The organism is Hoeflea marina (assembly GCF_003182275.1).
Taxonomy (GTDB): Bacteria; Pseudomonadota; Alphaproteobacteria; order Rhizobiales; family Rhizobiaceae; genus Hoeflea; species Hoeflea marina.
In genome coordinates, this window is the sequence record NZ_QGTR01000002.1 from 620,565 (window position 1) to 678,102 (window position 57,538).

Annotated in this window: 50 protein-coding genes and 1 pseudogene (1 of these 51 running past the window's edge); 21 read left to right on the top strand and 30 right to left on the bottom strand. The window is 65.3% G+C overall.

Annotated features, from left to right (window positions below; translation table 11 throughout):
- Positions 1–205: 205 nt before the first annotated feature.
- Together DFR52_RS09370 and DFR52_RS09375 are read right to left on the bottom strand one after the other, a co-directional pair.
- Positions 206–859 (bottom strand): response regulator transcription factor, encoded by a 654-nt coding sequence (locus DFR52_RS09370; RefSeq protein ID WP_110031668.1) that lies wholly within the window; start codon positions 857–859, stop codon positions 206–208.
- Positions 856–3,009: a sensor histidine kinase gene (locus DFR52_RS09375; RefSeq protein WP_146215574.1), complete on the bottom strand. Its 2,154-nt coding sequence runs from the start codon at positions 3,007–3,009 to the stop codon at positions 856–858. The genes DFR52_RS09370 and DFR52_RS09375 overlap by 4 nt, the downstream gene beginning before the upstream one ends.
- A gap of 226 nt (positions 3,010–3,235) precedes the next feature.
- Between DFR52_RS09375 and DFR52_RS09380 the strand changes: the two genes are divergently transcribed.
- Complete coding sequence (locus tag DFR52_RS09380; protein ID WP_110031670.1) at positions 3,236–5,476, top strand: hypothetical protein; 2,241 nt, start codon at positions 3,236–3,238, stop codon at positions 5,474–5,476.
- A 523-nt stretch (positions 5,477–5,999) separates the two neighbouring features.
- Positions 6,000–6,098: pseudogene (locus DFR52_RS09385) on the top strand (integrase core domain-containing protein); the annotation flags it as partial.
- A gap of 605 nt (positions 6,099–6,703) precedes the next feature.
- On the opposite strand, the gene DFR52_RS09390 reads toward DFR52_RS09385, so the two are convergent.
- Complete coding sequence (locus tag DFR52_RS09390; RefSeq protein WP_110031671.1) at positions 6,704–8,032, bottom strand: NAD(P)/FAD-dependent oxidoreductase; 1,329 nt, start codon at positions 8,030–8,032, stop codon at positions 6,704–6,706.
- Positions 8,033–8,514: 482 nt separating this feature from the next.
- Between DFR52_RS09390 and DFR52_RS09395 the strand changes: the two genes are divergently transcribed.
- Complete coding sequence (locus DFR52_RS09395) at positions 8,515–9,267, top strand: HpcH/HpaI aldolase family protein (RefSeq protein WP_110031672.1); 753 nt, start codon at positions 8,515–8,517, stop codon at positions 9,265–9,267.
- A 52-nt stretch (positions 9,268–9,319) separates the two neighbouring features.
- On the opposite strand, the gene DFR52_RS09400 is transcribed toward DFR52_RS09395, so the two are convergent.
- From DFR52_RS09400 to DFR52_RS09415, 4 genes are read right to left on the bottom strand one after another with little or no spacing between them, the layout of a single operon-like run.
- Positions 9,320–10,075, bottom strand: coding sequence for an SDR family NAD(P)-dependent oxidoreductase (locus DFR52_RS09400; RefSeq protein WP_110031673.1), 756 nt, complete (start codon positions 10,073–10,075; stop codon positions 9,320–9,322).
- Positions 10,072–11,382, bottom strand: coding sequence for a histidinol dehydrogenase (gene hisD / locus DFR52_RS09405; RefSeq protein WP_110031674.1), 1,311 nt, complete (start codon positions 11,380–11,382; stop codon positions 10,072–10,074). Before hisD (DFR52_RS09405) ends, DFR52_RS09400 begins: the two co-directional genes overlap by 4 nt.
- 9 nt (positions 11,383–11,391) lie before the next feature.
- Positions 11,392–12,480, bottom strand: a complete 1,089-nt coding sequence (locus DFR52_RS09410; RefSeq protein ID WP_158284917.1) for a LacI family DNA-binding transcriptional regulator — start codon at positions 12,478–12,480, stop codon at positions 11,392–11,394.
- Between the two features lie 33 nt (positions 12,481–12,513).
- Entirely contained in the window at positions 12,514–13,482 is a 969-nt protein-coding gene (locus DFR52_RS09415; RefSeq protein WP_110031676.1) for a glutathione S-transferase C-terminal domain-containing protein, read from the bottom strand.
- A 186-nt stretch (positions 13,483–13,668) separates the two neighbouring features.
- On the opposite strand from DFR52_RS09415, the gene DFR52_RS09420 reads away from it, so the two are divergent.
- The 10 genes from DFR52_RS09420 to DFR52_RS09460 all read left to right on the top strand — a co-directional run bounded on the left by DFR52_RS09420 (position 13,669) and on the right by DFR52_RS09460 (position 23,985).
- Complete coding sequence (locus DFR52_RS09420; RefSeq protein WP_110031677.1) at positions 13,669–14,568, top strand: amidohydrolase family protein; 900 nt, start codon at positions 13,669–13,671, stop codon at positions 14,566–14,568.
- Entirely contained in the window at positions 14,565–14,942 is a 378-nt protein-coding gene (locus DFR52_RS09425; protein WP_110031678.1) for a Rid family hydrolase, read from the top strand. The genes DFR52_RS09420 and DFR52_RS09425 overlap by 4 nt, the downstream gene beginning before the upstream one ends.
- 27 nt (positions 14,943–14,969) lie before the next feature.
- A complete protein-coding gene (hisD, locus tag DFR52_RS09430) occupies positions 14,970–16,256 on the top strand; it encodes a histidinol dehydrogenase (protein ID WP_110031679.1) in 1,287 nt (428 codons plus the stop codon).
- A gap of 35 nt (positions 16,257–16,291) precedes the next feature.
- Complete coding sequence (locus DFR52_RS09435) at positions 16,292–17,308, top strand: carbohydrate ABC transporter permease (protein ID WP_110031680.1); 1,017 nt, start codon at positions 16,292–16,294, stop codon at positions 17,306–17,308.
- 10 nt (positions 17,309–17,318) lie between these two features.
- The gene (locus tag DFR52_RS24840; protein WP_245415264.1) at positions 17,319–18,677 is read left to right on the top strand and encodes a carbohydrate ABC transporter permease; all 1,359 of its coding nucleotides are present in this window, start codon (positions 17,319–17,321) and stop codon (positions 18,675–18,677) included.
- Positions 18,678–18,683: 6 nt separating this feature from the next.
- Positions 18,684–19,736, top strand: coding sequence for an ABC transporter ATP-binding protein (locus DFR52_RS09445; RefSeq protein ID WP_110031681.1), 1,053 nt, complete (start codon positions 18,684–18,686; stop codon positions 19,734–19,736).
- A 69-nt stretch (positions 19,737–19,805) separates the two neighbouring features.
- Positions 19,806–21,020, top strand: a complete 1,215-nt coding sequence (locus tag DFR52_RS09450) for an ABC transporter substrate-binding protein (RefSeq protein ID WP_110031682.1) — start codon at positions 19,806–19,808, stop codon at positions 21,018–21,020.
- Positions 21,021–21,075: 55 nt separating this feature from the next.
- Positions 21,076–21,252: a hypothetical protein gene (locus DFR52_RS24485; protein ID WP_158284918.1), complete on the top strand. Its 177-nt coding sequence runs from the start codon at positions 21,076–21,078 to the stop codon at positions 21,250–21,252.
- The gene (locus tag DFR52_RS09455) at positions 21,245–22,708 is read left to right on the top strand and encodes an amidase (protein WP_210205810.1); all 1,464 of its coding nucleotides are present in this window, start codon (positions 21,245–21,247) and stop codon (positions 22,706–22,708) included. The genes DFR52_RS24485 and DFR52_RS09455 overlap by 8 nt, the downstream gene beginning before the upstream one ends.
- A complete protein-coding gene (locus tag DFR52_RS09460; RefSeq protein WP_110031683.1) occupies positions 22,705–23,985 on the top strand; it encodes an NAD(P)/FAD-dependent oxidoreductase in 1,281 nt (426 codons plus the stop codon). Before DFR52_RS09455 ends, DFR52_RS09460 begins: the two co-directional genes overlap by 4 nt.
- Before the next feature lie 153 nt (positions 23,986–24,138).
- Here the strand turns inward: DFR52_RS09460 and DFR52_RS09465 are convergent, their stop codons facing one another.
- The 7 genes from DFR52_RS09465 to DFR52_RS09495 all read right to left on the bottom strand — a co-directional run bounded on the left by DFR52_RS09465 (position 24,139) and on the right by DFR52_RS09495 (position 30,552).
- Positions 24,139–24,834: an ABC transporter permease gene (locus DFR52_RS09465; RefSeq protein ID WP_110031684.1), complete on the bottom strand. Its 696-nt coding sequence runs from the start codon at positions 24,832–24,834 to the stop codon at positions 24,139–24,141.
- Positions 24,834–25,556, bottom strand: coding sequence for an ABC transporter permease (locus DFR52_RS09470; RefSeq protein ID WP_110031685.1), 723 nt, complete (start codon positions 25,554–25,556; stop codon positions 24,834–24,836). Before DFR52_RS09470 ends, DFR52_RS09465 begins: the two co-directional genes overlap by 1 nt.
- Before the next feature lie 67 nt (positions 25,557–25,623).
- Positions 25,624–26,391: a transporter substrate-binding domain-containing protein gene (locus DFR52_RS09475; RefSeq protein ID WP_483423388.1), complete on the bottom strand. Its 768-nt coding sequence runs from the start codon at positions 26,389–26,391 to the stop codon at positions 25,624–25,626.
- A gap of 11 nt (positions 26,392–26,402) precedes the next feature.
- On the bottom strand, positions 26,403–27,704 hold the full coding sequence (locus tag DFR52_RS09480; RefSeq protein ID WP_158284919.1) for an amidase: 1,302 nt from the start codon (positions 27,702–27,704) through the stop codon (positions 26,403–26,405).
- Positions 27,697–28,833: an NAD(P)/FAD-dependent oxidoreductase gene (locus DFR52_RS09485; protein ID WP_110031688.1), complete on the bottom strand. Its 1,137-nt coding sequence runs from the start codon at positions 28,831–28,833 to the stop codon at positions 27,697–27,699. Before DFR52_RS09485 ends, DFR52_RS09480 begins: the two co-directional genes overlap by 8 nt.
- On the bottom strand, positions 28,830–30,224 hold the full coding sequence (locus DFR52_RS09490; protein WP_110031689.1) for an FAD/NAD(P)-dependent oxidoreductase: 1,395 nt from the start codon (positions 30,222–30,224) through the stop codon (positions 28,830–28,832). The genes DFR52_RS09485 and DFR52_RS09490 overlap by 4 nt, the downstream gene beginning before the upstream one ends.
- The gene (locus DFR52_RS09495; RefSeq protein WP_110031690.1) at positions 30,211–30,552 is read right to left on the bottom strand and encodes a (2Fe-2S)-binding protein; all 342 of its coding nucleotides are present in this window, start codon (positions 30,550–30,552) and stop codon (positions 30,211–30,213) included. Before DFR52_RS09495 ends, DFR52_RS09490 begins: the two co-directional genes overlap by 14 nt.
- A 100-nt stretch (positions 30,553–30,652) precedes the next feature.
- Here DFR52_RS09495 and DFR52_RS09500 point away from each other — a divergent pair, with 100 nt between their 5' ends.
- Complete coding sequence (locus tag DFR52_RS09500; RefSeq protein WP_110031691.1) at positions 30,653–31,597, top strand: LysR substrate-binding domain-containing protein; 945 nt, start codon at positions 30,653–30,655, stop codon at positions 31,595–31,597.
- Here the strand turns inward: DFR52_RS09500 and DFR52_RS09505 are convergent.
- Positions 31,594–31,947: a RidA family protein gene (locus DFR52_RS09505; protein WP_110031692.1), complete on the bottom strand. Its 354-nt coding sequence runs from the start codon at positions 31,945–31,947 to the stop codon at positions 31,594–31,596. The two genes, DFR52_RS09500 and DFR52_RS09505, sit on opposite strands and share 4 nt — an antisense overlap.
- Before the next feature lie 300 nt (positions 31,948–32,247).
- On the opposite strand from DFR52_RS09505, the gene DFR52_RS09510 reads away from it, so the two are divergent.
- On the top strand, positions 32,248–33,267 hold the full coding sequence (locus tag DFR52_RS09510) for an ornithine cyclodeaminase family protein (RefSeq protein ID WP_110031693.1): 1,020 nt from the start codon (positions 32,248–32,250) through the stop codon (positions 33,265–33,267).
- Positions 33,268–33,275: 8 nt separating this feature from the next.
- Entirely contained in the window at positions 33,276–34,424 is a 1,149-nt protein-coding gene (locus DFR52_RS09515; RefSeq protein WP_110031694.1) for an aminotransferase class V-fold PLP-dependent enzyme, read from the top strand.
- Positions 34,425–34,494: 70 nt separating this feature from the next.
- Here DFR52_RS09515 and DFR52_RS09520 read toward each other — a convergent pair whose 3' ends face one another.
- Positions 34,495–35,391 carry a LysR family transcriptional regulator gene (locus tag DFR52_RS09520; RefSeq protein WP_158284920.1) on the bottom strand — a complete coding sequence of 299 codons (897 nt, stop codon included), beginning with the start codon at positions 35,389–35,391 and terminating at the stop codon, positions 34,495–34,497.
- A 218-nt stretch (positions 35,392–35,609) separates the two neighbouring features.
- Between DFR52_RS09520 and DFR52_RS09525 the strand changes: the two genes are divergently transcribed.
- Positions 35,610–38,363, top strand: a complete 2,754-nt coding sequence (locus DFR52_RS09525) for a hypothetical protein (protein WP_110031696.1) — start codon at positions 35,610–35,612, stop codon at positions 38,361–38,363.
- Positions 38,360–39,430: an extracellular solute-binding protein gene (locus DFR52_RS09530; RefSeq protein ID WP_110031697.1), complete on the top strand. Its 1,071-nt coding sequence runs from the start codon at positions 38,360–38,362 to the stop codon at positions 39,428–39,430. The genes DFR52_RS09525 and DFR52_RS09530 overlap by 4 nt, the downstream gene beginning before the upstream one ends.
- 152 nt (positions 39,431–39,582) lie before the next feature.
- Here DFR52_RS09530 and DFR52_RS09535 read toward each other — a convergent pair whose 3' ends face one another.
- The 6 genes from DFR52_RS09535 to DFR52_RS09560 form a co-directional block, all read right to left on the bottom strand.
- Complete coding sequence (locus DFR52_RS09535; RefSeq protein WP_110031698.1) at positions 39,583–40,773, bottom strand: NnrS family protein; 1,191 nt, start codon at positions 40,771–40,773, stop codon at positions 39,583–39,585.
- Positions 40,774–40,914: 141 nt separating this feature from the next.
- Positions 40,915–41,925, bottom strand: a complete 1,011-nt coding sequence (locus tag DFR52_RS09540) for an ABC transporter permease (RefSeq protein ID WP_110031699.1) — start codon at positions 41,923–41,925, stop codon at positions 40,915–40,917.
- Positions 41,926–41,956: 31 nt separating this feature from the next.
- Positions 41,957–43,516 carry a sugar ABC transporter ATP-binding protein gene (locus DFR52_RS09545; protein ID WP_110031700.1) on the bottom strand — a complete coding sequence of 520 codons (1,560 nt, stop codon included), beginning with the start codon at positions 43,514–43,516 and terminating at the stop codon, positions 41,957–41,959.
- A gap of 72 nt (positions 43,517–43,588) precedes the next feature.
- The gene (locus DFR52_RS09550; RefSeq protein WP_110031701.1) at positions 43,589–44,539 is read right to left on the bottom strand and encodes a sugar-binding protein; all 951 of its coding nucleotides are present in this window, start codon (positions 44,537–44,539) and stop codon (positions 43,589–43,591) included.
- A 170-nt stretch (positions 44,540–44,709) separates the two neighbouring features.
- Positions 44,710–45,726, bottom strand: a complete 1,017-nt coding sequence (locus DFR52_RS09555; RefSeq protein WP_110031702.1) for an ABC transporter permease — start codon at positions 45,724–45,726, stop codon at positions 44,710–44,712.
- 11 nt (positions 45,727–45,737) lie between these two features.
- Positions 45,738–46,532: an ATP-binding cassette domain-containing protein gene (locus tag DFR52_RS09560; RefSeq protein ID WP_110031703.1), complete on the bottom strand. Its 795-nt coding sequence runs from the start codon at positions 46,530–46,532 to the stop codon at positions 45,738–45,740.
- Positions 46,533–46,735: 203 nt separating this feature from the next.
- On the opposite strand from DFR52_RS09560, the gene DFR52_RS09565 reads away from it, so the two are divergent.
- From DFR52_RS09565 to DFR52_RS09575, 3 genes are all read left to right on the top strand, one after another.
- Positions 46,736–47,716, top strand: coding sequence for an NAD-dependent epimerase/dehydratase family protein (locus tag DFR52_RS09565; protein WP_110031704.1), 981 nt, complete (start codon positions 46,736–46,738; stop codon positions 47,714–47,716).
- 48 nt (positions 47,717–47,764) lie between these two features.
- Complete coding sequence (locus DFR52_RS09570; RefSeq protein WP_110031705.1) at positions 47,765–48,754, top strand: substrate-binding domain-containing protein; 990 nt, start codon at positions 47,765–47,767, stop codon at positions 48,752–48,754.
- 205 nt (positions 48,755–48,959) lie between these two features.
- A complete protein-coding gene (locus tag DFR52_RS09575) occupies positions 48,960–50,048 on the top strand; it encodes a LacI family DNA-binding transcriptional regulator (RefSeq protein WP_245415265.1) in 1,089 nt (362 codons plus the stop codon).
- A 119-nt stretch (positions 50,049–50,167) separates the two neighbouring features.
- Here the strand turns inward: DFR52_RS09575 and DFR52_RS09580 are convergent, their stop codons facing one another.
- The 8 genes from DFR52_RS09580 to DFR52_RS09615 all read right to left on the bottom strand — a co-directional run.
- Positions 50,168–50,368: a YgaP family membrane protein gene (locus DFR52_RS09580; RefSeq protein WP_110031706.1), complete on the bottom strand. Its 201-nt coding sequence runs from the start codon at positions 50,366–50,368 to the stop codon at positions 50,168–50,170.
- A 180-nt stretch (positions 50,369–50,548) separates the two neighbouring features.
- Positions 50,549–51,643 carry a DUF1513 domain-containing protein gene (locus DFR52_RS09585; protein WP_110031707.1) on the bottom strand — a complete coding sequence of 365 codons (1,095 nt, stop codon included), beginning with the start codon at positions 51,641–51,643 and terminating at the stop codon, positions 50,549–50,551.
- Entirely contained in the window at positions 51,643–52,734 is a 1,092-nt protein-coding gene (locus DFR52_RS09590; RefSeq protein ID WP_110031708.1) for an imelysin family protein, read from the bottom strand. The genes DFR52_RS09585 and DFR52_RS09590 overlap by 1 nt, the downstream gene beginning before the upstream one ends.
- Complete coding sequence (locus tag DFR52_RS09595; RefSeq protein ID WP_110031709.1) at positions 52,731–54,338, bottom strand: di-heme oxidoreductase family protein; 1,608 nt, start codon at positions 54,336–54,338, stop codon at positions 52,731–52,733. Before DFR52_RS09595 ends, DFR52_RS09590 begins: the two co-directional genes overlap by 4 nt.
- Positions 54,339–54,475: 137 nt before the next feature.
- Positions 54,476–55,750, bottom strand: a complete 1,275-nt coding sequence (locus tag DFR52_RS09600; protein ID WP_110031710.1) for an imelysin family protein — start codon at positions 55,748–55,750, stop codon at positions 54,476–54,478.
- A gap of 13 nt (positions 55,751–55,763) precedes the next feature.
- Entirely contained in the window at positions 55,764–56,291 is a 528-nt protein-coding gene (locus DFR52_RS09605) for a hypothetical protein (RefSeq protein ID WP_110031711.1), read from the bottom strand.
- Positions 56,292–56,459: 168 nt separating this feature from the next.
- A complete protein-coding gene (locus DFR52_RS09610) occupies positions 56,460–57,140 on the bottom strand; it encodes a type 1 glutamine amidotransferase domain-containing protein (RefSeq protein ID WP_110031712.1) in 681 nt (226 codons plus the stop codon).
- A gap of 1 nt (position 57,141) precedes the next feature.
- On the bottom strand, positions 57,142–57,538 hold the final stretch of the coding sequence (locus DFR52_RS09615) for an NADP-dependent oxidoreductase (RefSeq protein WP_110031713.1). Its footprint extends 659 nt past the window's final position; the window shows 397 of its 1,056 coding nt (coding positions 660–1,056); the start codon falls outside the window, past its right edge — the gene reads right to left on this strand; the stop codon is at positions 57,142–57,144.

Sequence of the window (57,538 nt, forward strand, 5' to 3'; positions counted from 1 at the left end):
ACCTGTCCGTCGACCTTGATGCGGGGCTTGTGGCGGTCCAATACTCCGGGTTGGCCGCTCGATGGTTGCAACCGGTGATGAAAAAGGTGTCAGGGTTCAAACGATAGGCTGGCGAAGGGTTAGGTGGGACGCTTTTCGATTTCTCGCATCCATTCGCATAGTTAAGTCCGTCAGGTCGCAGAAGCTGTGACATCAAGGTGCGATATCACAGCATCCCCGGATCTCCCGGCGTCAGGCCCATGCGCGTGGCATGCCATGTGGCTTCGGCGCGGGAGGAAATCCCGAGTTTCCTGTAGATCGATTTCAGGTGACTGGCGATCGTGCTTTCCGACACGGCCAGGGACTCGGCAACGTCACAATTGCGCAGTCCGCGGCTGATGAGGGCCAGAACCTCGCGCTCCCGTGACGTCAGCTTTGATGTCTCTTCGGACACCGGCCCGGTCAGGCGGAAGTGCTCCATGATGCGTCGTGCGATCGACGGCGACAGTGCGGGAACACCCTCGGCAAGCTGGGTAAGTTGCAGCACAATGCGTTCGGCGGGCTGTTCCTTGAGCAGGTAGCCGCTCGCCCCCCGCGACAGCGCGGCAACGATGTTGGCATCGTCCGCCATCACCGTGGTGACGACACCAAGCGTCGGCGCGCCGGACTGGCGCAGATGCGAGAGCAGGTCCAGGCCGTTGCCGTCGGGCAGCCCGAGGTCGATCAGGGCCAGGTCGAAGACGAAGCGGTCGACCGCCGCCCGGCCGGCGCGCAGGTTGTCGGCCATGGTGGCGGTACAGTCGGGAAAGGCTGCGCGCGCAACCTCGCCGAGCCAGATCCGCGTTTCCGACACATCCTCGACGATCAAGACGTGCTTCATGGGTGCATCCCCTCGACTGTAGAGAACTGCGCCTTCAGGGTGAAGCCCGGGCCGCTCTCGATGATTTCCATCCGCCCCTTGAGCCCGGCGAGCCTTACGCGCATGCCGGCAAGCCCGGTGCCGCTGCCGCCGTCGCGCGGTTGATCGCCGGCAGTGCTCTGCCCGTCATCGCTGATGGTCAATTCCAGCCGATCGTCGGCGTGGCCGATGGCGACACTGACGCTGCTGGCGTTTGCATGGCGGATGGAGTTGCTGACCGCCTCGCGAATGATCGAGCGCAAGGCATTGGCGGCGACGGGGGAGACGGGTGCATCGTCGGCGCCATGCGAGGACCAGCGCAGGGCGATGCCGGCCGCGAAAAGCCTTTCCGCGGTCTCGAGCCGCAATTCGGCCAGGCTTTCATCGAGCGATTGCGGAACGCCGGTGACATTGTTGATGATATCCCGCAGATCCGACAGCGCATCCCGGATCATGGCGTCCTTGCTTTCGGGCTTCGTGCCGTGCAGGGCGCTCAGAAGCTTCGCGCCTATATTGTCATGCATGTCGCGCCCGATGCGGGCCCGTTCCTCGGCTATGCCCTGGGCATAGGCGTCGCGGCTGGCGCCGGAATGCCTCAGCATCTCGTAGAGGTCGCCCGCCAGATTGACGTCGCGTCGCGAAAACGGCGCCACCGCGGTGCCCGCGCGAACGAGCCTGAGCGGCGAGACCAGACCGCCGCCGGGGATGCTCAGAGAGCGTCCGTCAGCCTCAAAATGCGGGGCATCCGAATCCGCCGTACTCTCCATCTGCAGGGGGCCGAAGGCGCGGAGGAGGAGGTCCTGCCACTTCCGGTTTCGCGCAGCGTCGGGAACGGTCATCGCCACGTTCACCACCTCCTCGAACATCTGCCGCTGCAGATTTTGCCGGGGCAGGAAATGCCGGGTTATCGCCGCGCGCAGGAGAATGAACAGCACGCTCACCGAGACGACGGAAATGCCAAAAGCCGGGACTTCATCAAGCGAGGTCACCGAGATGAGGAGAATGTGCACGATGGCGAAGGCGACGACGCCCGCGCCGTAAAGCAGCAAGCGGAATGTCCATATCTCGATATCCGCCAGGCGATAGCGGATAACGCTGAGCGTCATGCCGCCAAACAGGACGAGCGCTATGGCGAAGCCTGCCACCGGCGGCACATAGGCCTCGCGGTCCAGCAAAGGCGGGATGGTGTAAAACAGATTGAAAATGGCAATGCAGAGCGCCAGCGAGAAGCCGAACCAGCCGAGCGCCGTGCGGGTCTGCGGGTCACCCCTCGCGCGCAGATATTGCAGGGCTGCCGCAAGAAACGCCGCCGAAGCGGTCAGCGTGATCGGCAGATATCGCGCCACGCCCGGCACCGAAAGGCCGATCTGGAAGAATTCGATGACGCTCCAGACGGCAAAGACTGCGGCAAGCACGCCGAGCATGGACATCGGCACCAGGCTGCGCGGATAGACCAGAAACAGCGCCAGCAGCAGCACGCAGAAGCCCAGCGATCCGGACGAGTTGAGCGCCGAGAGCGCGCGGAACAGGTGGCCGTCGAGGGCGAGCTCACGGGAGGTGTAGATGGCGGTCGGAAAGCAGCCGATCAGCAGGGCGGCGTTGCTCAGCAGCAGAATTCTTACCCCAAGGACATTCTGGCGGAAGCCGAGCGCCCAGCCGGAGATGAGCGCGCTGGTGATGCCGGCGAGCAGCTGGATCCAGAAGACGATGGGCAATGTGGCAACCGGCCGTGAACTGCCCGGCTCGAAGCTCGTCGTCGAGCCGTCCGCCAATGTGAAGGTGACCGTTCCGGATCGGACAATGTTTGCGATCTGGTGCTGGCGGACGAAGAAATTCCGATAATCCGCATAGGTCTTGGCGGCATCCGGCTCCTCGACCGCGTCGAAGGGCTGCAGGGTCACTTCCTGCCCGCCACCGGCAACCTTGCGAAGATAGTCGCCCGGCTCGAGGCCCATGGCTGGCCCGTGCGGATCAACGGCGACGACCCTCAATCCCCGCTCGACATTCTGGCCCGAAAGGGTGACCCCCATCCAGGGCTGGGCGAGTGCGATGTAGAGGGCCGCGGCAGCCAGAAGAGCCGCCGCAAGCCCGGCGGCCATGACACTCAGGAACGAGCTCTTTCGGTATTCCAATGACAGGTCTCTAACTCAAGAGACCGAAAGCTAGCGCATCGCCGCTAGCGCGTCTTCCGCAAAATGCTCATCGACGTCCCCTGTTCAGGGGATACCGGCAGATGCGGGTCAAGGTCATTTTGGCAGGGTGCATTGCAGGCACCGCAGGGGAACGGAGCTCAGGTGACGCTTTCGCATTCCCTCGGCCGCCGGCCGACCTTCCATTGCCGTTCTGTCAGGGGTACCGATGAACTCTCGAGACTTGAAATCCCTGCTCAGTGCCACGGCGCTCGGCAGTGCCTGGCTTTTTGCGATGCCGGCGGGCGCCCAGGAATATCTCAACACGCAGACCCGCGTCATAGCTGCGGGCGTTTCGGATGACGGTTCAGTCGTCATTGCCAATACCGATCCTACCGATGGCACCCCGACGAGACATGGAGTGGTCTGGACCGAGGCTACCGGATTTACGCCGCTTGGGGGTGTCGCGCGCGGAATCCTGCAAAAGATGGATGTGCAGGGCATTTCAGGTGACGGCAGTGTTTTCACCGGATCGGCACTCAACAGTGTTCTGGAAACGGAACCCTATGGGAGCAGGACCTATCGCTGGACGGCCGCGGGCGGGTTTCAAGATCTTGGATCGTTGGGGTCCAACAATTCATCCGGGCTCGGCATTTCAGCCGACGGCAACGTGATCGTCGGATCGGCCGACGATATGAATGGGCGGCTTCGCGCGATGCGCTGGACCGAGGCGGGCGGCATGCAGAGCCTCGGTTCGCTGGACGAGCTGGAAGCATCCGCGGTGGCCTATGCCACCTCCGGTGATGGCGCAGTGGCGGTCGGCGTATCCTCCGGCTCGAACGCACCCAATCAGCGGGCGTTTTCGTGGACCGATTCCACAGGCATGACGGCGCTTGAAACTCTCGGAGCCGGCCACTCCTACGCGTTTGATGTGTCCTACGATGGCAGGGTGATCGCAGGCAGTTCGGACCTGGGTGGCCACCAGGTTGCCGTTCGTTGGCAGGACGGCGTCATATCCACCCTCGGACAAACCGAGCGCGGATCGATCGCTCGGGCTGTTTCAGGCAACGGCCAGGTTCTGGTCGGCGATATTGATCCGCCAAATTATCCCTCAGGCTTCCGCTGGGACGAGACCAGCGGCCTGGTGACCGTCGAGGCGTGGCTCCGGTCAAGCGGGGTGAGCATTCTTGACGGCAGCACCTACACGGCCGCTGCGACCAATTGTGACGGCAGCGTTATCGTCGGCAAGACCTCTCCCGTGTTCCGGCCTCCCTTCCTTGTCTCCGACCTCTACATTGCCCGTGGCAACGGGACCGGTCCATCCACCTGCAGCTACGTCACCGACACATCCGGTGGCGACAACAGCGGCGGCGACAATGCGGGCGGTGGCGATAATGCCGGTGGCGGCGACGGCAGCGGTGGCGACAATTCGGGGGGTGGCGATAATGCCGGTGGCGGCGACAGCAGCGGCGGCGACAATTCCGGTGGTGGAGACAACGCCGGCGGCGGCGACAATTCGGGCGGCGGTGGCGGCATGGGCCTGATCACCCTGACCGATTTGAACGCGACCCTGGGCCACGCGGCTGTCACCAATGCGACCACGGTCAACAGCGTCGGCCTGTTGCTCAACGGCGCGGGCAGCCGGCCGCTCGACCGGCGCGCGCCGGCACAGCGCAACATCGCCTGGATCAACGGAGATCTGGGCCGGGACGATCACGGCGCCCGCGACGGCTCGGTGGCGCTGGGCGAGCTCGGCGTCGGGCGCAATTTCGGCGCGGTGCAGATCAACGGTGCCCTGGGCATCACCGGCAACCGGCAGAATTCCGCCTTCGGAGGCATCACCGACGCCCTGAGCACCTATGCGAAGCTCGAAGCGATAGGTCAGCTCTATCCCACCAATGCCGGCGGCCTCTGGGGCGTGCTGACGGGCACGGCGCTGACTGGCAGCGCCGATATCACACGCAATTACGTGGCCAATGGAGGCTTGATCGCGAGTTCCGCCGGCAAGACCGATCTTTCCGGCTTCGGCATCCGCGGCCGCCTGCAGTGGGAGAACATGGTCTCCCATTTCTCGCCCTTTGTCGAAGGATCGCACGCGCGCGGCTGCATGGACGGCTATACCGAGACGGGCGGGGCGTTTCCGGCGAGCTTCAACAAGCTTTGCGACAGCACAACGCAGGCCAGAATCGGCTTTGATGCCCGCGTTCCGGTTTCAGAAAAGGTCAGCGTTATCGGCACGCTGGAGGCGGTCCACCGCTTCCAGGAGAGCGGCAGCAATGTCACCGGCGAGGTTATCGGGCTGGGCGCTTTCGAGCTGGCGGCAGCCCCCTACCAGCAGGACTGGGTGCGGGCCGCCATCGGGGCCGAAGCAACCTTCGGAGACATGACCTTCTCAATCGTCGGCAATGTCACCAGCTCCGGCGAGACGACGAGCAGCTGGCTCGCGGCAAGCGTGCGCACCACCTTCTAACCGTTCGCGCCGATTTTCGTATTGTCCTATCGAGCCAGACGCCTTCGGGCTGCGGCGTCAGCGGAGAGATGCAAGTCTGATCGGTGGCGAATCTTGATGAATGTCTAAGATGTCGACAGTAGGTGCCGATGCCGAGCGCCAGTCTTTGATGGCCTTGGCGCACGTACGGTTCCGTAGCGCTCGTTGTGCGAGTTCGAATCGTGGTCTTTCCGAACATTTTCGTTGAACGGCTGACCGCTATCAGGAGCCCGATCCTTTCCAAAACTCCAGACTGCCGATGCGGCCGGTGAACCGGGTTCAGAGCTCCATATTCCTTTCAGATATGCCTCTTGGGTCGCAGGTCCGATCAGATGGCTGCAGGCACCTCCTGCGTCTTGGCTGCAGATATGGGTTTGCCAAAGTAGAAGAAGGCCGCCGCGGCCACGAAGCCGATGATCAGAATCAGTCCACCCAGAAGTGGCCGGTAGCTGATCCAGGCGATGCCGATGACGGTCGGGCCAAGGACGAAGGTAAGGCCGAGGCTGGCAAAGCCTGTGGCAACGGGTTCGTTGAATCCATCAATGGCCGGATGCGCGACGAACTCTTGAACGAGCACCTATTCGACAACCTGCGCCGTGCACGCAGTCCGGTGGGCAATTTCAAGCGGAAATTATTTCCGCTTGAAATTGCCAGTTTGATCAGTCGAATAACTGACGTTATCCGCCAACAGGTTTTGTGGGGATGGCAATGGTAGTGATAATCTTTCACCCCGGACTGTCGTACGAGACTGTTGTACATGAATATTAGAAAACATTAATTTAATAGCTTTGTCAATGTCTTGTAAGCAGAGAAGTCCTAAGTTTGGACTGCAGGCCCCAGCCAGTCCATCAATTCAAGTCAGCAATCGACAGTCTTCGGCGCCATCGGGATTCAGGCATGGTCGTGCGCGGAGGTTGAACGCGGCCGCCTCGTGCGGGCGGTCGGGATCGATCCGAGCCTGAACACAAGGCATCTCAGCCGGCGAAGCTGATGTCATCCGTGGCGACGCCGAAAATCGGACGCCTGCCGCCCGCCGTGCAGTGCAGCAGCATCGCGGTCGAAGGCATCAACACCCATCCGGACGGCGACCGGGCAGGGCTTCCCCTGCGATTCCTGCCGCTGGGTCACCGTTCCCCAGGGCAACGCCGGGCGCGGCTGGCGACGTCCGGCCGGCACCCTCGTTTGGCGGTCGATCGTCGAGCCCAGGCGTCAGTCGGGTTGGCATTTGCGGGTCGAATTTCGCAGTGCCTTTTCCGCGATGTAGCGGCGGAAGGGTTCGGGCGGCATGGGCGTGGGCGCAGGCACGGCCTGGACCAGATCGAGCAACTCCGACCCTTCGCCGCAGGCGAGGTCCGCGAGCAGCGTGCCCGAGATGGTTCCCAGACTGACACCGATGCCGCAGCAGGACGACGACGCGTAGAGGCCCGGTCCGAACTTCCCGAACATCTGTCCATGGTTCGCCGGATACGAGACGATCCCGCCCCAGGTGTGCGCGATCGGCAGTTCGCGCAGCGCCGGCCACCGATCATCGATGGCTTTCCGGTGTGCCTTGCGCACCTCGCTGAGCGCCTCGCCATCGAACCTGAGGTCGGGCTGGGCATAATTGGTCGACTTGCGCATGAGAATCCGGTTGTCCGCAGTTCGCCGCAGCGAGGCCGCACCGTGGATCGCCGGGACCAGCGAGAAGGGCTCGTTGACCGGGAAGCCCGCCGCCTGCTCTGCGGACATGGGTTCCGTCAGGCTCGCATGGGTGGCGAGGAACATGTAGCGGCCGCGGCCGAAGCCGAACTGCGGCAGGAAGATATTGCTGCACAGCATCACCTTCTCGCAGGTGATCGTGGCGGCGGGAAGCGTCACCCGGAACGGAGCCTCGCTGGACATCTCGATGACCGGAGACGCATCGGCGAGGATGACGTTGCCAGGCAGGGCGTCGGCAAGGCCGCGCAGAAGTGCGGCCGGCTGGACGATGCCGTTGCCGTGGATGGCGATGCCGGACCCGTAGAAATCGGTGCCGAGCTGGTGGCGCACCTCTTCCTTCGAAACCCAGTCCACCTGGGTGCCGACCTTCTCGTAGCCTTCCTTCAGGCCGCGGAGATAGCTCTCGCCGACGGGATTGGTGCTCGCCTTGATGCGCGGCTTGTCGGACCAGTCGCAAGCGATGGCGTGCTGCCGGGTGAGCCGACGCAGCATTTCGGTGCCGGCGTTCATCAGCCTGGTCTTCTGCCGCGCGCGGTCAAGCGACAGCCCCTTGATGCCGCCTTCCGGAGCGAGCGATTCGGTGACCACGCCCGAATTGCGCCCCGAAGCACCAAAGCCGAGGGGCAGGGCATCCACCAGGATGATCCTGTCGTTCGGCCTGAGCTCCGCCAGCCGCCGTGCGCACGAAATGCCCGTGAAGCCTGCTCCGACAACCACCCACTCCGCGGTGTGGTTGCCCTGAAGCGGCGAGGTCGGCCGATCCTCGAGAATGGCGTTCCATCCGCTCTTCTGTCCGTCTCCCGGCAGGAGTGGTGGTCTGATCGAGGCCCGTATTCCCATGACGATGCTTCCGTTCACTAGCTTGCAGGATGATTTCGGCGATAATGAACACGTTTGCAAATATGTGTCAACTTTATGCGCCGACTTTCCGGAGCGGCGAGGTGCCCGATTCGGCCCGCCCGGCGGCCACCCCCGGCGATCATGACCATCCCTCGCGGCGGTTTGGGACTGGAGGACGTTGACCTTGCCGAAAGCACGGAGCCGAAAGCACGGAGCGGGTCATCTGTCGCGAAAATCACAGCATATTCTGATCCCGTCAGGTCATTTCCGTTGTGGAAGCAGAGACGGCGGCGCGTCCGGTTTTCGTCAGCCTTCACCGCCTTACGAGCCAATGCAGGCCGGCGCGGCAATCGGCCGGGCAATCAGGTCATCTCAAGGCTGCGCTCGACACCTCGTCCCATGTATGCAAAGCTGTTCATCATTATCTTCAACAGAGGGACGGGGGTGCCGTCTCTCGAGCGCTCCGGGCGAGGTGGCAGGACATGAAGCAAAGTTTGCGCAAGCGGATCCATGAGGGAGAATGCGTCGTCGGGTGTTTTCAGAAGACGCCGGCTCATGCCATCGCGGAAATACTGGGCCTTGCCGGGCTCGACTTCGCGGTCGCCGACATGGAGCACGGTCCGATCGGCATTGCCGATCTCGACCGCATGGCGCTTGGCGCCCGTTCCGCCGGCCTGCCGCTGCTCATCAGGTCGACCGGGGTTGTGGCATCGGCGATCTGGCCGGCGCTCGATCTCGGCTGTTCGGGCGTCATGGCCCCGCATGTCCGCAACGGCGCGGATGCGGGCGCGCTCGCCGATGCCGTCAGATACGGGCGCGGGGCGCGGGGATTTTCGCCCTCGGGTCGGGCCGGCGACTACGGAACGGCCGTTGCGGTCGAATATCGGCAGCGGATGGACGCGGACAACGTGATCATGGCCCAGATCGAGGACGCGTCGGCGCTCGATGAACTCGACGCCATTGCCGGCAACCCTGATATCGACGTGCTGTTCGTCGGACCGGCCGATCTGTCGCTGTCGCTCGGCTGCGAGATGGAGTCGCCCGAACTCGACATGGCGATCGACAAGGTCATCGCGGCCGCGAAGCGGGCCGGGCGGGCGGCAGGCATCTTCCTGGGGACGCCAGCTCGCTTCGCGCGCTGGAAGGATGCGGGGATGACGGTCTTCGTCATCGGCTCGGACCAATCGCTGCTTTTGACAAGCGGCAAGGGTATCGCCGCCCTGAAGGGCGCATGAGCCGGGCCGTTCCGGCGGCGGGTTGGTGATGGATCGCTCCCGGATCCGCCCTTCAGTCCGCGGTCCAGCCGCCATCGAGCATGAGCGCCGAGCCGGTCATCAGGCTGGAGGCATCCGACGCAAGATACACCGCGGCGTCCGCGACGTCTTCGGGCCTGCCGAGGCGGCCGAGCTTGATCTTCTGCATGACCGAGCGGCGGAAGGCCGGGTCGGCGAGCATGGGCCGGGTCATCGGCGTCTCGATGAAGGTCGGACAGATCGTGTTGACGCGGATGCCATGGGAACCGAGCTCGACGGCCAGCGACTTGGTGAAACCTTCGATCGCCCATTTGGACGCGCAGTAGAGTGTCCGGTTGGCGGCGCCGACATGGCCCATCTGGGATGAGATGTTGATGACCGAGCCGGGCTTTTTCCCGGCGATCATTCGAGCGGTGACCGCTTGCGCGGCAAACACGGCCGCGCGCAGATTGAGCCCGATCACCGCGTCGAAATCGTCCTCCGTGACGTCGCTCAGCGGCTTTGGCCGATTCGTGCCCGCGTTGTTGACGAAGATGTCGTAGACCGGACCGGCAGCAATCAGGGCCGCGAAGGCCGCGACGTCGGTGACGTCGCAGATCTCGGCCCGAGCCCTGCCGCCGGCGGCCCGGATTTCGGCCGCACCGGCCTCGACTTCGGCGCCGGTGCGGGCCAGCAGGGTGACCTCTGCCCCCGCTTCGGCAAGTGCTGCGGCGATCGCCCGCCCGATGCCCCGACCGGCGCCGGTGACAAGCGCCCGACGGCCCGTCAGGTCGAAGCGCGAAGGCGTCATTCGGCCGCCTCGCCATAGGGGATGTTGCGGCCGCCATATCTGCGCACGCGGATATTGGCCTGCTCGGCGTGGCCGACGAAGCCTTCGAGCATGCACAGCCGCGAGCAGTAGGCGCCGATATGGGCGGCCGCCTCGTCGGTGGTGATGCGCTGGTAGCTGTGGGTCTTGAGGAACTTGCCGACCCAGAGACCGCCGGTGTAGCGGCCGGCCTTCTTGGTGGGCAGCGTATGGTTTGTTCCGATGACCTTGTCGCCATTGGCGACATTGGTTCGCGCACCCAGGAACAGCGCGCCGTAGGTGGTCATGTTGTCGAGGAACCAGTCGTCGCGGTCGGTCATCACCTGAACATGCTCGCTGGCGATCTCCTCGGCCATCTGCAGCATTTCGTCATAGGTGTCGCAGAGGATGACCTCGCCGTAATCCTCCCAGCTCCGCCTCGCCGTTTCCGCTGTCGGCAGGATCTGCAGCAGCCGGTCGATCTCGTCCATGGTCGACCGGGCCAGTGCCGCGGAATTGGTCAGCAGCACGGCCGGCGAATTGTAGCCGTGTTCGGCCTGGCCCAACAGATCGGTGGCGCAAAGCTCGCCGTCCACCGTGTCGTCGGCGATGACCATCGTTTCGGTGGGGCCGGCGAAGAGGTCGATGCCCACGCGGCCGTAGAGCTGGCGCTTGGCCTCCGCGACGAAGGCGTTTCCGGGGCCCACAAGCATGTGCACCGGCTTGATCGTCTCGGTGCCGATCGCCATGGCGCCGATCGCCTGGATCCCGCCGAGAACATAGATCTCATGGGCGCCGCCCAGATGCATGGCCGCGATCACCGCCGCATTCGGCCGGCCCTTGAAGGGCGGCGTGCAGGCGACGATGCGCGGCACGCCGGCAACCGAGGCGGTGGCCACCGACATATGCGCAGAGGCGACCATCGGGAACTTGCCGGCAGGCACGTAGCAGCCGACCGACTGGACCGGTATGGTCTTGTGGCCGAGAACAACCCCCGGCATCGTCTCGACCTCGAGATCTGTCATCGTGGCGCGCTGAGCGCGGGCGAAATTGCGCACCTGTTCCTGGGCGAACCTGATGTCCTCGAGATCGCGCTCGCTCAGTTCGGTGATCAACCCGTCGATCTCCTCCTGGCTCAGCCGGTAACTTTCCGGGGTATAGCCGTCGAACCTGGCGCTCATGTCGCGCAGCGCGGCGTCGCCCCTTGTCTCGATGTCCTTGAGTGCGGTCTCGACCGTATGACGCACCTGCGCATCGTCCTTGGCGCGGTCGCTCTCGGGTTTGCCTTGCTTGAGATACTGGACGGTCATTGGAAATCCTTATCTGGCGTCTGTTTTGGCTGGGTCTGTGGTTTCATCGCTCTCGCCCTCGCGCAGGGTGACCGGGCGTGTGGTGTCGCGCTGGACGAGGTGGCCGTCATACAGGAACACCTGTTCGGAGAGGCCGAGGCCGCGGTCCGGGCGCTTGAGGATCTGGATGGTCTGTTCGACCATCTGCGCCACGGGCTGATGGATGGTCGTCAACCGGTAGGCGCCCCATGCGGCGACCGGCACGTCGTCGAAGCCGACGACGGAGATGTCGTCCGGCACGCGCGCGCCGCGGACGAAACGGATGGCGTCCATGGCGCCAAAGGCCATGGCATCATTGCAGGCATAGATCGCGTCCAGCCGGGGAAAGTCGGCCATCAGCTGCAATGCGGCCTTGTGACCGCTCTGGTAGGAGAAATCGCCCTGGATATGGCCAAGCAGGTCATGGCCCAGTTCGTCAAGGCGCTCACGGAAGCCGCCGCGCCGCATCGAATTGGTCCAGGAGCCCGTATTTCCCGAGATCATGCCGATCCGGGTTGTGCCGCTTTCGACGAAGATTTCGGCAACGCGCCGGGCGCCGCTGCGGGAGTTCAGGCAAACCGAGGTCGCCGGCGTATCCTCCGCCACCCGGTTGAGGAAGATCAGCGGGACATGCGCCTCGAAACAGCGCTCGATCATCCGCTGCGAAGCGTTGAGAACGGTAACCACAATCGCCGCCACCCGGTAGGACAGCGCGAGCTGGATCAACTCGTCAGCCGATTCCATGGGCGAGGTTCCCTTGAGCAGCAGGGGCGTGAGTTGCTCGGCGCGCATGCCGCTCGTCAGCGCTTCCATCAGGGCTGGCTGGAACGGGTTTGCGAAGTCGGAGGTCAGGACCGCGACGATGTTGCTTTCCTGCTTGTTCAGCATGCGGGCGAGCAGGTTGGGCTCATAGCCCAGCGTTCGGGCGGCGGCGAGCACCCGCTGGCGCGTGTCGCCCTTGACCGAGGTGCCATCGGTGAAGCAACGCGACACGGTCGCTCTCGAAACCCCCGCGAGCGCCGCCACATCGGCCGATGACGCACTGCGCCGGCCCTTGTCGTTGACGTCCATTTCACTCATCCGCTCACTCCGCGCCATCTTTCCGTTCAGCAACTAATACGTTGCGCCGCGGGAGTTGCAAACAGCGGGCAGCGTCCAGCCGAGCGACGGCTGTGGCGGCACGATGCGGGTCGGATTGATGTGCGCGTGGGAGCGGTAATAGTGCGTCATCGACGCGTTGATGTCGAAGCTTTCGGCAATGCCGGGAAGCGCCAGCATCCGATCGACATAGGCGCAAATCACCGGGTGATCGGCAATGCGCGCGCTGGTGCACTGGAAGAGCGGGAGGTAGATGGCGTCGAACCGGAGCAGGCAGGCCAGCAGCGCCAGATCCGCCTCCGTGACGCGATCGCCCAACAGATAGAGGCGGTCGGCGAGCTTTGCGTCGAGCTGGCTCACGGCAGTGCGGATCCGCTCCACATAGTCGTCGAAGACGGCCTGGTCGCGGGCGAAGCCGCATCGATAGACCGCGCCGGTGAAATTCTGGCCGAGCCAGGACAACTCCGCCGCAAGTTCGTCTCGCAGGTCTTCAGGCCGGAAGTCGACGCGCCTTTCGGCAAACGCCTCGAACTCGCCGTTCACCATGCCGAAGATATCGCTGTAGCAGTTCGAGACGATGCGCCCCTGGTGACGATCCCACAAGACCGGGGTGGATGCGCGACCCGAGTAGGTCGGATCGGTGGCGATGTAGGCCTCGTAAAGAAAGCGGAAGCCGGTGACGGGATCGACCGGGTGATCTCCGGTCTCGAATTCACGGCCATTGGGGCCCATGACGGGTCTGACCCGCGCCGTCGAAATCGACCCTTCGAGCCCCTTCATCCGCAGCGCCATGGTGACGCGGTGGCTGAGGGGACAGCCCGGGCAGTCAATCAGATGGTAGCGGCCCGCGACCGCAGGCAGCGCGCCGCCATCGGGCTTGGCCGAAACGGTTCCGCGCAGGTGCTCCTGTCGCGGTTCCCAGCCGGATGCGCCGATCTGCCTGTCGTCTCCGCCGTTCCAGCGGCCTTCGTGCAGAATTCCCACCGGTTTCACCTCTTGCAAAGCTGTTCTTAAATTGTTGTGAGCAGGCGCTGCATATAAAACTCCTGCGATGATTTGGTTATAGGTGGCAAATAAGCCAACATCAACCCATCAGAAAAAAGTTCTTGCAAAGCTGTTCATTTTTTGTGACGGTGCCATGAACACGAATGACCCAGAGGATTTTCGAGGATGGCCGTCGCGCAGACCACACTGAAACCAGCCCCTGTTCCGGAACAGGAGCTGACGCCGCCGAAGCTGAAGGCGCCGGATGGGGCGTGCGACTGCCACATGCACATCTTCGAGCCGCGCTTCCTGCCGCGCAAGGATACGCCTTACCCGCCGCCCGTCGCCACGGTTCCGCATTACAACAGGGCGATCCGCAACCGGCTCGGCCTGTCGCGGTCCGTGGTCATTCAGTCGGTCACCCACGGAGCGGACAATTCCAACCTGCTGGCGGCGCTCGAGAGCTTCGAAGGCACTGCCCGTGGTGTCGCCGTGGTCCAGCCCGACATCGAGGAGGCCGAATTGCAGCGGCTTTCGGACGCCGGCGTGCGTGGCATCCGCTTCGAGATGAACAACGGCATCCTTTCGCTCGACGCGCTTGAGGATGTGGCCGCCAGGATCGCGCCCTTTGGATGGCACATCGATCTGCAGACCGACGGGCGCAAGCTGCCCGACCTCGTCGACCGGCTTCTGGCCTTGCCCTGTCATGTGGTGCTCGACCATTACGGCAAATTCATCGATGCGCTGCCGGTCGATCATCCCGCGGTGCAGGCGGTGGTCCGGCTTCTGGCCAGCGGTCGCGGCTGGGTCAAGCTGACGGCTCCCTATGCGGGCCGCCACAGGCGCCCGGCTCCGTGGCCCGAACTGGTGCCGATCGCGCGCGCCTTTCTGGACGCGGCGCCGACCCAGGTCGTCTGGGGCAGCGAATGGCCACAGTCGATGCTTCCCGTTCTGGGCGAGCCGGTCCCCGATCATGCCTCGCTGCTCGACCTGCTTCTCGACTACACGACCGACGAGGGCGAACTCGGCGCCATCCTGCGCGACAACCCCGCCAGGCTCTATGATTTTCCAGCGGTGGCATCATGATCCGGCATCATCTCAAATCCGCGGACGCGCAGGGCCTTTCCGCGGTTCGTTCCTCCTCGATCGCGGTTGTCAACGGCACGGCCCACATGACCGTCATTCCGCCGCTGCCGATCCGGCATGACCAGACCGCCGCCGAGCAGGCCGCTGCCATCTTCCAGGAGATCGAGCGCCGTCTTGAAAGCGTCGGGTCAAGCAAGAGCCGCATCGCCCATATCACCATCTGGCTGTCGCACCTGATGTACTTCCAGGAGGTGACCGAGGTCTGGAACGAATGGGTCGACCCCGCCAATCCGCCTGTGCGCGCCTGTGCGCAGGTGAACCTTGCCAACAAGAACCTCAAGGTCGAGATGATCGTCGTTGCCGACGCATCCTGAAGCCGTTCCCATCCGAAAGTCACCAGCATGAACCAGCCCGACACCTTTCCCGGAATCTCCCTCTACAAGTCCCCGGTGCGCAGCGCCTCCGGCGACAATGTCGAAGTTGCGAAGATCGTCTCCGGCGTGCTCGCCGACGTGCGGGAGCGCGGCGATGCCGCCGTTGCCGACTATGCGATGAAGTTTGACAGCAGCGAGCTCGCGGCCTTCGAGGTGTCGGCGGCTGATCGCCAGGCCGCGGTCGACGGGCTGGACCCGAAGACCCGAGAAGACACGGAGTTTGCCATCGCCAATGTCCGCCGGTTCGCCGAGGCGCAGCTGGCTACCGTCCTGCCGCTCGAGATCGAGACCACGCCCGGTGCGTTTCTCGGCCACAGGGTTATCCCGATCGAGCGCATTGGCGCGTATGTGCCGGGCGGGCGCTATCCGCTGCTCTCCGCTCCTGTCATGACCATTGTCCCCGCAAAGGTGGCCGGCGTCGACGAAGTGGTGGCCTGCCTGCCGCCCAACGCGCATCCGGCGATGATCGCGGGCTGCCATCTTTCCGGCGCGGACCGCGTCTTCCGCATCGGCGGCGCGCAGGCGATCGCCGCCATGGCGTACGGCACCGAAACGGTGCCCGCCGTCGACAAGATCGTGGGACCCGGCAACGCATTCGTCAACGAGGCCAAGCGCCAGGTGTTCGGCCCCGTGGGCATCGACCAGCTTGCCGGCCCCTCGGAAATCTATGTGCTGGCCGACAGCACCGGCGACGCCGAGATCATCGCGACGGACCTGCTGGCCCAGGCCGAGCACGACGTGCGGACCCGGGTCGGCTTGATCACGACCGATCGCGGCCTGGCCGAGGCGGTTGCGACCGAAATCGAGCGCCAGCTCGGAACGCTGTCGACAGCCCACACCGCCGGCCCGGCCTGGCGGGACTACGGCGAGATCGCGGTGGCGGAAGACGAAGCGGCGATGATCGCCTATTCCGATCACATTGCTGCCGAACACCTGCAGGTTCACACCGCGGATGCGCGCGGCTTCGCCAAGAAGCTGAGAAATTACGGCTCGCTGTTCATCGGCGAACTGGCGAGCGTCGTCTATTCGGACAAGTGCGCCGGCACGAATCACACGCTGCCGACCATGGCGGCCGGGCGCTACACCGGCGGGCTCTGGGTCGGCACCTATCTGAAGATCGCCACCCATCAGTGGCTTGAGGCGGATGGCGTGCGGGCTTTCGCGCCGGCCGCCGCCCGCCAGGCGCGCAGCGAGGGGCTCGAGGGCCATCGCCGTGCCGCGCAGATCCGGCTCGACCGGCTTCAGGTGATCTAGGGGCGCGACACAGTGCGGGCGAGAGGGAGACGAGGATGAGACGCCAGACCTTTTGGAAATTCGTCGGACCATCGATTTTTCTGATGGTGCTCTTCATCGCGCTGCCGCTCGCCAGCGTCTTCTGGCAGAGCTTCTTCCATTCGGTTCCGAGCGTGGAGTCGGTGGAAGTGGAAACCTGCTCGCCGGGCTTTCCCACCCAAATATGCGAAACGGTGCTGAAGTCGCGGGCGGTGCTCGACGAGAACGGCAGGCCGGTGACGACCACGCATTTCGTCGGGCTCGACTTCTACCGTTCGGTTGTCGAGCCGGATGTGGTCTGGCAGGCGTTTTCGAGCGGCAACCCCGCCGCAATCCTGCGCATCGACTTCTGGCGCGCCCTTCGCTTCACCGTCACGTTCACCTTCATCACCTTGCCGTTCGTGCTCGGACTTGGACTTGCCATCGCGCTGGCGGTCAACAACTCGACCGCGCGCATGCGGGGTCCGATCATCTTCGTCTCGCTGCTCCCCTACATCATCACCCCGGTGATCGGCGGCATCTCGATCTACTGGCTGTTCGTGGGAGACGGCATCGTCACCCGCCTGATCGAGGCGATGCTGGACCGCAATATCGCCGTGATGACCCACGGTTGGGCGGTGGAGGCGCTGATGATGTTCTATCGGGTCTGGCACATCGCGCCCTTTGCCTTCGTGATCTTCTATGCCGGGCTTCAGGGGGTCAATCGCGACACGCTCGAATCGGCGATGATCGACGGCGCAAGCCGCTTCGAACGGCTGCGCTACGTCATCATCCCGCACCTGCTGCCGCTGATCGTCTTCGTCACGCTGATTCACCTGATGGACAGCTACCGCGTGTTCGAGGAGATCGTCGCCTTCAATGCCCAGTCGCAACGCATTTCACTGCAGTGGCTCACCTACGATTTCCTGCAACCCGACGATTCAGGCAACCGCGCCATCGGTCGCGCGTCGGCCTCGTCGATGCTGACGATGATCGGAATCGTGCTGATCATCCTGCCCGTCCTTCGCCGCGCCTGGCGCGATCACCGGGCCTAGGAGCCAAACCATGTCCGACACCACCATGCGTCAGCCTTTCGGCCTCAGAATCGCCAGCGTGAGCTTCCTGATCTTCTGGAGCTTCCTTGCGCTGTTTCCGCTGCTCTGGATCTTCACCATGTCGTTCAAGCTGCCGCTCGACGCCTTCTCCGAGAGCGCACTTGATGTGATCACCGGCCCCATCACCCGCGAGCGCCGCGGCGGCATCTCCATCCTCGACATCTGCATCGCCGGCGCGATCTTCTACGCAATTCTCAAGGTCCCCGGGTTGTTCGGCCGCCGCGCCGTGCGGTTCTTCGCCCGCAAGCGCGCCGGACTTGCCGTGCTGGGCGTCGCCTATGCAGCGTGGCTCTATGTTCTGGTCACCGGATTCGGCGTGACCGGTCCGAGCGTGCTCGGGGCGCTGTTCGGCGGCCTGCTGGTCTGGCTTTTCGGATTTTCCGGCGAGGATGACGACGAAGGCGGACTGCTGGGCACGCTTCTGGCGGCCGTCTTCTATGTCCTCGCCGCGGGAGCCGGGCTGTGGTTTGTGCTGCCGCCGCTGCTCTCCGCCGTCGACTCGGCCGCCCTGCAGATTCCGCTTGTCGACTATCTTGCGCATCCTTTGATCGGGGCGACCACCGAGCACTATATGTCGGTCTGGTTCGATCGCGGCTTCTATCGCAACTTTCTCAACACGATGCTGGTGACTGCCGGAGTGACGACGGTTTCGCTCACCGTCGGCACGCTGGCGGGATACGGGCTCGCCCGGTCGACCAGCACGGTCGCCTTCTGGCTCCTGATCCTGGCGCTGGTGTTCCGGGCGTTGCCGCACTCGGTGCTCGTCACCGGCTATCTGCCGCCCTTCATTGCCAGCCGCGACATCCTGCAGCCGCTCTGGGACGCCCCGATCATCGGCTCCTTCCTCGGCTTGTTCACAGCCACCCCGCCGACGCTCTACGGCCAGCCCGTCGCGGTGATTGCCGTCCTGGTGTCGATCAACCAGCCGTTCACCATCTGGATGCTGCGCTCCTTCTTCCAGTCGATTCCGAAAGAGCTCGACGAGGCGGCGCGGGTGGACGGATGCTCGGACATGGAGGCATTTCGCCGCGTGATCATGCCCGTGATGTGGCCGGGCGTGGTGACCACGGGGCTCTTCAGCTTCCTGCTCGCCTACAACGACTACCTCATCTGCTCGCTGCTGCTCAACTCGCAGAACCAGACGATGGTGCCGTCCATCACCCAGTTCTTCAATTCCGAAACGACCACCACCGACCAGGTCCAGGCCGTGGCCGCGGCTGTGAGCATCACCGCGCCGCTGTTCCTCCTGGTTATGGCGTTCCAGAAACAGATAGTCAGCGGCCTGACCGCCGGCGCCGTCAAAGGATAGACCAAAATGGCAACGATCACGCTCAGGGGCGTCACCAAGCGGTGGGGCCAGTTCATAGGGGTCAAGTCGCTCGATCTCGAGATCGCCGACCGCGAGTTCCTCGTGCTTCTGGGCCCTTCGGGCTGCGGCAAGACGACGACGATGCGCATGGTCGCCGGTCTCGAAACGGCGAGCGAGGGCGACATCCTCATCGGCGGCAAGCGGGTCAACGACCTTGAGCCGAAGGACCGGGACGTTGCCATGGTCTTCCAGTCCTACGGGCTCTACCCCAACCTGACGGTCTGGGAGAACATTCGCTTCCCGCTGAAGGTCCGCAAGGTCGATCCCTCGACCCACACGGAGCGGGTGCAGCGCGCCGTCGACATGGTGGAACTCAACGATTTCGTCCACCGCAAGCCGGCGGAGCTGTCAGGCGGCCAGCGCCAGCGCGTGGCGCTCGCCCGCGCCATCGTCCGGGAGCCGACGGTCTTTCTGATGGACGAGCCGCTGTCCAACCTCGATGCAAAGCTGCGGGTATCGACGCGCGCCCAGATCAAGAACCTCCAGCACAGGCTCGCCACCACCACCATCTATGTCACCCATGACCAGATCGAGGCGATGACGCTGGCCGACCGGGTGGTGGTCATGAATGCCGGTGCGGTTCAGCAGGTCGGCACGCCGATCGAGATCTACGACCGTCCCGCCAACACCTTCGTCGCGGGCTTTATCGGCTCGCCGGCCATGAACCTGTTGAGCGGCGAGATATCGGAGGGTGTCTTCACCGGCGACAAGGTCCGCATCGAGGGGCTGGCGACGAACCACAAGGGACCGGTCACCCTCGGCTTCCGGGCAGAGGATTCCGGAATCTCCACCGCGGCGGGCGAGATTTCGGCGCAGGTCTACTCGCTCGAGCTTCTCGGGGACTGCACGATCGTGACCATGCACGCCGGCGGCGCGCTGCTGTCGGTCAAGGCGCCGAAGGAATTCCGCGCCGTCATCGGCGACCCCGTGCACGCGACGGTTTCCGCCGCCATCTGCCATCTGTTCGACGCCACCACCGGGGAGAGGATCGAGCCGTAGGCGCCACAGGAACGACGACGGGCCGGTCGCAAACAGGCTGCAGGACTTCCATCAACCAGGAGAGCTGAAATGAAATTCGAGAAATTCACACTGGGCCTGACCCTGCTGATGCTGTCAGCGACCACCGCTGCGGCTGACTGCGCCTTCAAGAACGAAATTCCGATCAAGGCCATCACCTCGGCCTTTCCGGCCTACAAGGCGATCGCCGACAACATGCAGGAATGCGGCAATGTCCAGGTGGAACTTGACCAGGAAGTCCGCACCAAGAGCGCTCCGGCGCTGGCCGCCAACCCGGCGCTGTATCACATCAGCAGCGTGCACAACGGCACGATCGTGCCGCTTCTCAACCAGGACACCATCCGTCCGCTCGACGATCTGGTGGCCAAATACGGCCAGGGCCTCAATCCCAACCAGCTGATCAAGATCGACGGCAAGATCATGGCCATCGCCTTCATGGTGAACATGCAGCACCTGATGTACCGGAAGGACATCTTCGCCGATCTGGGCATCGAAGTGCCGACCGACTACGAGCAGGTGCTGGCGGCGGCGAAGAAGATCAAGGAAGCCGGAGTTGTCGATTATCCGCTCGGCGCCACCTGGATGGCTGACTGGAACATCGGCATCGACTTCGACAATCTCTTCGTCGGCTATGGCGGTGAATTCGTCAACGACGACAACACGCCCGCGGTCAATTCCGAGGCCGGACGCAAGACGCTGGAAATGATGCGCAAGCTGTCCGAATACATGAACCCGGAGTATCTGGTCGCCGACGCGACCTATGTTCAGCAGCAGTTTCAGCAGAAGAAGATCGCCTTCTCCAATTTCTGGGCGTCGCGCGCGGCCAAGATGGACGACCCGGCCGAGAGCCAGGTCATCGGGCTGATCGGCACGGCTTCGGCACCGGCGGCAGTGCCCGGCGGCATTCCGGCCGTGATGTTCTCCTGGGATGGCATCGCCATCGCCAAGAACATCACCGACGAGGAAGCAGAAGCCGCATTCCGCGTCGCGCTCGAAGGCGGTGATACGGAGATGGTCAAGGAGAACAACGATCTTGCCGTCTGGCTGATCGACGGATACCAGCCAACCGAAATGGCCAAGGGTGCCATCGAGACGATCCAGAACGGCGCCAAGCCCAACCCGTCGACGGTCTGGCGCGGTCTCATCAACGATGCGATCGAGAAGAATGTGGTCGAGTTCATGACCGGCAAGAAGACGGTCGACCAGACGCTGACCGATATCGAGGCTGCATACACGACGTCGGCCAAGGAAGCCGGCCTTCTGTAAGGGACGACAACGGGGGCCGGATTTTCCGGCCCCCAGGCCGGAGCTGGAGAGTTCAATGACATTTGCGGACGACCGAAGCAGAATGATCCTGGTCGCAGCCTTCGAGCGCGAGGCGATCGACTATCCCGCCGACCGGCTGGACGAAGCGGCCGAGGACTATTCGCATCTGCGCTCCTTCATGTCCCTGATCCGCGAAGAGCTTCTCAGGCAGCAGGAACCGGCTCTTGACTGAACAGCTTGCCTTCAAGTCCGGATCGGGCACCGGTGTCGCCGGTGGCAACACCGATGCGCCGCTCCGGGGCAGCGCCGAAGCGATGGCGCTTGCCTTGCGCGACGGCTCGACCACGTCCGAAACACTGATCCGCGCGACCCTCGACCGGATAGCCCGGGACGACGGGGAGGTCCACTCCTTCCTGAGCGTTGACGCGAGCGCGGCGATCGAGGCGGCGAGGGCTGCCGACCGCGCATTGAGCGCGGGTGACGACAAGGGGCCGCTCCACGGCATTCCGTTCGCGATCAAGGACATCTACGATGTCGAGGGACAGTCAACGAGCTGCCAGTCGCACATCCAGTCCGGGCACATGGCCGATCGGGATTCGGCAGTCGTCGAACGGCTGCGGGCGGCCGGCGCCATCCTGATCGGCAAGCTCGACACATTCGAATTCGCGCTTGGCGGCCCGTCGCCGGACCTGCCTTTCCCGATTGCGCGCAACCCATGGAAACCCGGCCACGAATCGGGCGGATCCTCATCCGGCTCGGCGGCGGCGATCGGCGCGGGCTTCGTTCCTCTTGCGCCCGGGACCTGCACGACGGGCTCCATCCGTGGTCCTGCCGCCTGGTGCGGCGCGGTCGGATTGAAACCGACTTTCGGCCGTGTCTCCCGCAGGGGCGTGTTCCCGCTGGCGCCGAGTCTGGACCACTGCGGTCCGCTCGCGCGCTCCGTGCACGATGCGGCGGTCGCCCTCCAGGTGATGGCGGGCCATGATCCGGCGGACCCCGGCAGCCTGGATCAGCCGGTGCCGGACTACTTGACCGATCTCGAAAAGGGCGTCGCCGGACACACGATCGGTGTTCCGCGAGACTTTTTCGGCAGCCAGGCGACGCTCGACTCCGACACGCGCGCCGCCATCAGCCGTGCCGAAGGGCTGCTCAGGGACGCGGGAGCGACGATCGTCGGGGTGGAACTGCCCGAGTACCGGCTGTTCGCGGCGGCCGCCCGCATCATCATGGCGGCGGAAGCCTTTGCCATCCACCGCGAGAATTTGCGCAGTCGCCTGCACGAATACGGCAACATCGCCGCGCGCCGTTTCGCCATCGGAGCGGGCATCGGGGCGGCTGACTACATCGATGCCCGGCAGTTGGGGGCACGGCTTCGCGCCACGGTGGACAACCTGTTCGGCAGCTGTGACATGATGCTGACGGCGATCTCGCTCAGCACCGCTCCGCCGGTGGCCTCGACTTCGCGCCCGGGCGTCTGGCCGCTGCAGGCAAGCCCGTGGAACCTGACCGGCCATCCCGCCATCGCCGTGCCGATGGGGCTGGCCGAAAACGGCCTGCCGGTCTCCGTCCAGCTCGTCGGACCGCGATGGTCGGAAGCCGCGATCCTGCGGGCCGCCCGCACGCTTGAGCGGACCAGCGGCTGGGCCGAGGTCTTCCTTCCCTTTGAGCCCAAGGACACAAGATCATGACATCGCCTGTAGAAGCGCCACGCATCCGTTCGGGAGCGGGTGGAGCGGACACGATCGTCGTGGGAGCCGGCATTGCCGGCATCTGCGCCGCCCTCGACCTGCAGCGCCGTGGTGCACGGGTGACGCTTGTCGATGCCGCGGAGCCGGGCTCGGGCGCATCCTTCGGCAATGCGGGAATCATCGTCAACACCAATCTCAGGCCGGTATTTGCAGGAATGACGCCGCTGACACTGGTGCAGATGCTGCGCAATCCATCCTCGCCGCTCAATGTCTTCTGGCACCGCTTCCCGATGATGGCGCCCTGGTTTCTGCGCATGCTGCGCAATTCGGGCGCGCAGGAGGTGGCGCGGATCACCGAGGCGCTCGGCAGTCTGGCGCGTCCCGGCGCGGGCCACTATCGCGAACTGCTGCAGCAGGCGGGCGCGGAGGATCTGGTTGCCGCCGACGGCAACGTCGCCCTGATGCGCTCGGAAGCCGAGCTCGAGGCGCAATGGGACCGCATGTCCGCGATCCGACAGGCGGGCGTGCGGCTCGAAAAGGTCTCCGGCAGGGACCTGCGCGACCTCGTCCCCTCGGTCTCGGCGGAGTACTCGCACGGCCTCTATTCGCCCGCCTTCCAGCACGCGCTCGACCCGCAGGGGATGATCGGCCGCCTTGCCGATCTGTTCCGGGCGCGCGGCGGGGTCTGGCGGAACGAGAAGGTGCTTTCCGTCACCTGCGCCGGCGGTCAGGCGACCGGCGTCATGACGCCGAGCGGCAGGATTTCCGCCGGGAGCGTGGTGCTTGCCGCGGGAACCGAGTCGGCGCGCTTCGCCGCTCGTATGGGAGAAAAGGTGCCGCACCAGGCGGTGGGCGGTTATCACGTCATGCTGCGCAATTGCGGCGTGACGCTGGCTCGACCGATCCTGCCGATGGATTTCCGCTTCGCGGTCACGCCGATGCGCGGTGCGATCAGGCTTGCGGGAATTTACGAGTTTGGCGGCGAGGGCCGGCGCTTCCGCGCCGACCGGCTCGAGCGCATGCTCGCCCATATCGGAAAGGTGCTGCCCGGCATTCGCACGGATGACACACGCGTCTGGCGCGGATTCCGTTCCTATCTGCCGGACGGATTGCCGATCATTTCGCAGTCCGCGTCGACCGAGGGCCTGTTCTACATGTTTGGGTTCTCGTCTTCCGGCATGATCAACGGCCCGACCGCGGGGCGTGCGATGGCCGCCCTCGTGATGGGCGAGGATCCCGAAATCGACGTCTCGCCCTTTGCGGTCAGCCGGTTCTGAGACTGCCGTTTCCGCCCCCGGCAGGGGCTAGTCTGTTTCCCGATGGAACGATCGTCCTGTTGCCCGCGTCCCGCAGCACGATCGCTGCGGGATTGGGGCGTCCGGGCCGACCGCGTTCCGGGCAGGCGACCGGCCGCGGCACTCCCGAAGCGGCTATCGGCGATAGGGCCTTCCGATGCGGTGTTCGATCGCGGAAAACCCGATGGTGAGCACGACCGTCAGGATGACATAGACGAGTGCGGCGCCGAGAAGGCTTTCATAGACGCGGAAGGTCTGGCTGCGAACCAGGTTGGCGGCCGCCATCACCTCGAAGATTGTGATGGTGGAAACCAGCGACGTGGCCTTGAGGAGCAGGATGTTCTGTCCCGCCAGCGCCGGCAGCGCATTGCGGAAGGCCTGCGGCATGAGCACCAGCCGGTTGAGCTGCCTCGGATGCAGACCGAGCGACAGCGCTGCCTCCGTCTGCCCCCTGGGCAGGCCCTGGAGTGCGCCGCGCCAGATTTCGGCGCAGTAGGCCGCCGTGTTGAGTGTCAACGCCAGCACGGCATAGCCGAAGGCAGAGCGGAGATAGGGCCACATCGGGCTGTAGCGGACCGTCGGCATCTGGCTGAGCACTTCGCCTAGGCCATAATAGATCAGGTAGAGCTGCACGAGGACCGGCGTGCCGCGAAAGAACAGGATGAAGCCATGTACGGGCTTGCGCAGCCAAGCATGCCTGGAAATGCGGGCAAATGCCAGCGGAACCGCCAGCAGGTTGCCGAGCAGTCCGCAGATCACCAGGAGCAGCAGGGTGATCTTCACGCCTTCCGCCAGCTTCCAGAAGAGGACAGTGTAGAACTCGGTGTCCATCAGCCATGCCCCCGTTCATGGCGTCCGGTCTGGCGCTCGACGAGATCGAACAGGTGTGACGAGACGACCGACAGGCCTAGATAGGCGAAGGCAACAGCGGAGAAGAAGAAGAGGTAGCGGTTCTCGGCGCCGCCCGCCATCTTGGCCGTCAGCAGCAGCTCGCTGAAACCCACGACCGAGATCAGGGAGCTTTCCTTGAGAACGACGAGCCACAGATTTCCCAGTCCCGGTATGGCCTTGTGAAGCATTTGGGGGAAGACCACCAGGCGCCAGGTCTGGCGCCGCGAGAGGCCGAGCGCCGTCGCCGCCTCCACCTGTTCCTTTCCAACGGCGATAATGGCGCCGCGAAAGACCTCGGTGCTGTAGGCCCCCTGAACGACGCCGAGCGACAAGCAGGCGGCGACGAAGCCGTTGACCTGAAAATCGCGGGCGAGGCCCAGACCGACAACGAGGTCGCGCAGGGCGGATGTGCTCGAATAGTAGATCAGCAGGATCAGGAGCAATTCGGGAACGGCCCGGACCGCAGTGGTGTAGAAGGTTGCCATCGCCCTGGCCGGGCGGCTTCGTGACAGCTTGGCCGTCGCGCCGAACAGGCCCAGGACGATTCCGAGACAGTAGCTGCAGACGGAGATGGAAAGGGTGAAGAGGGCGCCGCGAACGAACTCGTCTCCCCACCCGGTATCACCGTAGGCGAGGGCGGAAAACCACGAGAAACCCGTCATGACCGCGTCCCGCCCCGTTCGGCAACCGTCCCGCGCGCGGGACGGTCACGATGATGCTTTCCATCCGTCACTGGTAGATGTCGAAGTCGAAGTATTTCGATGTGATCTCATCATATTTGCCACTCGCGCGCACCGCCTTGATCGCGGTGTTGAGCCGTTCGCGCAGTTCAGTGTCCTCCTTGCGGAGGCCGGCTCCATCTCCATAGCCGAAAAGGTCATCATGCGGCAGCTTGACCTTGATCTCGTAGTCGCTGCCGTCTGCCGACTTCAGCCAGTCCGAGATCTGGATGCCCGAGGCCATAAGCAGGTCGATGCGCCCTGCCTTGAGATCGGCTTCCTCGCTGTCGAGCGTGTCGTAGAGCTTGAGGTCGGCGTGACCCTTGAAGTACTTCTCCATGTAGGCGGCATGGGTGGTAGAGCCCTGCGCACCGACGACGGCGCCATCGAGGCTTGAGGGATTGGCAGGGTCGAACGGGCGGGCGTCGGCCTTGGCCCCCACCCACACGGCGGGCGACGTGTAGTATTTGTCGGTGAAGGCGATGACCTTCATCCGTTCATCGGTGATGGACATAGAGGACCAGATTACGTCGAACTTCTTCTCAAGCAGCGCCGGGATGATGCCGTCCCAGGCGACCTCGACCCATTCGCATTTCGCCTGCATCTCCTCGCAGACCGCGTCGCGCAACTCGACTTCCCATCCCGTCCAGTTGCCGGCCGTGTCCTTGACCGAAAACGGCGCGTAGGGTTCGGCGGCCAGGCCGAAGCGGATGACTTCGTCGGCCCGAGCCGGCAGTGATGCTGCGTAGCCTGCACTCACCATGACCAGAGCGGCCAGCATTGCTCTCTTCATATCATTCCCCTTTTTTTGGTTGGAGCAGCGCGTTGCTTTGCTATTTGACGACCCAGCGCTGCGGACAGGTCGATGAGGAAGCCATCGGCACCGTGCCGGGCGGCAAGTTGAACGGAGGCCGGAAGGCCGCCGTGCATGGGAACCGGAATTGCGACTGCCGGAATGCCGACAGTGTTGGCCCACATGCGAAATTCGGCCCCGGCCGCGCCATAGGGCCGCCAGCTGTCTCCGATCCGTGTGAATTCGTCCGCAATGCGCGGTGCCAGGCCGGGCGCGGTTGGCACCAGAATGGCGTCGACGCCCTCCATCGCGTCGCGCCAGATTGACCGCTGCACCGCGATGAGAGCGAGCGCGTCCTCGTAACGGGCTGCCGAAATCTCGCGACAGGCCTCCGTGAATGCCCTGACGTCCGCACCCACCATGTTGCCTCGCTCGGCGATCTTCTCGCCATATTCGCGGGCGAATTCATGGCGCAGGATGTGCTTGCCGGCCTGCACAAGGCCACCCGCGCCGGCAAAGGAAACATCCACGATCCTGCCGCCGGCCGAGCGGACGGCGGACAGGGCCTCGTCGCAGGCGCGCTGGACCGGGGCGTCGACCGGTCCATGCAGCCCGATTGGCCGGCCGACAATCGTGTCTTCAAGCCGGCACGATTCCCGGGGCGGCTGGCCGGACAGAGCCGCGAAAGCCTGCCTGAGCACCGAGGCGTCGCGCGCCAGCAGGCCGACAGTATCGAGCGTCGGGGCGACCCTGCGCACCCCATCGAGGGGCAGGATGCCGTTTGTCGGCTTGAAGCCGAACAGCCCGGTTGCCGCCGCCGGCGACCGGTTTGACCCGCCGCTGTCGGTGCCGAGGGCGAAGTCGCACATGCCCGACGCCACCGCCGCCGCCGAACCGCTGCTGGTGCCGCCGGTGCCGTGCTCGGCCGAAAGCGGATTGACCACCTGGCCGAACCAGGGGTTGACGGCGCCGCCCACCGCGAGCTCGTGCATGTTGGATTTGCCGATGACGACGGCGCCGGCGGCCGAGAGGCGACGAACACAGTCCGCGTCCACGGCGGCGGGCACGTCATCGAACAGGCGGGAACCGCCGCTCGTGGGAAGATCCGCGACATCGATCAGGTCCTTGGCGACAAAGGTCAGGCCATACAGCACGCCGCGGCCGTCGCCATCCTGGCGTGCGGCGCGGGCGCGGGCCCGGCCGGCGTCGAAGCAAGTGACGGCGCGGAGCCGGTCATTGTCCGCGGCGATGGCTGCCAGAGACCTTTCGACGGCTTGGATCGCGATGTCGTCAGCCATGGGCGACCTCCGGCTCCGGGGTTGCCGCGGCAAAGCGACCGAGATGGAACGGGGCTGCCTCCTCGGGAAGTATCCCTTCGGCAATCCAGCCGGCGACCTTTCCGGAATGGAGCGCCGCAAGGGAGACGCCGCTGTGACAGGTGACCAGATATGCGCCCGGGGCGATCTCGTCGTAGATCGGAGCATTGTCAGGGGCGAGAATCCGCAGCGCCGACCAGCTTCGGACCAAGCGTACGGATTTGAGAAACGGGAAATAGCGCACCGCGAGCGCGGCGATGTCCCGGGTGACCTCGAAGGTCGTGGACGTGTCGTAGCCGACATCCTCCCAGCTGCCGCCGAGAAGGAACGTGCCGTTGCGGTTCTGGCGGACCTGCTCGCTGGGGACGGTCAGCACGGGATCGTGCCGTTCGGTCACCAGGATCTGTCCGCGCATCGGAACGATCGGCAGTTTCACGCCCAGACATTCCGCCATCGCGAGGTTGCCGAGCCCTGCGGCCAGCACGACCTTTTGGCAGTCGGTCGTCCCCCGCGCGGTGACAATCCGGTAGCCTCCGCCGCTTCCCGGCTCGATCCGGGAGACGCGCGCGTCCTGCCTGGACGCGCCCGGCGTCCGGGAAACGGCCGCGTGCAGCGCCCGCAGGAGCTTGAGAGGATTGGCGGCGCCGTCGATGCTGCAGAAAATTCCACCGGCGAAGTTGTCGGACACGCCCGGCATGTATCTGGCGATCTCGGCGGGCCGCAGCACGTCGAAATCGAGACCGCTGCGGCGCCGCAGGCGCTCCATCGTCGCGGTGCGGGCGGCGAGATCCTGTTCCTCGGGGCAGAACACCATGCCGCCGTTCTGCTCCAGCTCGAGATCGATGGCCGTTGCCGCGGTCAGCCTTTCGGCGAAATCGGCCCAGACCTCGACTCCCTGCAGCGCCCAAGGCGCATAGTCCTCCAGCTTGTCGCCCTTCGCCCCGGCGCAGACCAGGCCGAAATTGCCGCGGCTGGCGCGGAACGCGGCCTCGCCCTCGTCGAACATGGCGACTGACTGGCCTTTCTCTAGAAGGCCATAGGCAATTGCCGCGCCGACAAGTCCGCCGCCGATGACCGCGATGTCGACGCCCGTGCTCTTTCCGTAAATCATGACAACGCCTCCGGTCCTGCCGGGGCCGAGGCAATGCTGCCCAGCGGTATCGGCTTGAGGGGCGCGCGGATCTCCTGCCGCCCGATCGCGGCGACGCCGCGCCCTGTCTCCGCGTCGATGATTTCGGCAAGCGCCATCGAACAGCTGCGCCCCTGGCAGAAGCCCATTCCGCAGCGGGTGAAGGCCTTGACCTGGTTGGGTTCTGTGGCGCCTTCGGCAACCGCGGTCCGGATTTCTCCGGCGGTCACGTTTTCGCAGCGGCAGATCACCGTGTCGGCGACCGCCATGCCGGCGCGGGACAGCGAAGGCGGGAAGCGGCTCTCCAGAAAAGGCCGGAACGCTTTCTGCCGCGCGCGCTGCCGGAGCGGTTGTTCCGCGCGACGGTCGCGTTCACCAGTGTCTATCACCCCCAGCTGCTCGGCGATTGCCAGCACGGCGATCCTGCCCGAAAGCTCGGCCGCCTGCGCGCCCCAGATGCCGGTGCAGTCGCCGGCGGCGAATATGCCGGGACGGCTGGTTTCGCCCCATTGGTCAATGAGCGGATTGAAGCAGCTTTGGCCCTTGTTCCATTCCTCGTCGCAGCCCAGTTGCCGGGTCACGTGATCGTTCGGGACCACGCCATCGTGCAACAGAACCAGATCGGCGTCGATGATCCGGCGCTCACCCCGACCGTCGGTGAAGGCTACTCGCTCTGCCCGTTGCCGGCCCAGGATCGATACCTCAGTGGCCGCGCGGTGCCAGGCCACGCCGGATTTCCTGAGGGCAGCGTAGAGGCCAATGCCTTCCCGAATGAGGGAGGGGGCGTTGAGGGCTGAGAGAAGGTCGCGCAGCGTCGCCGGATTGCCGCTCGCCGGAGTCGTCTCGACAAGGGCGGATGGCGCCGCGCCAAAACTGATCAATTGCTTGGCGAGCAGCAGCAGCAAGGGCCCGCTGCCGACCAGTACCGAGCGCCCGGCAGGCACGGAGCGGGCCGTTTTCAGCATCAGCTGCGCGGCGCCAGCATACATGACACCAGGAAGCGTCGCGCCACCGATGAGTACCGGGCGTTCCATCGCGCCGGTGGCGATGAGCAACCGCTTCGGAGCAATCGAGCTGACCGCTCCGGAGGCGTCGATGAAACGAGTGGTGCCGTCGGGCTCGATCCGCCAGGCAGAGACGCCGCTTCGCAGCCGGGAGCCGCTCGCGCTACCGATCAGTTCCGCGCCCCGGCGATAGCCGGCGACGAGGCCGACCGTGCTGCCGTTGATGTCTCCGGCACCGGCGTAATAATTGCCGCCAAGGCCCGCGCGTTCGTCGATCAATTCAACCGAAAGACCCAGAGCACGGGCGGTGGCTGCAGCAGACAGCCCCGCGGCACCGCCGCCTATGATCAGAAGATCAGGCCTGCTCATCGCATCCGCCCTCCCGGATCTGGCGTCGGACGCGCATTCCGTCCCTTACCCGCACCAGGCATCCCTGCTGGTTCTTCTGCCCGTCGATCTCGATGAGACATTCGAAGCAGACCCCCATCAGGCAGAGCGGTGCCCGCGGCTCACCCGCAACGGCCGAATGCCGGTAGGTTTCGGGTGCGATATGGCGCAGCAGCAGGCTCGCCACGGTGTCGGTGGCACGTGCAGCGAGCGGTTTCCCGTCGAGTTCCAGGAGAATCTCCGCAGGCTCGTCCCCAATTGGGCGGAACAACGGAAAGGGCGCGGAAAATGAAGTGGTTAGCTTGTTCATGGGGTAACCTTAAGTTATAAACATTCACGTCACAAATTCCAAAAAACAACAATTAGCCATCGAAAAGTTATGAACTTGGGTCGGCGGACAGGTGCACGAAATGGACGACGAAGCTTTCAAGCCCAGAGAAATAGAGGTGTTCGCGGCGGTCATGATGCACGGCACGGCGACCCGCGCCGCCGAGGCGCTGGAACTGACACAGCCAGCGGTCAGCAAGACGCTGGCGCGTTTCCAGGAGAAGGCGGGATTTGAAGTGTTCAAAAAGCACCGGCAGAGACTGGTTCCCACCCAGGAAGCCCACATGCTCTACGCGGAGGTGCAACGGGTCTATGAATCGGCGCGGCAGATTTCGCGCACCGCCCGGGACATACGCAATCTGCAGAACGGCCGGCTCAGCATCTGTTCGCTGCCTGCCATCGGACTGACCGTCCTGCCGGGGATTGTCGCCGAGTTTTCCGAGGCCCACCCGGACCTTCCGGTGACCATCGACATCCGCTCGTCGGCGACCGCGATCGAATGGGCGGGCCGCCGGCAGATAGATCTTGGTATCGCTGTTACCTCGATGATCGAGAATCCATCCATCACCCGCCGGACCCTCGCCGCGACCAAGGCGGTCTGCGTCATGCCGAAGGGACATGCGTTGGGAAGGCTGGATGTTGTTCGACCGGAGGACATCGAAGGCCTGCGCTTCATCTCATTTGGCACAACCGATCCCCTGCGCCAGCAGATCGACAGGGTGTGCGAGGAGGCCGGGGTGCGGCGCGAGCTGCATATCGAATGCGCGCTGGCCGCCGCCGTCATCGACTTCGTCGCCAAGGGGGCGGGCATCAGCATCGTCGACGATATTTCGGCCTGGAACCTGCGCCATGCCGTCGACATCCGTCCGTTCACACCGGAGCTTCAGATCGAACTCAGCCTCTACCGGCCCTGGGGCACGCTGCAGACGGCCGTCGGCACCGCATTCAGCGATCACCTCATCCGCCGCATCCGCGAGATTTCACGCCAGGCATCGGCGCTGGCGCGAAATCCGGGCGCTTCCGCCTAGGACGGAATTGCCACGGTGAACTGGATCTCGATGGCGATGTCGGGCAGTCCCAGGACGGCCTGCACGGTGGCGCGCGCCGGTGGCGCTTCCTTCACGATCCAGTCCATCCAGACCGCGTTCATTCGGTCGAAATCGGCGATGTCGCGCAGCCAGATCGTTGCGCTGAGGATCGTTGACCGATCTGCCCCGATCTGATTGAGAAATCGGTCCGCTCGTTCCAGCACCTGCCGCGTCTGGCCCGCCGTGTCCTGGCCGCGGTCCGCCGCCGTCAGGCCGGAGAAATAGGCCACGTTGGCGTGCACGACGACCCGGCTCAGCTTTTCGGTCATCTCGATCCGTTGAATGCACATGGATTGTCGCCTCGTTCTCTCGCGTGGGGTGGCGTGTCGCCGGCGTGGCTGGCGGCAGGACCGGACGGACCGGAGCGGAGCAGGTTTTGACCGGGGAAGGCTTCGGGTCAAATGACCTGGCACCGGGCGCTCCGGTGCATTTTTCATGATGTCGCCTCGGTCCGCATGCGCTCAAGGCTCGCGAACGCAAGCGATGATGAGAGAACGGCGAAACATGGATGCCTGAGGTTATGAACTTCGCGTCCCGCCCTCCGGTCGGGCGTGCTACCACTGGCGGCATTCGAGAATTCAGGGGGTGCCATGTCCCGTCCTTCACCGATCGGCGCGCTGAGCGCCTCCCGCCTGTTGACGATAGACGGCGCCACCGTGGGCTCGCTGGTCGGCGCCTCGGAGGCGATCGAACTCGCCGCAACGGCGCTGATGAAGACCTCCAGCGCGACCGCCGTCCAGGACGTCAGACGCACCCTCGACCTGCCCGGCGAGCCGGGCACCTGCCTGTCGCTGATGTATGCATCGCTCGGCGCGGGAGCGCGGTTCGGCGCCAAGGTCCAGTCGGTCTTTCCCGCGAATTTCCGCTCGGGGCTGCCCTCGCATCAGGGCGGCGTGCTGCTGTTCGAGGCGTATGGCGGCAGGCCGGTCGCCTTCATCGACGCCCACGCCATCACCGGGATCCGCACCGCCGCCGCCTCCTCGGTGGCCACCCGCGCGCTCGCCCGTCCGGAGGCCTGCAGGCTTGCGGTCCTGGGCTATGGCGAGCAGGCGGAGCGCCATATCGCGAGCCTGGCCCTGGTTCGTCCGATTACGCATATCCGGGTCTGGGGCCGCGATCCCGGCAAGGCGGCCCGCTTCGCCGAGGCGCAGTGCGCCCGCGGTTTCCATACGGAACCTGTGCCGAACGCCCGCGACGCCGTCCGCGATGCCGATATCGTATGCACCGTGACCTCGTCGAGCACCCCGGTTCTGCAGGGCGAATGGCTTCCAAGCGGCTGCCACGTCAACGCGGTCGGCGCAAGCATCCCGGCGCTCCGGGAGATCGATCTCAACTGCGTCATCCGGTCGAGGATCTGGGTCGACTACATGCCCATGGCGATGAGTGCCGCCTCCGACATCTACGAGCCGCTGGCGAACGGACTGCTTGAGCCATCGCGCCTGGTGGGAGAAATCGGCGCGGTCCTGAATGGGGCATGCGCCGGACGCACCGAGGCCGGGGAGATCACCCTGTTCCGCTCGCTCGGCGTGCCGGCCCAGGACATCGAGCTTGCCGACTATATCTATTGCAAGGCGAGAGACCTTGGTCTCGGCACCGAAATCAACATGTGAGATTGCCCATGCTTCCTTCCCAGCGCCATCTGTTCGCAATCCCCGACGGCGTGATCTATCTCGACGCCGCCTACATGTCGCCGATCCCGTCAAGTGCGGTGGAGGCCGGAATCAGGGGCGCACGCGTCAAGGGCGCTCCCTGGGAGATGACGATCGACTCCTTCTACGACGAGGTCGAACGGGCGCGCGAACTCGCTGCCGGCTTCATCGGGGCCTCCGCCGCTGACATCGCCGTCATCCCGGCGACGAGCTACGGCATCGCAGTGGCGGCCGCCAACGTGCCGACACCTGCCGGCTCGATCATCTTGATGATGGAAAACGAACACACCTCGCACCGCTATGCCTGGTACGAACTGGCCGGGCGCTCCGGGGCCAGGGTGGTGACCGTGCAGAGGCAATCCGGGCAATCCTGGGGCGAGGCGATGGTGGCCGCCATCCTTGGCTCCGCCGCGCCGGTTTCCGTCGTGGCGGGCACGCTGGTGCATTGGTTCGAAGGCATGAGCGTCGACATCGACCCGGTCGCAGAAGCCGCGCATGCGGTCGGCGCGAGCCTGGTGCTGGACGGAACCCAGTGGGTCGGGGCGGTGCCCTTCGACGTGACGCGCGTCAGGCCGGATTTTCTGTCCTTTGCAACCTACAAGTTCCTCATCGGTCCCTACCGCCTTGGCTTTCTCTATGCCGACCCGGCCTGGCATGAGAAAGGTCGACCGATCGAATTTCATTCCTGGAACCGCTCAGGCGGCGAACGCTCGGATTTCTATCTGGAGACGATGCCGGATTACCTTCCGGGTGCGCGCAGGTTCGACATGGGCGAGCGATCGGATTTCGCCGTCCTTCCCGTCGCCATCGAGGCCATGGAACTGCTGCGAAACTGGGGCATCGAGGCCGTCAACGAAAGGTTGACGTTTCTCAACCGGCGTATCTGGGCAGAGGCCGAACGCCAGGGGTTCGGAGGTCCCGAGCCAAGACACCGCGCGGGCCACATAGCAGTCGTGGAACTCGGCCAGAAATACCGCGCCGACCTCGGTCAAGCACTGCGGGAAAAGGGGGCATTCGTCACCGTGAGGGGAACGAAGCTGCGGATCACGCCCCATGTCTACAACGAGGAGAGGGACGTCGTCAGGCTGTTCGAACTCGTCGCCGATCTCACGGCGTAGCGGGACGCTGTCCGCAGGCTTTCCGGCAGCCGGCGCGGCTGCCACCTGCGGCCGCGGCCGGGCACTGCGCTCACCCCTCCAGCATCGTCCGCGTCACCTCGTCGGACTGCGCGGTGATCTCGCGCGTGATGCGGCGCAGGCCGTCGAGCCCGAGCGCCAGCAACTCCGGATCAGCCGGAGACCGGGAATAGATCAGGCATCCCATCCGTTCGAAGACCGGGGCATTCTGCACCGGGTGTAGCAGGCCGGCGCGCAGCTGGTCAAGAACCATGCGGGCAGGCAGATAGGCGCTGCCGCCGAATTCGAGAATGTAGCGCACGGCGATCGAGCCCAGCCCAGCGGAGAGCGAATGGGGCAGGCCGGCGAACTCGGTGTCGTGGTTGTGCCTGAAATCCTCGCCCCAGTCGACCAGCGTGTAGCCCTCCCGCCAGGCGATGTCGGTCACGTCACAGCGACCGCGCGTGGTCATCAGCATGAGCCGGTCGCCGAGAAATTCCTCGATGACCAGACCTTGTGCCCGTTGCGGCTCATACATGACCGCGATGTCGAGCACGCCGTCGCGCAGGTGCCGCATCAGGCCGGGCGAGTAGTCCGATTCCACATGCACCGACACCGCCGGCGCTTCGCGGTGCATCCATTCCACCCAGGGCAGTTCGATCTGGTCCCAGAGACTGAGCGCCACGCCGAGGCTGATGGAAGCGCTGAAGGCTTCGGGCAGCGCGACGTCATTGCGGGCGCGCTGCCACAGCCGGCGCATGCTTTCGCCGTGTTGCAGCAGGCGCTGGCCGGAGGGGGTGAGGATGGCGCCGCCACGTCCGCGCGCAAACAGGGTGCGGCCGAGTTCAGTCTCCAGCGAGCGGATCCGGGCGCTGACCGTCGATTGCGTGACATTGAGGTTTTCCGCAGCCCGGTGAAAATTTCCGGTTGTCACGATCTCCAGGAATGTCCGTATCTGGTCGATATGCATGTCAGTGTCGCATCCGGTTCGAGGCTGGCGGGTCCGGAGCGGCCGCCTTGCCATGGTCGGCGACGCCTATCCGGTCCCGTCCGATTTCCGAGCCTAGCATCGATCGGAATATTCGATCAATTGCCGCGATTATATTCGCTTTTCCGCTTGAGGCGGGTGACCTAGCATTCCTCATTCGCCGCGACAGGTGATGGCAGATCAGGAATGGCTCGGACGCAATGGATCACACCACCACGATGTCCCCCGGCGCAGCCGCGACGGTCAGCTGCGGCTTCCTCGGCGGTCCGGACCCGTCCAGCCTGCCGCAGATCGCCTGGGCGCTGGGCGAACTGGCGGATGCGCTCGCGGGACTCGGAGTCCGTCTGATCACCACGGCGGACGGGGGCGAAGCGGTCGCGGTGAGCTTCGCCCTGGGCGCTTCGCCGGCGATCGAACAAATCGCAGCATTGTCGGCGGTCGACCTGCCGGCTGCGCCGGACTCCTTCGCAATCTTCGCCGGGGCGGATGATCGCATGCACGTCTATGGCGCCGACATCCGCGGCCTCGTCTATGCGGTCACCGAACTCGCCGATCGCGCCCGCTGTGGCCGGATCGTTCCCCGCGCTGCGGATTTCGCCGTCCCTCTGGTGGAGACGCCGGCTGCCAGGGTGCGCAGCATCTCGCGCTGCTTCCAGAGCGACGTCGAGGATCTGCCCTGGTTTCATGATCGGGAGGGCTGGCGGCAGTATCTCACGCAGCTTGCGACCCACCGGTTCAACCGCATCTCGCTGACCCTGGGAATGCAGTACAACTACCCCTACGGCAACGAATTCCTGTCCGACGTCTATTTCTATTTCGCCTATCCGTTCCTCGTCGCCGTCCCTGGCCATGACGTGCAGGTCTCCAATTTCGGCGAGGACGAACGGCGGCGCAACCTGGAAAGCCTCCGCTTCATCGCCGCCGAGGCCGACCGTCGCGGTCTCGACTTCCAGCTCGCCCTGTGGACCCAGTCCTACGATTTCGACAGCTGTCCCGCCGCCAACCACCAGATCACCGGCGTCGGTCCCGACAATCTCGCGCTGTATTGCCGCGACGCGTTGGCCATGATCCTGGCCGAGGTGCCTGAGATCAGCGGGCTGACCCTGCGCGTCCATGTCGAATGCGGGATTCCCGAAGGGGACTATCGGTTCTGGAAGACCTATTTCGAGGCGGTCGAGGGCGCTGGCCGCACGATCCGTCTCGATCTCCACGCCAAGGGCATTGACGAGCAGTTGATCGCCACGGCGCTGGCCACCGGCATGCCGGTCACGGTATCGCCGAAATACACCTCCGAGCATCTGGGGCTTCCCTATCACCAGGCCTCGATCCGGCAGCTGGAACTGCCGCCGGCGCAGGATACCGATCCCGACGAACGGGCAGGCCGGGATCTTTCAACGCTCTATTCCGGCGAGGATGCCGACAAGCACGCCGCGAAGTGGAAGTTCAGCGAGGGCTCGCGCAAGTTCATGCGCTACAGCTACGGCGACCTCATGCGCGAGGATCGCCCCTACGGCATCATGTTCCGGATCTGGCCCGGGACCATGCGCATCCTGCTCTGGGGCGATGCCGCACTTGCCGCCGGCTACGGCCGCAATGCAAGCTTCTGCGGCGCCGACGGAATCGAGCTTTGCGAGCCCTTGTCCTTCAAGGGCCGCATGGGCACCGGCATCAGTGGCAGTCGCACGGGCTATCAGGACGACACCCTTGCAGGCAGCCATGACTGGCGCAAATTCGCCTACACCTACCGGGTCTGGGGGCGGTCACTCTACGACCCCGACGCCGATCCGCAGGCCTTCCGCCGCCATTTCGCGGCGCTCTTCGGGGCGGCGGGCGGACACTGCGAGGCAGCGCTGGGCAGCGCAAGCCGTATCCTGCCGCTGGTCACGCTGGCGCACACACCGACGGCATCGAACAATTCCTATTGGCCCGAAATGTACCAGAACATGTCGATCGTCCACGAGGCGCCGTATCTTCCCTATGGCTACGAACTGTTCAAGCCGGCGCGGTTCGGCACCGTGGGCGCCTGCGATCCACAACTGTTCCTGTCTCCCGCCGAGCTCGCGATGGCCATGCACCGAGGCTATGACATCCGCAAGCTGTCGCCGCTGACCTGGGCCAACTGGCTCGACCGCTTCGCCACCGAGGCCGCCGTCGAGCTTGCCCGCGCCCGGGCGCAGGTGCAGCAGCCCGATGTCGATGTCGAGTTCCGCCGGCTCTCGGTGGATGTGACCATCCTCGGCGCCATCGGCCGCTTCTTTGCCGCCAAAATCCGCGCAGCCGTTTTCTGGGAGCTCGGCCTGCTCTCCTGCGAGAGCGATGCGGCGGACGAGGCCATCGCGCAGTATCGCCTGGCCCGCGAGGCCTGGGCGGTGGCGGCGGAGGTCAGCAGGGACGTCTATCTGCCGGACATCACCTATGGTCCGCACAGCTGGCTGCGCGGACGCTGGGATGACCGGCTGCCCGCCATCGATCTCGACATCGCGGAGATGGTCCGCGTCGCTGCCGAACGCCGTCCCTCCGCTCATGCCGCAACCGGTCTGGGGCGAGGGCGGATCGCGCAGATCCATGCCTGGTCGGCATCGCAGCTGCATCCCTGCCGCCATGTTCCGCCCCCGGGCTTCATTCCCGGCGCCGATCTGGAGCTCTCGTGTGCGCCGCTCGGCGCCTCCCCCCACCCGGTCATCCTGCATTACCGCCACGTCAACCAGGCCGAACCCTGGCAGTGGCTGGAAATGGATCCGGTCAAGGGCGGTCACGCCGGCCGGATCGCGGCCGCCTACACCGCGTCGCCGTTCCCGCTGCAATACTATTTCGAGATCCGCGACGGCGCCGGGTCCGGCTTCTGTCCGGGCTTCGTCGATGACCTCTCCAACACGCCGTATTTCGTTCTCCCCGGCCTCGGCCGGCAAAAAGCGGAAAGACCAAACCACAACAACAAGGAGCAGCTGCAATGAAAAGCATCATCAAGGGCCTGCTGACAGGCGCCGCCATCCTCTGCGGCACACTGCATGGCCAGGCGGAGACACTGAGGCTTCTGACCTGGGGCGGCTACGCGCCCGACGCCGTCATCAAGCTGTTCGAGGAGAAATATCCCGACATCGACGTCGCTGTGACCTTTTCCAACAACGAGGAGATCGTCGCCAAGCTGCGCGCCACCGGCGGCGCCGGCTTCGATCTGGCGCAGCCCAGCGTCTCCCGCATCGCCGCGGCCCAGAGCGAATACGGCATCTACAAGCCCCTTGACCTCTCCCAGGTCGAAACCGAGCGGCTGCAGCCCGACATGATGAAGGCGATGGAGACCAATGCCCGCATCGATGGCGCCATCTATGCGGTGCCGCATCTCTGGGGCACGCAGGGATTGATCGTCAACAAGGCCGAGGCTCCCAACATCACCGGCTGGCAGGATCTGTGCGACCCGCAATACAAGGGCCGGGTGTCGATGCGTCTCAAGCGCGCCGTGCTCATCGGCATGGCCTACGAAATGGGCGAGAAGCCGTTCGAGCTCTTCCACCAGCCCGAGGCCTACCAGAAGGTTCTCGATCAGGTGGCCGACAAGCTGATCGCCTGCAAGGCGAACGTGAAGACCTACTGGACCGGCGGCGACGACCTCTCGAACCTGATGCTGTCCGGGGAGGTCATCATCTCCGACGCCTGGGACTCGACCGCCTACAAGCTCTACGGCCAGAACCACGACATCGTCTTCGTGCCGCCGCGCACCGGCGCGCTGGCCTGGATCGACACCTTCGCGCTGCCCGCCAAGGGCGAAGCCGATGCCGCGGCCTACAAGTGGATCAACTTCGTCATGCAGCCCGAGATCGTCACCATGATCTCGGAATCGTCGGGTGCGATCAGCGCGGTGAAGGGCTCGATCGAGCTGATGCCGCCGGCGGCGCGCGCAGCGGTTCAAGCCGCGTTCGACGAAAAGGCGCTGGCCAATCTGCAATACCTGCCGAGCGTCCCGGCCGGGGCAGAGGAAATCGAAGGCATGGTGCTCGACCGCATCAAGGCTGCAGGCAACTGAGCCCGGCCCCCGGCGCCCGAAGACGGATGGCACCGGCGGCGAGACCGAGACTGCGCGTCAACGGGGTCAGCCCGGTGGCGCGCATCGGCACCTGATGTCCGGGATGGCGGTTCCGGGGTGCAATCCGTCAGGGCGTCAGCCGCCACACGCCCTCACGCACTCCGGCGGCTCGTCACCAGCATCGGGCCGCAATCGGCGCAGAAAAGTGCGAAGGCGATGATCCAGAAGGCTCCTGCGGCGCCGACCAGCGCGAAGTGGTGCTGCGGCAGCACATTGGCCAGCGGCCGCAGCACCGCGGCCAGCATGATGGCGGCGTAGGAGGCGCTTGTCAGTCGCGAGGCCTCGAGCGGCCTGCCGGTGTGGCCGCAGCTGACCCGGCTCATGACGGCGATCATCATGGTGGCGGTGGTGCCCACCGACAGAAGGTGCAGCACCGAATAGCTGTCGATGACGCCCAGCGCCCCGAGCGCGATGCCGGCCAGCCCCAGCGGCACGAAGCCGTAGGCGAGATGCAGGATGAGCAGCAGGCTTTCCGGCGTGGTCTCCCAGCCGCGCCAGCGCAGGAGGCGGAGCGAGTGGAGGAGTGCGGCCAGCGCCGCCACGAGCGCCAGCGGCGGAAACTCCGGCAGCACCACCCAGCCCGCCAGTGCCAGCAGGCTCGACAGGATGGCCAGGAGATCGAAGCGGCCGTGCGGGGCAGGGAACCGCTCCCCTCCGCGCTTCTTGAGCCAGTTGCGGGTGAAGCTCGGAATGATGCGGCCGCCGATGACGATGATCAGCATCACATAGGCGGAAATGGCCAGCCGGTGGGCCATGCCGGAATCGTCGCTGCCCAACACCGCCAGATGGAACAAGAGATTGGCGACGCTCAGGGCGAGGAGGCCGGTGAGGATCTTCATGTCGCCCCACTTGCGGCCGGCGATCACCTCGCGCGCGCAGATGACCATGAGCGAGGGCAGGAACACCAGGTCGATGCCGACGGCGGCCGGCACGCCGATCAGGCCGGGGGCGAGCATGGCCAGCCGGCCCGCGACCCAGACCGCAAACAGCGCCATCAGCGGCGTGCCCGACACCGGCAGGCGGCCGGTCCAGTTCGGCACCGCGGTCAGCAGAAACCCCGCCAGCACCGCCGGCGGGAATCCGAACAGCATCTCGTGGCCGTGCCACGGCGCCCCGCCATAGTCGCCGGCCACCTCCAGGCCCAGGGTCAGGGCGGCAAGCCACACCGCCATCGCCGCCACCGCCCAGACACCCGCGCCGAGGAAGAACGGCCGGAATCCGTAGGAGAACAGGATCGGCCCGGTGCGGGCGATGCCGCGCGGCATGGCGATACGGTTCTGCATGGCTGGCTCCTTCAATGGGTTTGGTGGCCGGTTCGCTGCGACCTGTCCTGGACGCGATGGCCTGGCGCGTCTTTGCGCCAGAGCAAGTTCGGCGGATCTGTCAGCCGCCCTCCGACGCCAGCCGCGGACCGACGTCCGGCTTCACCGTTCCGGGACCGGGTCCGGCGGGGTGGGCTTTGCCCCGCTCTCGCGCGCCGAGCCGGCAAGCAGCCGCCGCGCCCGGTAGGCGCCCCACTGCTGGTCGACCAGAACGCCCACCAGGATCACAGTGCCCATCACGGCGAAGTTGAGCGAGGAGGGGATGCCGAGCAGGTTGACGAGGTTCTGCAGCACCTGCAGCAGGATGGCGCCCAGCACCACCCCGATGATCGAGCCCTCGCCACCCCGGAGCGAGAAGCCGCCGAGGACGGCGGCGGCAATGGCGTAGAGCTCGTAGAAATTGCCGTGCGAGGACGGCGAGACCGAGCGCGTGTACATGGCGAAGAAGATGGCGGCGAGCGCCGTCAGCCCGGCGCAGATCACATAGGCCGCGCCGATGACCAGGTTGGTGCGGATGCCCGAGAACCGCGCCGCCTCCTCGTTCTTGCCGACGGCGAAGAGGTAGCGTCCGAACACCGAGCGGTGCAGCACCACCCAGGCGATGGCCGCCACCACCAGAAGCAGCAGGATCGAGGTCGGCACGCCGTAGATCCGCGCGGTGAAGAAATCCAGCCCCGGATAGGTCGAGCCGAAGGGAAAGCCCGCGGTGGCGTCCCCGGTGTAGCCGCGGGCGACGCCGCGATAGATCAGCAGCCCGCACAGCGTGACCACGAAGGGCGGCATCTTCAGCCGGGTGATCAGCAGTCCGTGCGCAAGCCCGAGCAGAAGGCCAAGGATGATGACGATGACAAAGGCTATCGGCCACGGCACGCCGCGGTTTCCCACTATGTCGACGAAGAGCACGCCGAGCAGGGCGATCATCGAGCCGGCGGAGAGGTCAATGCCGCCGGTGATGATGACGAAGCCCTGGGCGATGGCGAACAGGCCGAAAAGCCCGATCAGGTTGGCGGTGTTGGCGATGTTGTTGGGCGAGAGGAACAGCGGGTTCTGCAGATAGACGCCGAGGCCGACCACCAGGATCAGCACCAACAGACCGAGATCCTTCTTCTTCATCCTGGCTTCCTTCCGCCGTATCGGTTCCTGGTCATGGCACGACCCTGTTGCCAACGGCGAGCAGCAGCACGTTCTCCTCGCTGAACTGCGCGCGCGTCAGTATGCCGGATATCCGTCCCTCGCACATCACCGCGATGCGGTCGGAGACCCCGATCACCTCCTCCATGTCGCTGGAGATCATCAGGATGGTGACGCCGGCGTCTGCCAGCGCCCGCATCAGCAGGTAGATTTCGGACTTCGAGCCGACGTCGATGCCGCGCGTCGGCTCATCGAGGATGATCACCCTGGGCTGCATCGCCAGCCACTTGGCCAGCACCACCTTCTGCTGGTTGCCGCCCGACAGCGTCGCCGTCAGCGTCGCGACGTCCGGCACCTTGATGCCGAGTTCGCCGCGGCTTGCCTCCGCCTGGCGCCGCTCGCTGCCGGCGGAGACAATCCAGTTGCTGGCATGGGCATCAAGGTTGGGCAGCGAGATGTTCTCGGCGACGGTGAAGTCGAGCAGTATGCCGGTGGCCTTGCGGTCCTCGGGCACCAGGAAGATGCCGTGGCCCACCGCGTCGCTGGCCGAACGGACGGCGATCTCCTTGCCGTCGAGCGACAGCCCGCCGCCATGGACCGGATCGATGCCGAAGATGGCGCGCGCCAGTTCCGTCCGGCCGGAGCCGACGAGGCCCGCCAGCCCGAGGATCTCGCCGCGGTGCAGATCGAGATCGACCGCCTGGCGCGGATAGGCGGCGGTGCGGATGCCGCTGAGCGCCAGCGCCACGCCGCCGCGCGCCGTCTTCGGCGCCGCGTAGTCGACCTTGAGATCGCGGCCGATCATCAGCTTGACCAGCCGGTCATGGCTGATTTCCGCGCGCGTGAGCCTGCCGGCGAGCCGGCCGTCGCGCAGCACCACCACCCGGTCGGCGGCGCGCTGCACCTCGGTCAACCGGTGCGAGACGAAGATCACCGCGATGCCGCGCCGGCTCAGCCGCGCCATGATGGCGAGCAGCTTCTCGCTCTCGGCGATCGGCAGGCTCGACGTCGGCTCGTCGAAGATCACCAGCCGCGCCTGCTGCGACAGCGCCTTGGCGATCTCGACCAGCTGCTGCTGGGCCAGCGACAGCCTGCCCACCAGCGTATCGGGGGAGAAGCCGGCGCCGAGCTGGTCGAGCAGCGGCGCCACCGCGGCGCGCTGGCGCCTGGTGTCGACGATGTTGAGGCAGCCGAAACGGCGGGGCTCGCGGCCGATGAAGACGTTGGCGGCGACGTCGAGATTGTCGAACAGGTTGAGTTCCTGGTGGACGAAGGCGATTCCTGCGGCGATCGACTGGCTTACACTCAGACGGGTGTGCGACACGCCGTCAATCTCGATCGTGCCGCCGTCGGGCGCGGCGATGCCGCCCAGCAGCTTGAGCAGGGTCGATTTGCCGGCGCCGTTCTCGCCCACCAGCCCGATCACCTCGCCCGGGCGGACCTCGAGGTCGAGCCCGGCCAGCGCCTGCACCCCGGGATAGGACTTGCGCACCCCCTTGAGCCGCAGGAACGGCTGCGCTGCGGCCGGCTCGGCGGATTCCTGCTGGGCGGCGTCGGCGCTCTCTGCTGTCATAGGCAATCCGGATTTGCGGAAACGGATGGCGCGGCGATGGATGCCGCGCCATCCGGCACTGGGACGGTGCCGTCAGCCGTTGATCTTGGCCTTCAGGTCGGCGGAGAATTCGTCGACATTGTCGGCATTGATCACCTTGGTGGGGATGATGATGATGCCGTCTGCCGGAATGCCGGACTTGTCGCCCTCCAGATACTTGGCCATCAGCTTCATGCCCTGGTAGCCCCACTCGAAGGGCTGCTGCACCACCGTCGAATAGAAGCTGCCTTCCTTGACGGCGCCGAGCGTCACCGGATCCTCGTCGAAAGCGACGACGGTGATCTGGCCGAGCTTGCCGGCGGCCTGCAGCGCCTCGTAGATCTTGGGCGGGTTGTAGGAGTAGAAGCCGACCATGCAGGTGATCTCCGGATTGGCCACCAGCACGTCATCGACATTGGTCCGCGCCCGGGCAAAATCGACATCGTCGCCGCGCACGTCGACCAGTTCGATGCCGTGACCCTCGATCGCCTGGCGGAAGCCCGCGATGCGCTCGACCGCGTTGTCGGCGCCGAGGAAGCCGACGAAGCCCATGCACTTGCCGCCATTGGGAAGAGCCTTGACCATTTCCTCGCCCGCCTGCACGCCTGCCAGCGTGTTGGACGAGCCGATATAGGCGATGCGGTCGCTCTGCGGCGCGTCCGAGTCGGTGGTGAACAGCGGCACCTGCGCGGCGATCCGGTTGAAGGCGTCGATCGAGTTCTTCGGATCGGCCGACGAGATCATGATGGCGTCGGTGCCTGCCGCCACCAGATCGTCCATCAGCGCGTTCTGCAGCGCCGCCGTGCCCTGGGCCGGATACTTGAACTGCAGTTCGTAGTCGGGCAGTTCGCCCTGCGCCTTGTTGACGCCCGCCTCGGCCAGCTTCCAGAAATCGGAAGCGGCGTTGACCACGAAGGCCATCTGCTTCTTTTCCTGGGCCTGCGCCGGAGCGCCGAGCACCAGGCTCGTCGCCAGAATTGCGGTGACTGACAGTAATGTCCTCATCTCATCCTCCCTTGCCGTGCTCCTCACGGCCCTAGTTGAAAGAAAATCCTCCTGCGTCGGCCAGCCGGGGTCCGGTCGGGCCGAAAGTCGCAACCTCCATTGCGGCATCTACTTTAAGCTGATTAATAATATTAGTAAACATGTCTCGATTTCCCTTCCGGCGTGCCTGGTTACTCGCTCGTTTCCGTGTTGCGCAGCCGGTCGAAGGCAACGGCGAGCACGATGAAGCCGCCGACGAAGGTTCCCTGCCAGAAGGTGGAGATACCGAGCAGCGTCAGGCTGTTGCGGATGATCTCGATCAGTCCCGCTCCGACCACGGCGCCGAGCGCCGTGCCGCTGCCGCCGGCGAGATTGGCGCCTCCGATGACGGTGGCGGCGATGACGGTCAGTTCCATCCCCGAGCCCAGGCCCGTGGTCACGGAGCCGAGCCACCCGACCATGAGAAAACCGGTCAGTCCGGCGCAGAAGGAGACGAACATGTAGACCGACACCTTCACCGCGCGAACCGGCACGCCGGTGAGGATGGCTGCCTTCTCGTTGCCGCCGATGGCGAACAGGTGGCGGCCCCAGCGCGTCCAGTTGAACAGGAAGGCTGTGATTGCGGTCAGCAGCACCATGACGATGACCGGATTGGGTATGGGCAGACCGAAGACGCGGACCGATCCGCCGCCGATGGCGAACAGGATCGCCTGGTCGGGGCCGAATTCGTAGATGAGCGCGTTGTTCGACATCACCATGCCGATGCTCCGCGCGATGGACATCATCCCCAGCGTGACCACGAAGGCCGGCATGCCCGCGATGGCGATGAGGACCCCGTTGATGGCGCCGACCGTCAGCGAAGCGGCGATGGCGGCCGGAAAGGCGATGGTGATCGGCAGTCCCGCATGCATGATGACCGTGGTGGTCATGGCCGAGATCAGCACCGTCGAGCCCACCGAGAGGTCGATGCCGCCGGTGATGATCACCGCCGTCATGCCGATGCCGACAATGGCGACGAAGGCGAAGTTGCGGGTGACGTTGAAGAGGTTGTTGGGCGTGGCGAAGGTGCTGGTCAGGAGCGACATCGCGATGACCGACAGCACGGCGGCAAGCAGGACCCAGAAGATCTGACGGCTGACCAGCCAGGCGACGAAACCGCTATGGGTCCGCTGGCCGATGGCCTTTTCGAGGGACAGGTCGGTGGTCATGTCGGCGTCTCCTATGCCCGTTCGATGGCGCCGGTGATCAGCCCGGTCACCTCTTCGGGCGAACTGTCGGCGACGTTCTTGTCGGCGACCTTTTCGCCCCTGCGCAGCACCACGAGCCGGTCGCAGACGGCGAAGACGTCGGGGATCCGGTGACTGATCAGGATGATGGCGATGCCCTGGTCGCGAAGGCGGCGGATGAGGCTGAGGACTTCCGCCACCTGGCGCACGCTGATGGCGGCGGTGGGCTCGTCCATCAGCACGATGCGCGGATTGGACAGCCGCGTCCTGGCGATCGCCACGGCCTGGCGCTGGCCGCCCGACATGCGCCGCACCAGGTCGCGCGGCCGGGTTTCCGATTTGAGCTCCATGAACAGTTCGCCTGCGCGCTTGTACATGCCGCGGTAATCGAGGATTTCCGGAACAGGCAGCCACCAGCGCCGTCGCCGGTACCAGGGCCGCTCGGCTTCCTCGGGGGTCCTGGCCGTCAGCGTCAGTTCGCGCCCGAGGAAGATGTTGGCCGCCGCCGTCAGGTTGTCGGCCAGCGCCAGATCCTGGTAGACGATCTCGATTCCCTTGGATCGGGCGTCCTTCGGCCCGTGTAGGCTGACGGGCTCGCCATTGAGGCGAATATGGCCGCTTGTGGGATGAAAGTTGCCGGCGATGATCTTGACGAGCGTCGTCTTGCCCGCGCCGTTGTCGCCGACCAGCCCGACCACCTGGCCCGCCTCGAGTGTCAGCGAAATGTTGGTGAGCGCGGTGATCGCGCCATACTGCTTGGAAATGTCCTCCAGCTCCAGAACCGCCATGCCGGCCCCCTCCCATGGGCGTCGCGTGCGTTAATATACTTATAGAATGCGATCCGCGTCAGCGTCAATGCGGCAAATCGGGGAGACCGGTAACCTGGAGATACTGCAGAAAAGCGAATGAAAGCAATCGGATACTGCTGCGGGATTTTATTGTTGACTGAACCAAGGCTAATTAATTACTATTAATTCAGGAGGAGGGCATCATGCTTCTGCTGGTTACAGGGGCTACCGGCAAGGTCGGCCAGGTGCTGCTGGAGCGCCTGCTTGGCGATCCGCGCTGGGCGGGCGCCACGATCCGCGCACTGTGCCACAACCGCGCCGTGGCCGCCCATCCTTGGGTCGAGACCATCCATGGCTCGATAGCCGACGCCGACACGGTCCGGCAGGCAGTGGCCGGCTGCACCCATGTGCTGCATATGGCGACCGTCAAGGAGGATGCGCGGCAGGCCATGGATGTGTCCGTCAAGGGCATGTTCTGGCTGCTGGAGGCGTTTCGGACCAGTCCGACTGCGCGCCAGTTCCTGCTCGTCAGCGGCGATTGCGCGGTCGGACACTGCTTCGTCGCCTATGACGAGCCCGTTACCGAGACCTCCGAGAGGCGACCCTATCCCGGAGTCTACGCGCTGTCGAAGGTGCTCGAGGAGGTGATGCTGGAGCAGTACTACATCCAGTACGGCATCAACGGCTGCTGCCTGCGTGCGCCGTGGATCATGGAGAAGGACGATTTCCGCCACGCGCTGAGCTTTGGACCCGACCAGTTCGGCGGACCGGACTGGGATACGCTGATCAGCCCCGCCGATCGCGCCCGCCACCATGCCGAAGGCAAGGTGCCGGTTCTGCTCGACAGCCGCGGCGATCCGCTCAAGCGCAATTTCATCCATGTGACCGACCTGGCGGAAGCCATCGTGTCCGCGCTCGACCATCCCCGCGCGTCCCGCCAGCTCTTCAATGTCGCCATGAACCGGCCGGTGGATTACGCCGCCATCGCTGCCCATCTCCGCGCCAGCCGCGGCCTTGCGGGCGTCCGCATCAGGACGCCGTTCCATTCCAACTGGCTCGACAATTCAAAGGCCCGGCAGTTGCTGGACTGGGAGCCGGGATATGACCCCATTCGCCTTGTCGATGCTGCTTTTGCTTACCAAAGGGCCGCGGATGATCCGCGCAAGGTCTGGTACGCGGGCTGAATCGGCCGGAGTCCATTGTGGACAAAGTCACCAGAGGAGGAGGAAATCATGAAGAAGCCAATGCTTGCAATAGCCGGAATGGCCGTCATCGCGGCCCTCGCCGGAGGGGCGCACGCCGCCGACAAGAAGATTCTCGCCGTCGTCGTGAAGGGACTGGACAATCCGTTCTTCACCGTGATGGGGCAGGGCTGCGCCGACTGGAACACCGCCCACGCCGATTCCGAATACGAATGCCTCTACACCGGCCCGGCGCTAAGTTCGGACGAGGCGGGTGAAGTGCAGATCGTCCAGGACCTGATCAACCGCGGCGTCGCCGGCATCGCCATTTCACCCTCGAATGCGCCGGCCATGGCCAACATGCTGCGTTCGGCCGCCCCGTCGATGCCGATCATGACGGTTGACGCCGATCTGCTGCCCGCCGACAAGGACCTGCGCAAGACCTATTTCGGCACCAACAACTATGACATGGGCGTCGGCATGGCCACCGAGCTCCAGAAGCTCAAGCCGGAGGGCGGCACGGTCTGCCTGCAGCTCGGCAACGTGGCGGCGGCCAACATCAACGAGCGCGCCGCAGGCTTCCGCGACACCATCGCCGGCAGCAAGGGCGTCGATCGGCTGAGCGACACCAATGGCTGGACCGAGATCGACGGTTGCCCGGTCTTCACCAATGACGACATCCCGACCGCCAACCAGCAGATGGCCGACGTCTTCACCGCCCATCCGGACCTCACCGCCTTCGTTCTCGTCGGCGGCTGGGCCCAGTTCGGTCCGCAGGCCTATGCCCAGAATACCGACCAGGTGATGGACAAGCTCAAGAGCAAGGATCTGATCATTCTGGCGGGCGATACGCTGCCGCCGCAGATCCAGGCGTTCCAGGAGGGTCGCAGCCATTTCCAGATCGGCCAGCGCCCCTATCAGATGGGCAATGAGGCGCCGGATATCCTGATCACCCTGATCGACGGCGGCACTGTCGAGGATCCGAAGTTCACCGGCCTCGACCTGTGCACGCTCGACGATCCGGGTATTTGCGCGAAGTAGAACTCCCGTCGCGCAATGGAACGGACGCGCTCCCGTGCGTCCGTTCGCCCGGAATGGCACCGGTGCCCCGCGCTTCTTGCTTGTGCAAGTCTTTGCAATAATTGTACGTTTGAAGAGAAAGTCACAGATGTCGGTATGAGTCCGATTCGCATCACGAGTCGGGCATATCGCGATTGTGCGCGTCCGTTCTGGAAGACAAGTGAAGATGACTGACAGCAAAGTGGCAAAGAGATCCGGCAGCAAGTCCAGCACCCTGCGCCGCCGGGTGACAATGACGGACGTCGCCAAGGCCGCCGGGTGTTCGCAGGCGACCGTCTCCTTCGTTCTCAACCGCACCGCCGGCATGAAGCTGTCGCAGCAGACCCGCGACCGGGTGCTGGAGACGGCGCGGACGATGGGATATCTGTCGCCCACCTTTCCGGTCAAGGCCGCAAGTCCGGCGCAGTTTCCGCTGATGGATGGCGTCATCGGCTTCGCCGTGGACCAGCTCGCCACGAGCCCTGAGGCGGTCGTCGCCATCGAAGGCGCCCGCCAGGCCTCCTGGAACGCCGGCAATGTCATCCTGGTGGCGCAGACGCTCTGCGATCCGGACATGGAGCCGCGCACGCTCAAGGCGCTGACATCGCAGGGCATATCGGCGCTCATCTACATGGCGATCTTCACCCGAGAGATCGTCGTTCCGGACTACCTCAGGACGGTCGATATCCCGGTGGTGCTGCTCAACTGCTACACCGCCGACCATGCCTTTCCGGCCGTGGTCCCCAGCGAGATCGCCGGCGGGCAAAGCTCGACCCGTCATCTCATCCGCCACGGCCACAAGCGCATCGCCACCATCACCGGCGAACCCTGGATGGAGGCGGCGCAGGACAGGCTCAAGGGTTACCGGCGGGCGCTGGCGACGGCCGACATTCCGTTCGATCCGGATCTGGTGGTGGAGGGTGACTGGTCGGCCAGCGCCGGCTACGCGGCGACCGTCAGGTTGCTGGCGCTGGCGGAGCGGCCGACGGCGATCTTCTGCCAGAACGACCGCACCGCGATCGGCTGCTACGAGGCGCTCAAGGAGGCGGGGCTGTCGATTCCGGAGGATATCTCCGTCATCGGCTATGACGACGAGGAAATCGCCCGCCACATGCACCCGCCGCTCACCTCGTCGATCCTGCCGCACCGCGCCATGGGCATGTGGGCGGTGGAACGCATCGACATTCCGGCCACCGGCGCCAGGCGGCACCCGATCACCAAGCTCGAATGCCCGCTGGTCGAGCGCGCTTCCGTCGGTCCGCCGCCGGCGCGGTGAATTTCACGTCGTCGGAGGACGAAGCGACAACTCAAGGACCTGCAGCGCGTCCGCGATTGAATGAACCGGAATCGCTCGCGCCGGCGAAGGGACGATCGCAGCCGGCGCCGTTGGGCCTCCTACAGGGCGCAGCCCGGCTTGACGCCGAACCGCTTGAAGATCGCCGCCGCGGGGCAGAAGCCGGTGAACGCGGTCTGCAGCAGATTGGCGCCGATGAACGCCGTCAGCCAGACGAACAGGGGTGAAACCCAGACGGTGAGCGCCACCGAGACCAGCACCATGGCGCCGGCAAACGCGAAGATCAGTCGATCCATGTTCATGTCATTCTCCTATCCAAGATCATTTATATATGGAGATATGAATGTAATGCGGGATTGGCAAGGGGCAGAGCGCGGGAAGAGAAAGAATCTTCGCCTTTGCTGCCGGAAGCAACCGGCGGCATGCGGCACGGCGTGCCCGAGCGGCGCTGGCAACCTGCGGCGTTGATCCGCTGCCTGCCGTCAGCCCCGCGCGACTGCGATGTGGTTGTCGAAGCCGATGTCGAGCCGGGCCTCGGCGAATTCGCCTTCGCCGGTCGAGCGGATGAAGCCGGCGCCATGGGGCGCCACGCCGCAGACATTCCTGATCCGGAGCTCGTCGACGATCCGCCCGCTGTCGCCCTCGAAGCTGATGGCGACATTGCCGCGCGGCGAGGTGATGGCCACCAGGCCGCTCGTGGCGTTGCATTCGATCGAGCCGACATAGCCGCGCAGGCTCACCAGCGGCTCCTCGGGCAGGTCGATCAGCCTGAGCGCCGACAAGTCCGCCGAGAGATGGCCGACCAGCTGGTGCACCTGGGTCGCGTCGCCCTGGTTCTGGCAGGCGAACCACACCCGCCCCCTGCCGTCGCGCGCCATGTGGCGGAGCGACAGCTGGTGCAGCTCCGGCGCCAGCGCGTGGCGGGCGACGAGCGCACCGGTGGCGATCTCGATCACGGCGATATTGGGCTTCATGGTGGCGAGATTGAGCTGCACCCGCTCCATGTCCGGATGGGTCTCGATGGCGCCGTTGGCGATCACCATGTGCCGGCCGTCGGGCATGATCTCGATGTCGTGCGGGCCGACGCCGTGGCTTTCGAACTCGCCGATCCGGGTCATGCGGTCGGCGACGTCATAGATGCCGATCATGCCACGGGCGGCGTCGAAATCGTTCTCCGTCGCATAGACCAGCCGGCCGCCGAGCGAGAAGGCGCCGTGGCCGTAGAAATGCCGGCCCTCCGGCGAGGATATCGTCAGCGGCGGCGTCCTGCCGGCGGGGTCGAACTTGACGGCGAAGGTGCCCGGCCGCCGCGCGAAGGCGATGGCCGAGCTGCCGTCCGGCGCCATCACCACGTCGTGGCCGCGATCGGGCAACGGTGTCCTGTGCAGGATCTCGCCGCGTTCGGTCAGCATGGCGACGCCATAGCCGTCCCGGGTCATGTAGGCGGAGGCAAACAGCGCGTCCGAGCGCTCGAGGGCGCGGGCGGCCCCCGGGGCAAGCAGGCCCGCCACGCCGGCGCCGAACCCGGCGAGGAACCGCCGGCGGTCGATCAGGGGAGTGGGTGAGAAGAGGTGCATCAGTCGCCGTCCAGCGTGGAGAACCCGGAAATGAGTCCGAACATCACCGGGATCGTTTCCTTGAAATTGTCGATCAGACCCGTCAGCACGATGTCGCCATAGGCGAGGCGGTTGTACCCCGCCTCGTCCGTGGCGAGTCCGGCGATGTCCCCGGGTACCTCGGCAAACACGGCCCTGGCCTCGTGGAAGCCGAACAGAGTGCCGTCGAGCCGGCGCGCATCGCTGGCCGGAACAAGGTCCTGCAACTGCGCTGCCACGAACAGGCTTTCGAGGCCTTCGATGTTGCCGCCGAGCGTCCGGCCGAAATTGCCCGACCGCCAGAACAGCGCCGCCTTCGGCTTCATCGCCTTGCGGCTGTCCTGCACCACCGGCTCGAGCCGTTGCACGTGGATAAGCTCGATGCCGTCGCCGATCATCGTCAGGAGCCGGCTCAGCTGCTCGTCGCCGTCGCGAAACATCGGATTGAGCGCGTCCGGCTCGAGCCACAGCCTGGAGAATCCATCGGGATCGTTCCATTCGGCGGTGAACTGGCCTGCGATGTCTGAGACATTGTCGGCAATGGCGGCCGCGAAGGCGCAGCGCATCGGTGCGGTGCCCGCCGCAATCTCCTCGCTGCCGGTGCCGGCGAGCACGAAGTCGAGCGCGGGAAGGCCCTGCAACGCGACGCTCTTGCCGGCAAGCGCCACCGGATCGGTGACGCTGTCGTCGCCGGTGCGGATGGCTTCCTGCACCTGCGCCAGCCCGCGGCTGCGCCGATCCGGCCAGAACATCACGCGCTCGAGCCGGTTGTCGGCGGCAAGCGGGCCAAGACGGATGAACTCGACCCGGCTCCAGCTGTCGATCAGGTCGGCGAATGCCGCAGTGGTTGCCGCGAATTTTTCGGCGTCGGGCGCCGAGCAGAGCTGATGGGTGGCGGCGGCCAGCCGTTCGGCCGAGCCGGCGAACGCCTCGAAGCCGGGGCGGATCCCGTGGCTGATGACCCGCTCGATCACCTCGGAGCGGTCGGCGGCGGCATGCGCCGCGCTCCCTGCCGCGACGCTGAGGAAAACGCCCAGGCAGAGGGCGGCGAGAGAGAAGCGGGAATGGGTCACAGGCTCTCCAGATAGGCAAGCAGCGCGTCACGCTCGGATGGATCGACACCGGCAAAGCCGTCGCGTGCGGCCTGCGCTTCGCCGCCGTGCCAGAGCACGGCTTCGGTGAGGTTTCGGGCGCGGCCGTCATGCAGGAAATTCGTATGGCCGCTGACGGTCTCGGTCAGGCCGATGCCCCAGAGCGGCGGCGTGCGCCACTCCGTGCCCGAGGCAGCCCCCACCGTCTGTCCGTCGGCAAGGCCTTCGCCCATGTCGTGCAGGAGGAAGTCCGAATAGGGCCAGATCAGCTGGAACGACTGCGCCTTGTGCTCGGAATCGCGGCGGGTGACGAATTTCGGCGTGTGGCAGGAGGCGCAACCCAACTGCTGGAACAGCTGCTTGCCGGCGAGGACCTCCGGCCTGTCGACATTGCGGCGCTGCGGCACGGCGAGGTTCTGCGAGTAGAAGGTGACGAGATCGAGGACCGGATCGGGCGCCTCGACGGTTCCAAGCCGCGGCTGTACGCCGGTCGGCAGCGCCAGGCAGTCGGCCTGCCGGGCGGTGCAGTCGCCATGCGAATAGGGTGCGTCCGGCGTCGAGATGCCGATGTCGCCGGCAAAGGCGCCGGCGGTCTGTTCGCGGATGCGGGCATTCTGCGCCTTCCAGCCGAAGCGGCCGATCTCGAGTTCGCCCTTGCCGTCGCGCCGGAGCGCGATGCGCCCGGAAATGCCGTCGCCGTCGGCGTCGTCGGGGTCGGCCCGGCCGATGATGTCGGCGGGATGGATCGCCTCGATCAGACCCATGCCGATCATCTGCGGCGTCACCCGTGGCGACAGCGTGGTGCCCGGATCGAGCGGACCGTAGGCGAGGTTGTCAACGCCATAGCTGGGCCGGCGCAGCGAAACGGTCGAGCCGTCGCCGAGGGTGACCGGAACCTCGGTGTACTCGACCGTCATCCGGCCTTCGGAGGCAAGTCCGGGCACGGCGAGATCCTGCAGCTGTTCGCCATAGGTCGGGTCGGGAATGGTCAGTGCCACATAGGAGGCAAGGGCGGCGCGCTCGGCATCGCTTGTCGCCGGCCGCGCCAGCCGGAAGAACATGGTGTTCGCCTCGCCGTCCACCGGCGGATGGCCGCGGCCGTCCTTGAGGTGGCAGCTCTGGCAGGACCGCGCATTGAACAGCGGCCCAAGCCCGTCGGAGGCCTGCGTGGAGGAGGGCGAGGAGACCCATAGCTTGCGGAACAGCCCGTCGCCAAGATTGAAGTCGCGTTGCTCGGCGAAGCTGAGATTGGCGGAGAAATGCGAGAAGGCCGACCGGTTGGGCAATTTGGTCGATGTCGCCGCGCCTCCGGACATCGCTTCGAACGCCTCGGCCCTTGAGAAATCCGTGGGCGGAGCAGTGATCGCGCGCACCCGCGCCAGATCCTTCTTGCTCAGGTCCGTGCGCACGGTTCCGAGCTTCGACGGCGCGGGGGTTTCCGGCTCGACAGTCGGCGAGGTCACCTGGCCGGGCGGGTGAAGCCGTGCCGCGCCGGCATCCGCGGGCTGGCCGGCGGCGGCCACAGGCAGCGCCGCGACCCAAAGGGCAGCAAGGGCCACAATTCCTCTCCGGCCTGGGCGCGTCATTGTCTGTCCTGTCATTGCAAATGGCCCGCGCCTTTCGGGCGCTGGCCATCTTTACGGTCTGGCGGCCTCAAAGACCATGCGGCGAAACCGCCGGATCGGCCGGCGCCCCGCCCGGGCGGGGACTCCGGCCGGAAGGCCTACTGGAAGACCGCGTTGGGGTTGTCCAGGCTGTCGGAACCCTCGAAGGCGGCGGTGCCGAGATCGAGCGTGGCGATGACGCGCTCGATCGAGCGGGTCTGGTCGACCAGGCCGTCGATGGCCGCCTGGACCACGGCATTGCCCTCGGCATTTCCTTCGCCGATCATCTGGTCGTAGGCTTCCACGGTTTCCGAGCGCTTGGTCATCACGTGCATCAGCTCGACCGACCCGGCGAGCTTCGCCCTGAGTTCCTCGTCGAGCGCCGCATCCTTCCCGGCCACCAGATCGGAGACCGAAGGTCCGCTGAGCTTGCTGCCGTCGATGCGGGTATAGCTGCCGGTATAGGCATCGGCGATGCCGACCGTGTCGTAGAGATTGGAATTGGCCGTATTGTCGGAGAAGCAGTCATGCTCCTCCTCCGGATCGTGCAGCAGCAGGCCGAGCTTCATGCGCTGGCCGGCCAGTTCGCCGTAGGACATCGAGCCCATTCCGGTGAGGATGGCGACCATGGCGGCCTTCGGGTCATCGGCGAGCGCCTTGCGAGCGGCGCCGGCTTCCTCCCAGTTGCCGACCATCTCGTCGAGATCGGCGACCAGCAGATCGACGGCAGCCTTCAGATAGGCGGCGCGGCGGTCGCAATTGCCGTTGCTGCAGCCTTCGCCGACGACGTAATCGGTGTAGGGACGGTTGCCAGCGCCCGGGCCGGTGCCGTTGAGGTCCTGGCCCCAGAGCAGGAATTCGATGGCGTGATAGCCGGTGGCCACATTGGCCTCGACATCGCCGGCTTCCTGCAGCGTGTCGGCGAGGAAGTCGGGCGTGATGACAGAGGCATCGACCGGTTCGCCATTGATGATGACCGAAGGATTGGCAATCACGTTGGCGGTGTAGAGCGCGTTTTCGTCGTTCTCTGCGCCGTAGGAGGCATCGACATAGTCGATCAGGCCCTCGTCGAGCGGCCAGGCATTGACCCGTCCTTCCCAGTCATCGACGATGACATTGCCGAACCGGTAGACCTCGGTCTGCTGGTAGGGCACGCGGGCGTCGATCCAGGCAGCGCGCGCGGCCTTCAGGCTCTCCTCGCTCGGTTGGGCGAGGAACGCGTCGATCGCGTCCTTCAGCGTTCCGGCCGTGGTCAGCGAGTCGGTGTACTTGGCCAGCGCCACGTCGGCATAGTGCGAAGCCACTTCGGCCTGCGTCGGCGCGGCCTGGGCCGGCAGGACCAGCGTGCTGGCGCCGCCGAGCAGCGCGAGTGCGAATAGGGTGGTGCGTGTCATTGATCTCTCCCCGTCAATGCAATGTCGTCCCCGAGCGCATCTCTGCGGCGTCCGGATGACGGTTCGGTGAAAGCACCCCTTCCAGGGCACCGGTCGGTATCGGCATCAGCGTCAGCCCGCGGCCGCGCAGCAAGAAGGCATAGGCTCCGGCCGAGAATGCCATCTGGTCGGCGCGGGCAGGGTGGGCGATGGCGCGCAGGCAGACAGCTGTTGCTTCGTTGTCGTCATGCTGAAGGCCGGAGACGATTCCCAGGATCAGGGCCTCGTCCCGGCACAGCCCGACGCATCCGCTCGCCATCATCCGGAGCGGGCAGCGGGCGCACAGGCCGGCAATGCAGATGAAGTCCTGGAAGGCGGAAAGCACCGGCCCGGCATCCCGGGGACCCAGAGCGGCGTCATAGAGCGTGGCAAGTGCCTCGACGCGGTCCGGCGAACGCTGAGACAGGCCATGGGTCCAGTGGCGATACCCCTCCAGCACCAGCCGTTCCGGCGGGCGCGCCAGATAAAGTGCTGCAACGGCCTTGATGTCCTGTGCGTCCACGGCGGGGCTCTCTAAACATGAATATTTAAATCATGTTTATGGCCGGAGAAAATTCGTGTCAATGCGCGAAGTCCAAAAAAGCCGTCGACAGCCGGGCGCCGCATCCGGCCCGGCGCGGCGGCGGCCGGGTCGCGAAGTCAATGCCCTCGCAACCCGACCAGCCCCTCGTCAGTGTCCGAGCAGCTTGAGCAGTTCCTGTGCTGCGGCTTCCGACGACGCGGGGTTCTGCCCGGTCACCAGCTTGCCGTCGACCAGTACGAAGGAGCCCCAGTCCGGGCCCTTCTCGTAGCGGCCGCCCTTGGCCTTGAGCATGTCTTCGACAAGGAATGGCACGACCTCGGTGAGGCCGACCGCTTGCTCTTCGGTGTTGGTGAAGCCGGTGACCCGCTTGCCGAAGACCAGGGGCTTGCCGTTGGCGCCCATGGTGTGGCGGAAGACGCCGGGCGCGTGGCAGACCGCGCCGATCGGTCGATCGTCCGCCGCGAAGGCTTCGATGAGCCGCTTGCTGTCGGCGCTTTCGGCCAGGTCCCACAGCGGGCCGTGGCCGCCCGGATAGAAGATCGCATCGAATCCGTCGGCCGTGACGTCGGCAAGTGTTGCGGTCGAGGCCAGTGCCTTCTGGGCGTCCGGATCGCCCTTGAAGCGGCGCGTCGCGTCCGTCTGGGCGTCGTCGGCGTCGCTCTTCGGATCGAGCGGCGGCTGGCCGCCTTTGGGCGAGGCGAGCGTGACCTCGGCGCCCTCGTCCTTGAGCGCATAGTAGGGGGCAGCGAACTCCTCGAGCCAGAAGCCGGTCTTCTCGCCCGTGTCTCCGAGCTTGTCGTGCGAGGTGAGTACCATGAGGATCTTCATGTCATGTTCCTGTGTGAGTTGGAGTGGTGGAGCCGACACGGATCACCCGCTTGCCGAAATTCTCGCCCTTGAGCAGGCCGATGAAGGCCTCGGGCGCCGCTTCCAGCCCGTCGATGATCTCTTCGCGGTAGACGATCTTGCCGGCTCCGATCCAGGCGCCCATCGCCTTGGCGAATTCGGGATAGAGCGGGGCGAAGTCGTTGAAGATGATGAAGCCACGGACGGTCAATTGCTTGCGCAGGATCTGCCCCATGAGCCAGTTCATCCGGTCGGGACCTTCGGGCAGGCTGGTGGCGTTGTACTGCGAGACCAGGCCGCAGACGGGCATGCGCGCGCCGGTGTTGAGCTGCGGGATCACCGCGTCGAGCACCTTGCCGCCGACATTCTCGTAGTAGACG

Coding starts and splice junctions, on each gene's coding strand:
- DFR52_RS09370 (WP_110031668.1), bottom strand. CDS start 859: ATGAAGCACGTCTTGATCGTCGAGGATGTGTCGGAAACGCGGATCTGG.
- DFR52_RS09380 (WP_110031670.1), top strand. CDS start 3,236: ATGAACTCTCGAGACTTGAAATCCCTGCTCAGTGCCACGGCGCTCGGC.
- DFR52_RS09390 (WP_110031671.1), bottom strand. CDS start 8,032: ATGGGAATACGGGCCTCGATCAGACCACCACTCCTGCCGGGAGACGGA.
- DFR52_RS09395 (WP_110031672.1), top strand. CDS start 8,515: ATGAAGCAAAGTTTGCGCAAGCGGATCCATGAGGGAGAATGCGTCGTC.
- DFR52_RS09400 (WP_110031673.1), bottom strand. CDS start 10,075: ATGACGCCTTCGCGCTTCGACCTGACGGGCCGTCGGGCGCTTGTCACC.
- hisD (WP_110031674.1), bottom strand. CDS start 11,382: ATGACCGTCCAGTATCTCAAGCAAGGCAAACCCGAGAGCGACCGCGCC.
- DFR52_RS09410 (WP_158284917.1), bottom strand. CDS start 12,480: ATGAGTGAAATGGACGTCAACGACAAGGGCCGGCGCAGTGCGTCATCG.
- DFR52_RS09420 (WP_110031677.1), top strand. CDS start 13,669: ATGGCCGTCGCGCAGACCACACTGAAACCAGCCCCTGTTCCGGAACAG.
- DFR52_RS09425 (WP_110031678.1), top strand. CDS start 14,565: ATGATCCGGCATCATCTCAAATCCGCGGACGCGCAGGGCCTTTCCGCG.
- hisD (WP_110031679.1), top strand. CDS start 14,970: ATGAACCAGCCCGACACCTTTCCCGGAATCTCCCTCTACAAGTCCCCG.
- DFR52_RS09435 (WP_110031680.1), top strand. CDS start 16,292: ATGAGACGCCAGACCTTTTGGAAATTCGTCGGACCATCGATTTTTCTG.
- DFR52_RS24840 (WP_245415264.1), top strand. CDS start 17,319: ATGTCCGACACCACCATGCGTCAGCCTTTCGGCCTCAGAATCGCCAGC.
- DFR52_RS09445 (WP_110031681.1), top strand. CDS start 18,684: ATGGCAACGATCACGCTCAGGGGCGTCACCAAGCGGTGGGGCCAGTTC.
- DFR52_RS09450 (WP_110031682.1), top strand. CDS start 19,806: ATGAAATTCGAGAAATTCACACTGGGCCTGACCCTGCTGATGCTGTCA.
- DFR52_RS24485 (WP_158284918.1), top strand. CDS start 21,076: ATGACATTTGCGGACGACCGAAGCAGAATGATCCTGGTCGCAGCCTTC.
- DFR52_RS09460 (WP_110031683.1), top strand. CDS start 22,705: ATGACATCGCCTGTAGAAGCGCCACGCATCCGTTCGGGAGCGGGTGGA.
- DFR52_RS09465 (WP_110031684.1), bottom strand. CDS start 24,834: ATGGACACCGAGTTCTACACTGTCCTCTTCTGGAAGCTGGCGGAAGGC.
- DFR52_RS09470 (WP_110031685.1), bottom strand. CDS start 25,556: ATGACGGGTTTCTCGTGGTTTTCCGCCCTCGCCTACGGTGATACCGGG.
- DFR52_RS09480 (WP_158284919.1), bottom strand. CDS start 27,704: ATGGCTGACGACATCGCGATCCAAGCCGTCGAAAGGTCTCTGGCAGCC.
- DFR52_RS09485 (WP_110031688.1), bottom strand. CDS start 28,833: ATGATTTACGGAAAGAGCACGGGCGTCGACATCGCGGTCATCGGCGGC.
- DFR52_RS09490 (WP_110031689.1), bottom strand. CDS start 30,224: ATGAGCAGGCCTGATCTTCTGATCATAGGCGGCGGTGCCGCGGGGCTG.
- DFR52_RS09495 (WP_110031690.1), bottom strand. CDS start 30,552: ATGAACAAGCTAACCACTTCATTTTCCGCGCCCTTTCCGTTGTTCCGC.
- DFR52_RS09500 (WP_110031691.1), top strand. CDS start 30,653: ATGGACGACGAAGCTTTCAAGCCCAGAGAAATAGAGGTGTTCGCGGCG.
- DFR52_RS09505 (WP_110031692.1), bottom strand. CDS start 31,947: ATGTGCATTCAACGGATCGAGATGACCGAAAAGCTGAGCCGGGTCGTC.
- DFR52_RS09510 (WP_110031693.1), top strand. CDS start 32,248: ATGTCCCGTCCTTCACCGATCGGCGCGCTGAGCGCCTCCCGCCTGTTG.
- DFR52_RS09515 (WP_110031694.1), top strand. CDS start 33,276: ATGCTTCCTTCCCAGCGCCATCTGTTCGCAATCCCCGACGGCGTGATC.
- DFR52_RS09520 (WP_158284920.1), bottom strand. CDS start 35,391: ATGCATATCGACCAGATACGGACATTCCTGGAGATCGTGACAACCGGA.
- DFR52_RS09525 (WP_110031696.1), top strand. CDS start 35,610: ATGGATCACACCACCACGATGTCCCCCGGCGCAGCCGCGACGGTCAGC.
- DFR52_RS09530 (WP_110031697.1), top strand. CDS start 38,360: ATGAAAAGCATCATCAAGGGCCTGCTGACAGGCGCCGCCATCCTCTGC.
- DFR52_RS09535 (WP_110031698.1), bottom strand. CDS start 40,773: ATGCAGAACCGTATCGCCATGCCGCGCGGCATCGCCCGCACCGGGCCG.
- DFR52_RS09540 (WP_110031699.1), bottom strand. CDS start 41,925: ATGAAGAAGAAGGATCTCGGTCTGTTGGTGCTGATCCTGGTGGTCGGC.
- DFR52_RS09545 (WP_110031700.1), bottom strand. CDS start 43,516: ATGACAGCAGAGAGCGCCGACGCCGCCCAGCAGGAATCCGCCGAGCCG.
- DFR52_RS09550 (WP_110031701.1), bottom strand. CDS start 44,539: ATGAGGACATTACTGTCAGTCACCGCAATTCTGGCGACGAGCCTGGTG.
- DFR52_RS09555 (WP_110031702.1), bottom strand. CDS start 45,726: ATGACCACCGACCTGTCCCTCGAAAAGGCCATCGGCCAGCGGACCCAT.
- DFR52_RS09560 (WP_110031703.1), bottom strand. CDS start 46,532: ATGGCGGTTCTGGAGCTGGAGGACATTTCCAAGCAGTATGGCGCGATC.
- DFR52_RS09565 (WP_110031704.1), top strand. CDS start 46,736: ATGCTTCTGCTGGTTACAGGGGCTACCGGCAAGGTCGGCCAGGTGCTG.
- DFR52_RS09570 (WP_110031705.1), top strand. CDS start 47,765: ATGAAGAAGCCAATGCTTGCAATAGCCGGAATGGCCGTCATCGCGGCC.
- DFR52_RS09575 (WP_245415265.1), top strand. CDS start 48,960: ATGACTGACAGCAAAGTGGCAAAGAGATCCGGCAGCAAGTCCAGCACC.
- DFR52_RS09580 (WP_110031706.1), bottom strand. CDS start 50,368: ATGAACATGGATCGACTGATCTTCGCGTTTGCCGGCGCCATGGTGCTG.
- DFR52_RS09585 (WP_110031707.1), bottom strand. CDS start 51,643: ATGCACCTCTTCTCACCCACTCCCCTGATCGACCGCCGGCGGTTCCTC.
- DFR52_RS09595 (WP_110031709.1), bottom strand. CDS start 54,338: ATGACGCGCCCAGGCCGGAGAGGAATTGTGGCCCTTGCTGCCCTTTGG.
- DFR52_RS09600 (WP_110031710.1), bottom strand. CDS start 55,750: ATGACACGCACCACCCTATTCGCACTCGCGCTGCTCGGCGGCGCCAGC.
- DFR52_RS09610 (WP_110031712.1), bottom strand. CDS start 57,140: ATGAAGATCCTCATGGTACTCACCTCGCACGACAAGCTCGGAGACACG.